The following is a 57,671-nucleotide window of genomic DNA, read 5'->3' as shown; positions in this document are numbered from 1 at the left end:
GAGCCACACTCGAAATCAAAGGTCCCGTTTTGCAGCAATGGAATGCGGTTCTGCGAAGTGATGGGGATCAGTTTTACCTGGAGGTCTGGGGCATTGAGTTTTTTCTTGATCGCATCGACGATCAGATTGGAATAATCTTGTGAATAACCCACGACTTTCTGCTGGTTATCGTAGTAAGAGAATGGAACGGAAGACTCACGGTGACCGACGACGATAACGCCGTTATCTTTGATCTTCTTCAGTGTGTCAACCGAAGCATCTGGTTTTGCTGCATCTTCTGCATGGGCAACACCACTTGCCATCCCAGCTAACAGTAGCGCTAACGCCAATTTACGCATATGCATGTCCAACTCCTTTGATGTTGTTTTTTACTTAATGTTTTCTGACTCGATGTTGTGATACTTAAAATGTAGTCATGTGACAAACGTGAAATGCCAAAAATTGTCTTATTTTGTTGTGCTTGCATAACCACAGATATTTGTTGGTTAACAGGCTATTTTCATTGTTACTTGTATCAGATTATCTTTAAAAAATAGCTAATTGTTATGTAAATGATGAATAAATGTTTGTTTTTTGAGACGCAAATCGCACCAAAGAGAGGCAATAAAACACTAGCGCACTAATGCGGTGCGTATTTCGCCCCATAAATGTGCACGCCAGGAATGGCAATTCCCTCATTTGAAACAGACCGCATCTATCCTGCGGAGCTATTCCCTTTCATCACTTAATACAAAGCAGAAATGGGGGATAGCTAACACTATTTGATTAGAAACGATGCAAGGTCTGTGCCAGTAACTGAAAATAGGGAGGATATATAGCCCTGTTTATCAGGGCTATAAAATATCATTCGGGGGAGGTGGGTTAATTAATCAGTTGCCGAAGATGGCATACTATCGATTAGTTTAACTATTGGTCATTTTTACGGCAGGTTAACTTAACTGATGATTGTTGATTGCCAGATGGGCTTTAAAAACGTCCAGTGCCGTTGGAACACTTTCTTTACCGGCATGTTTCTCTGGGTTCCACAGGTCGGCAAAGGTGATTGCGCGGCCACAATGGATAAATACCTCATCGACGTCGATCACTAATACACTGCGAGCCGGTTGGCCATTTTGGCTAAAACGCTCACACAGTTCAGGATCGACGGAAATTTTTGCCCGGCCATTAACCCGAAAACCTTCTGTCCAGCCCGGGATCAGGAACAAGATGCCGACAAAAGGGTTATGCAACAGATTGCGGATACCATCCAGACGGTTATTGCCTGGTCGGTCTGGCAGCATCAGTGTCTTGCTGTCCAGCACATGAATAAAACCCGGCTCGCCACCTTTAGGTGAGCAGTCGATTCCGTTAGCACCCAGCGTTCCCAATACCGCGAATGGTGCGGCGGCAATCAGTTTTTTGGCATAATCATCAATATGATCAATTTGTTTCTTCAACACATTCTTATTAGGCGCGGCGTAATGTTCGCTTAATTGCGCTTCAGTTGTGAGGATAAATTCAGGTTTCAGTGACATAACGATGCTCAAGTTACGGGGTTATTTTTATCAGCTCGACATTTTTTGTCAGAGCGACAACGGGCGGCGCGGTATAGCGTCAATGCCCCCAGTATCAGCGTGATAATCCACATTGGCCACGAACCAAACCGAGCATAAGGGGTAATACCGGTAGTCGGTGTGACCTTCACTTCCAGCACTTGCTGAGTAAATTGTGGAATTTGCGCCAGGACTTCACCACTTGGGCCAACTGCCGCGGTTATACCATTATTGGTACTGCGCAACAGAGGACGACCTAATTCAAGCGCGCGCATACGTGCCATCTGGAAATGCTGCCACGGGCCGATAGAGTGACCAAACCATGCATCATTGGAGACCGTCAACAAAAAGTTGGTATCAGGGTTAAAGTTGTCCCGAACCTGTTGGCCCAAGACGATTTCATAGCAAATAGCGGCCGTTAGGTTAAATCCAGCCACATTAAGCTGTGGTTGCACATAGCCACCTCGGCTGAAAGATGACATCGGTAAATCAAAGAACGGCGCGAGTGGGCGCAGCAGTGTTTCCAGCGGCACAAACTCGCCAAACGGCACCAGGTGGTGTTTGCTGTAGCGGTTGTGAGTTGGATACTGGTATGGCTCTTTATCTCCCAATACGATAATACTGTTGAAAAAGTGGTATCCCTTGCCTTCTGGGCGGCGCTGGGCATCAACAATACCGGTAATCAGGCTGCTGTGGTTTGCCCGCATCAGACCATCAACCATCGTCAGGAAGGTAGTTTGATCGGTTTCAATATCAGGGATAGCAGATTCCGGCCAAATGATAATGGGGGCTTTCCCCATAAATGGGCGGGTTTCATCGAGATAAATTTGTAATGTTTTGAGCAGGACTTTGGGATCCCACTTCATTGACTGAGCAATGTTACCTTGCACCATCGCGATATTAACTGCGCGTTCTGGCTCTGGCGTGAACCAATGCAACTGGCGCAGTGGCCAGGGTAACAATAACATTGCTATGGCAATTATGGCCCCAGTGATACGGCGCTGATAACAGGCGTAAACCAGCAATCCGCTGATAGACATCAGTATAAAAGTGATGCCATCGACACCGAGAATAGGCGCAATACCGCGCAGTGGGCCGTTTATTTGGCTGTAGCCAAATTGTAGCCACGGGAAGCCAGTTAATACCCAGCCGCGCAAGAACTCAGTTAACTGCCATACCACAGGTGCCGCAATAGCCAGTCGCCACCAGGTTGTTTTAGGGCATACGCGGGCTAATAAACCGGCAAATAGCATGGTGTAGAGTGAGAGATAGGCTGCCAGTAATACCACCAGAAAGATATTGATGGCTGTTGGCATACCGCCGAATTCGGAAATGCTGACATAGACCCAGTTAATACCTGTGCCAAATAGCCCCATACCCCAACAAAATCCGATAAATGCGGCTTGTTTAGTGTTGCGATTCAATGTCAGGCTGAGTAAGCCAAACAGCGAAACAATGGCCGCAGGCCAACTATCAAATGGGGAATAGGCCAGCGTACCGCAGGCGCCAAAAAATAGCGCCAGTAGGGCGCGAACCCACTGGCGTTGAAGGTATGAAGCGATAGGCATCGAGGATTTATTCTTCCAGTTTGGGTTGCGGAGCATCATCTGGGATTTTCACATGAACCTGAATGATACGTCGGCTATCCGCCATGGCAACTTTAAATAAGTAACCTTCAATTTCAATGGTTTCGCCGCGAGCAGGTAAATGACCAAATGCCTGCATCACTAAACCACCGATGGTGTCGACTTCATCGTCGCTGAAATGGGTGTTGAAGACTTCATTGAAATCTTCAATGGGTGTCAGTGCACGAATCGTGTAGGTGTGCCGACTGAGTTGACGGACATCTCTGTCTTCTTCATCGTCATACTCATCTTCAATTTCGCCAACGATCAGCTCAAGAATATCTTCAATGGTCACCAGGCCAGAAACGCCACCAAACTCATCAATGACAATAGCCATATGATAGCGCTGGGAGCGGAACTCTTTCAGCATCCGATCGACACGCTTACTTTCTGGCACAACAACCGCCGTCCGTAAGACTTTATCAATACTGAATGGCTCAGAATCTGTGCGCATAAACGGCAGCAAATCCTTGGCCATCAGAATGCCTTCAATGTGATCTTTATCTTCACTGATCACCGGAAAGCGGGAGTGAGCAGATTCAATAATGACATCCAGACATTCATCCAGCGTTTGATTACGCTTTAACGTGACCATCTGAGAGCGGGGGATCATGATGTCCCGTACGCGCTGTTCGGCGATATCCATCACCCCTTCCAGCATGTCGCGAGTATCAGGATCGATCAGATCATTTTGCTCAGAATCACGGATAAGCTCTACCAGATCGCCACGGTTTTTGGGTTCGCCGTGGAATAACTGGTTAAGGATGAGAGTAAAGAACCCTTTCTTGGGACTGGGGCTATCATTGTTTTGTGAGTGGTCGTCGCTCATGGCGTTTTAGTTAAGTTTACCCATGTAAGATTATATTTTATCGGCAGTGGTAAACACACACCGCCGACAGCTTTACCCCCATTAACAGGAGGTTATTTCACCCATTATAACGGGGTTACTCGGGGTCTTTCTCTGAAATATACGGGTCTGGATAGCCCAAACTTTGCATTATTTCAGTCTCAATCGACTCCATTTCTTCTGCTTCATCGTCAACGATGTGGTCATACCCTAGCAGATGCAGACTGCCGTGAACAACCATATGCGCCCAATGAGCCAATAGTGCTTTCTCTTGTTCAACCGCTTCTTGTTCAACTACCTGCCGACAGATGATCAAATCACCCAGTAGTGGCAGCTCAATCTCAGGTGGGGCCTCAAATGGAAAAGACAAGACATTGGTCGGTTTATCTTTACCACGATAGGTGAGATTCAGCTCATGGCTTTCTGCTTTATCAACCACACGGATGGTGACTTCAGAGACTTCCTGAAATTGAGGCAATACTGCTTCCAACCAATGCTGAAAGTCTGCTTCGGTCGGTAAACCCTGGCTGTCAGCACAGGCAATTTGTAAATCGAGAATAACCTGGCTCACGGAGCCTCCTGCTCAGACGGGGTGTGAGTTTCCCGCTTACGTTGTTCGGCGATGGCATCTTTACGTTTTTGTTCGGCGGCTTCCCAAGCTTCATAAGCAATGACCACGCGGGCGACGACGGGGTGGCGCACCACATCTTCACTATGGAAGAAGTTAAAGCTCAGCTCTTCTACCCCTGATAATACTTCAATGGCATGACTTAAGCCGGACTTCTGATGGCGTGGCAAGTCAGTTTGCGTGACATCACCGGTAATTACCGCTTTGGAGTTGAAGCCCATGCGGGTCAGGAACATTTTCATCTGTTCGATGGTTGTGTTCTGGCTTTCATCTAAAATGATAAACGCATCATTCAGTGTGCGGCCGCGCATATACGCCAGCGGAGCCACTTCAATCACATTGCGTTCAATCAGTTTCTCCACTCGCTCAAAGCCCAGCATTTCAAACAAAGCATCATAGAGTGGGCGCAGATAAGGATCGACTTTTTGGCTGAGATCACCGGGTAATAAGCCCAGTTTCTCACCGGCTTCAACCGCCGGGCGAGTGAGCAAAATGCGCCGTACGTTTTGGCGCTCCAGAGCATCGACTGCTGCGGCAACGGCCAGATAGGTTTTACCTGTACCGGCTGGTCCAATCCCGAAAGTAATATCATGATCGAGAATGTTAGCAATGTATTGTGCCTGATTTGGCGTGCGAGGTTTGACCATCCCGCGTTTAGTGCGGATGTTAATGGCCTTTCCATAATCCGGCACACTCTCGGCGGTTTGTTCTAACACGCGACTTTCTTTTACCGCGAGATGAATAGCTTCGGGATCGATATCGGGGATAACACCACGGATAGGGGCCGTATCAACATACAGATGGCGCAGGATATCTGCCGCTGCAACCACGCAGATATTTTTACCGACTAACTTGAAACGGTTATCGCGACGATTAATTTCAATACCTAACCGGCGTTCTAACTGCTTGATGTTGTCATCAAAAGGACCGCATAAACTCAGCAGACGCTGATTATCGGCAGGTTCCAGCAAGATTTCTTGTGTCACTACGTGCAAACTGTTTCTCTGAGTCACTACGTTCCTCTGGGTCACTAAGGGCCGGTTTATTTGAAGCCTGACTGCCATTCCCACTACAGGGGGATATTATTCGCTGATATAACGTCAATCATACATGTCATCTGTGAATTATTCATGGTGCACCGTGTGGACGCAAGTCTGCGGCTTGTGAATCTGTGCCTTCGGTCCTATTGAAATAGCGGCCAGCAGATGATGCAACTTAAAAAAAACGAATCTGCATAACGCCCCGCTAAAATAAAACAGGCACTGACAATGCAGCGCCTGTTGATACGGGCTGGTTCGCAAAATTGCAATCAGGGCTGATACAGTCCGACACCTAACTCATTTTCTTTGCGGGTGCGAGCAATCACTGCTTGCGGCGACTCATGAATACGTAGATCCATCTGGTCTTCGGTGCGCAGCAAAATGCCGCGAAGTGAGCTGGCATAAACATCAATGATTTCAACATCGACGAATTTACCGATCATCTCTGGTGTGCCTTCAAAGTTCACGACTCGATTATTTTCGGTGCGTCCGGCCAATTCCATTACATTTTTACGAGATGCTCCTTCCACTAGAATGCGTTGCACTGTCCCTACCATTTCGCGGCTGATTTCCATCGCTTGCTGAGTAATTCGTTGTTGCAAAATATGCAGGCGCTGTTTTTTCTCTTCTTCTGAAACATCATCCGGAAGATCAGCAGCCGGCGTGCCAGGGCGTGGAGAGTAAATAAAGCTGTAACTGGTATCAAAACGGACATCCGCCACCAGTTTCATGGTTTGCTCAAAATCTTGCTGAGTTTCGCCGGGAAAACCGATAATAAAATCAGAGCTAATTTGGATATCAGGCCGAGCCTGACGCAGTTTACGGATGATAGCTTTGTATTCCAGCGCGGTATGCGCCCGCTTCATCATGGTCAAAATGCGATCAGAGCCACTTTGTACCGGTAAATGCAGGAAACTCACCAGTTCGGGGGTATCCCGATAAACGTCAATAATATCATCAGTAAACTCAATAGGATGGCTGGTGGTAAAGCGCACTCTATCGATACCATCAATGGCGGCAACCAGCCGCAATAGTTCGGCAAAACTACAGATATCACCATCATAAGTGGCACCACGATAGGCATTGACATTCTGGCCAAGCAGGTTCACTTCCCGCACGCCTTGGGCGGCTAACTGTGCGATTTCAAACAAGATATCGTCACTTGGCCGGCTAACTTCCTCGCCACGGGTATAAGGTACGACACAGAATGTGCAGTATTTATTGCAACCTTCCATAATGGAGACAAATGCTGTCGGCCCTTCAGCGCGAGGTTCCGGCAGGCGATCAAATTTTTCAATTTCTGGGAAACTGATGTCCACAACAGGGCTGTGGGTGCCTTGCACGTGATTAATCATTTCCGGCAAACGATGCAGGGTTTGTGGACCGAAAATGACATCGACACAAGGAGCTCGTTGGCGCAGATGCTCACCTTCCTGAGATGCCACACAACCACCCACACCAATAATGAGCTCTGGATTTTTCTCTTTCAGCAGTTTCCAGTGCCCAAGCAGGCTGAATACTTTTTCCTGGGCTTTTTCGCGGATTGAGCAGGTGTTGAGTAACAGTAAATCCGCTTCTTCGGGGATTTCCGTCAACTGGTAGCCGTGGGTGCTGGCCAGCAAATCAGCCATTTTAGATGAATCATATTCATTCATCTGGCAGCCCCAGGTTTTGATGTGTAGTTTTTTAGTCATAGCCTATCTACCGCCAAAAAATTCATCATAAAAGTCACATCGCGTGGCGCAATGCTCTATGCAGTGCTCCGTCATCGAATAGTGGATAGCACAAAGACTCCGTAGTTATAGGGCTATTGTAGTCATTTGCCGTTGCGATGACCACCGCATAACGGCTTACTTATCCTGTGGCGTAATGAAAAATCCGGTACACTGTCTGCCGACAAAATATAGGTGTTATTTTAACTTCGAAGAATGGCCAAAATGGATAAATCGCAACCAAATTATGATGTTGTGGTCGTGGGTGGAGGCATGGTGGGTGCCGCCGCCGCGCTTGGGCTGGCACAAACAGGCTGGTCAGTGGCATTACTGGAACATGAGGCTCCGCAGCCGTTTGAGGCTGAAAGTGTGCCGGACTTACGGGTTTCCGCGATTGGATGCACCTCGGTATCCTTGCTGAAACAGCTCGGAGCCTGGCCGCAAGTGCAACAGATGCGCTATGCGCCTTATCGCCGATTGGAAACTTGGGAACAGCCGGGTTCTCAAGTTGTTTTTGATGCGGTGTCGCTGTCATTGCCTGAACTGGGTTTTATGGTCGAGAACCGGGTTTTGCAATTAGCGCTATGGCAACAGATGGCAACATGCCCTAATTTGACGTTACTGTGCCCGTCACGACTGCAAACAATGGTTAGAGTAGATGACCATTGGAAAATCACGTTAGATGCACAGCGAGAGATACAGAGCCATTTAGTGGTGGGTGCGGATGGGGCTAATTCTCTGGTACGCCGTTTAGCTGGGATTGGCATCCGCGGTTGGCAATATCGTCAGTCCTGTATGCTAATTACCGTCGAGACTGACACTGTTCAGCAAGACACTACCTGGCAGCAGTTTTTCCCTTCTGGCCCAAGAGCGTTCCTGCCATTGTTTGATAACTGGGCATCATTGGTTTGGTACGACAGCCCTCAACGTATTCGTCAGCTTCAGGCGTTGCCGCTGGCACAATTGAATCAAGAGATTGCTGCGGCTTTCCCATCCCGTTTGGGAACTGTCAACGCTATTGCCGCCGGTTCTTTCCCTTTGGTGCGCCGCCATGCGCAGCAATATGTGCAGCCGGGGTTGGTATTACTGGGCGATGCGGCACATACCATCAATCCATTGGCGGGGCAGGGGGTTAATCTGGGGTATAGGGATGTCGATGCGTTATTGGCGGTATTAAACCAAGCGCGGGAACAGGCTGAACTCTGGCACAGCGAGCAGGTATTGCTGCGTTATCAGCGCCGCCGCCGTACCGATAATTTGATTATGCAAAGTGGAATGGATGTATTTTACACCGCATTCAGTAATGACCTACCTGCGGTAAAATTTGTGCGTAATTTGGCGCTGATGGCGGCTCAGCGTGCGGGTAAGCTCAAGGAGCATGCATTGAAGTATGCACTAGGGTTGTAGGTATTTTAACAACTCGTCGCCAGAAATAGTTATTGCCTGGCGACGGTGGGCACGTTTCTTGTTCTTTTGTTGAATAGCAAAACTCAAATTTATCGCAGCGAAAAAACCTCATCACAGTGAAAAACAAAATGCAGAAAAGCAAAAAGCCCGCCGAAGCGAGCTTTTCTAAATTTGGCTGGGGTACGAGGATTCGAACCTCGGAATGCTGGAATCAGAATCCAGTGCCTTACCGCTTGGCGATACCCCAAAAATGGTGGCTACGACGGGAATCGAACCTGTGACCCCAGCATTATGAGTGCTGTGCTCTAACCAGCTGAGCTACGTAGCCATCTTAAAAACTTTAACCTGAAGAAATTGTATGGCTGGGATACCAGGATTCGAACCTGGGAATGCCAGGATCAAAACCTGGTGCCTTACCGCTTGGCGATATCCCAACTGAAATACAATTCTTTTTACTGACTTAGCACAACTGGAGTTCAACAGTATTTATGTTTAACCGTCTTTGTGTTTAACAACAAACCATTTAAGAGAAATGGCTGGGATACCAGGATTCGAACCTGGGAATGCCAGGATCAAAACCTGGTGCCTTACCGCTTGGCGATATCCCATCTACTGTGACAACCGATGAAAATGGTGCGGGAGGCGAGACTTGAACTCGCACACCTTGCGGCGCTAGAACCTAAATCTAGTGCGTCTACCAATTTCGCCACTCCCGCATACATAAAAATATGGTGGCTACGACGGGAATCGAACCTGTGACCCCAGCATTATGAGTGCTGTGCTCTAACCAGCTGAGCTACGTAGCCATCTTTTTTCTGCACAACCTTCATCGGCGTTGCGGGGCGCATTATGCGTATATGGCCGATTTGCGTCAACTAGTTTTTTCCCAAAAAAGCGTTGAAGGGGTCCGTTTGTTTGGCTTGTGAACAGTCTGGCGATTAAAACAGCACTTATGGTGATTAATTGTTGAATTTGCCCGCAAAAAAACAAGGCCACCCTAAGGTGGCCTTGAGAGCTTAATGGTTGATGCAGGAAGACTCACCCTGCTATCACATTCAGTTATTTATAAGCATCCTGATGCACCCCTACAGCGCGACCTGAAGGGTCATCCATGCTTTTGAATGATTCATCCCATTCAATTGCTTTAGCAGATGAACATGCTACAGAAGGGCCGCCGGGCACGCATTCCGCTGCACTTGGCAGAGGGAATAGCTCTTCAAAAATTTCACGATACAAGTAGCCCTCTTTGGAGGACGGCGTGTTGTATGGGAAACGGAAGTGTGCAGTTTCCATCTGTTGATCAGTGACTTGCTCGGCAGCTTTCTCTTTTAATGTATCAATCCAGCTGTAACCCACACCATCGGAGAACTGTTCTTTCTGACGCCATGCGACGCTATGCGGCAGGTAGGACTCAAAACATTCACGCAGGACATGCTTTTCCATTTTGCCATTACCGCACATTTTATCCTGCGGATTAATTCGCATCGCCACATCAAGGAAGTTTTTATCCAAGAATGGTACACGCGCTTCAACACCCCAGGCAGACATTGCTTTGTTGGCACGAGCGCAGTCATACATATGCAGGGCTAATAGCTTACGCACGGTTTCTTCATGCAATTCTTTGGCATTTGGCGCTTTGTGGAAATAGAGGTAGCCGCCAAATACTTCGTCAGAACCTTCACCAGATAGCACCATTTTGATACCCATCGCCTTGATTTTACGTGACATCAGGTACATTGGTGTTGAGGCGCGGATAGTGGTGACATCATAAGTTTCAATGTGATAAATCACATCACGGATAGCATCCAAACCTTCCTGCACGGTGAAGTGAATTTCATGATGCACAGTACCCAAATGGTTGGCGACCTCTTGCGCTGCGCGCAAATCAGGTGAACCTATCAAACCCACAGCGAAGGAGTGTAATTGCGGCCACCAGGCTTCACTACGTTCATCATCTTCTACGCGACGAGCAGCAAATTTTTTGGTGATAGCCGAAATAACCGAGGAATCCAGACCGCCAGATAGCAGCACGCCGTAAGGAACGTCGGACATCAGATGACTTTTAACCGCATCTTCTAACGCGTTTGCCAGTTCAACTTTATCGGTGACATTGTTTTTGACATTATCGAAATCAAACCAGTCGCGATGATAATACTCGCGGATTTCGCCATCCTGACTCCACAGATAGCTTCCGGCCGGGAATTCTTTGATAGTACGGCAAACTGGAACCAAGGCTTTCATTTCTGAAGCCACAAACATATTACCGTGCTCATCGTGGCCCATATACAGCGGGATAATACCCAGATGGTCACGGCCAATCAGGTAAGCGTCTTTTTCCGTATCGTACAGAACGAAAGCGAACATACCTTGCAGATCGTCAAGGAATTCAGGCCCTTTCTCCTGATACAGCGCCAGAATGACTTCACAGTCAGACCCTGTCTGGAATTCATAACGGTCGCCGTATTGCTGGCGTAATGCCTGATGATTATAAATTTCACCATTGACCGCCAGAATATGTGTGTGCGCCGCGTTAAACAGGGGTTGCGCACCGGTATTGACGTCAACGATAGATAAGCGTTCATGGGCGAGTATAGCTTTATCATTTGCCCACACACCTGACCAGTCTGGGCCGCGGTGGCGCATTAGACGTGACATTTCCAGCGCTTTTTTGCGTAACTCAATGGGGTCAGTTTTAAGGTCGAGGACCCCGAAAATAGAACACATAGTAATCTCCCTAACTTCTTTGCTTTGGCGGTGATGATGTTGAGTTTGAGTCGTTCATCGCTGGAACTATTTTTCGTTCACTTGCTATTGATTGATGTAAGCAATGCCCCATGACGATGCATTCATCCGAATAATTTGTAGAAAGTAATGCAAAAAACACGCCAATTTAGAGCGCGATAAATTTGTCGCTATAGCTGGCATGACGGTGAACACACATTACGAAAATGCGCCAAAATGGGGAGGATTGGCAAGAAACTTTGGTGCACTGCACTAAAAAAGTGCGTCGTACGATAAGGGGAGTATCACAAAAGGGTGTATGGCGGCCGGAACCGCCAACGAGAAATTAGATGATGTCAATTTCTGCAACAGATGGATAAACATAGCTCGGGCGGAATGGCATCGCTTCAATATCCGTTAATGTTGATACGCCGGAAAGAACCAAAATAGTCTCAAGACCCGCCTGGAAACCGGCCAAAATATCGGTGCGCAGGTTATCACCTACAATGACGGTACTTTCCGAGTGAGCCTGCATTTTATTGAGTGCAGCGCGGATAATCCATGGGCTAGGTTTGCCGACATAAAATGGTTTACGGCCAGATATTTTCTCGATAGGTGCGCACAACGCCCCACAGGCAGGCGCAAAGCCGTGGCCGTGGCTATCGGGATTGGTGGCAATAAAACGTGCGCCATTGGCGACGAAATAAGCTGCTTTATGCATCATGTCCCAGTTGTATGAGCGGGTTTCACCCACAATCACAAAATCAGGATTTATATCGGTAATGGTAAAGCCTGCTTTATACAATTCGTGAACTAATGCGCCTTCACCTACGACATAAGCTTTTTTTCCGTCCTGGCGACGCAGAAAATCAGCTGTTGCCATCGCCGAGGTATAAAAAGCACTTTCTGGCACTTCCAGCCCGGCAGAACTAAAACGATTAGCCAGATCCTGAGCGGTTTGTGACGGATAGTTGGTCAAAATAACCAACGGCATGCCGGCTTCTTGAATTCGGGCCAGAAAAACATCGGCGCCGGGGACGGGATGATTATCATGCAACAAAACACCATCGATATCGCAAATAACGCTTTTGATTGTCATTGTTTAAATTACTCTTTTAGCCGCAGCAATGAGTCACTATAACATGGTCGATAATGAAACTGACCCTGCCACTATCTTATCCCCGTCATCTTTCAAGATGCAGAGATATTGGCGGCCATCACTTAGCCAACTCATTGAGTTTCTCAACTCCTTGGGCTTATGTCGTTGCCGCCTACCTGCAACTCGAAATCTCTGGGGTGTATAAAGGATTAGTTTTCTAACAGGCGTTGCAATAATACACCGTTTAACATGGCGCGCTTGGCCAGTGCAAAAGCCCCAATAGCTGATTGATGGTCAAGCTGCGAGGTAACCACCGGTAGATTTTGGCGGAAATTTTTCAGCACTTGCGTATTGATGCAACCTTGAATAGCGGGGAGCAGGATTTTGTCGGCTTCAATGATTTCACCAGCAATCACCACTTTTTGCGGATTGAACAAGTTGATGGCGATAGAAATGGCTTTACCCAGGTAGCGGCCGACATGTTCAATCACCTCAGCTGCCAGTAAGTCACCTTTGTTAGCGGCTTTACAGATGGTACTAATATGGCAATCATCCAATGTTAACTTACTTGGATATCCCTGTGCGAGCAGGTGGCGTACACGGTTTTCAATTGCAGCATTCGATGCGACAGTTTCCAGGCAACCAAAATTACCGCAATAGCAACGCTCCCCCAATGGATCAATCTGGATATGACCGATTTCGCCTACGTTACCATTGCTGCCAAGAAATATTTGGCTGTTAACAATGATACCGGCACCGGTACCACGATGCAGACGAACCAAAATAGAGTCTTCACAGTCTCGAGTTGCACCAAAATAGTGCTCGGCCAGCGCCAAACTGCGTATATCGTGGCCGACAAAGCTGGTGACATTGAAACGATTTTGCAGATTTTCGACTAACGGCCAATTGCTAACACTGATATGTGGCATATAGCGCACGATACCTTTGCTCGGTTCTACCAGACCAGGGAGGATGACGGCGATCGCGATCAGTTCACGTAATTTGCGCTGATAAGCTTCAATGAACTGACTGATAATATTAAATAATGCATGTTCGAGAGTTTCTTGCGTACGCTCTGGCAGGGAATAATGCTCTTCACCCAGCGATTTACCGCTCATATCAAACAGCGTAATAGTGGCATCATGACGGCCCAGGCGGACAGCGATGGTATGGAACTGACGGTTTTCTGTCACGATAGATATCGCGCGGCGACCACCGGTGGAGGCTTGCTGATCGACTTCTTTGATCAGCCCGCGCTCCAACAGTTGACGGGTAATCTTGGTGACACTGGCGGGAGCTAGCTGGCTGAGATCGGCAATTTGAATGCGCGAAATCGGGCCTTGCTGGTCAATGAGCCGATATACCACGGCACCATTGAGTTGTTTCACAAGATCCACATTACCAATTTGTGACTGTCCGCCGGTGCTCATCAATAAAATTACTCGCTTATTTTAAAACCTCGTTACCATTAACGATGGTTTTAGTGATTTTATAATCGCGGGTAAAGGCAGTCAGGTTGGCCACTTTGCCGGCTTCAATACTTCCTAACTGCTTATCCACGCCAATCGCTCGGGCTGCATAAAGAGTGGCCATACGCAATGCTTCGTCCAGCGCGATGCCCACATGCTCAACACTATTTTGGACCGCTTCTATCATGGTCAGTGCTGAACCGCTTAATGTGCCATTTTCATCCACACATAAACCATCGCGATAGTATATTGTTTTACCAGCAAAAATAAATTGATCAATTTCAGCGCCTGCGGGTGCAGTTGCATCAGTTACCAGCACTAATTTCTCACCTTTCAATCGCTTAGCGTTGCGAATGTTAGCCCAGTCCACATGCAAACCATCCGCAATGACACCCGTATATACTTCCGGCGTATCAAAAATAGCCCCAATCAGGCCCGGTTCGCGCCCGGAAATGTAAGGCATTGCATTATATAAGTGCGTTGCAAAGCGAATTCCGGCAGCGAAACCTTGACGAGCTTGCTGATACGTCGCATTTGAATGACCGGAGGAAACTAAAATACCGGCTTCTGTCAGTTGATGAATATATTTGGTATCAACCATTTCCGGTGCCAAGGTCACTTTAGTGATCACATCAGCATTGGCGCACAGATAATCAATCATTTCGGCACTAGGTTGACGAATAAACGCTGGGTTATGAGTTCCTTTCTTCTGTGGGCTGATATAAGGCCCTTCCAGATGCAGACCTAACGCCTGATGCTGGTTTTTTTGCAGATATGAACGCATGACATTAATGCCGTGCTTCATATATTCATCACTGCAAGTAATTAGTGTCGGCAGGAAGCTGGTGCAGCCTGACTTTTCATTCGCGCGCTGCATAATTTCCAGCGTCTTTTCGGAGATGGCTTCAAGCGAATCATTGAATTGCACACCACCGCAGCCATTAAGCTGAACATCAATAAAACCGGGGGCCAGGATGGCGCCACCCAAGTCGCGTACCTCAATGCCAGCCGGAAGTTCATCGGCAGGACAGATACGTTCGATCAATCCGTTAGCCACGACAACAGCGTGATTATCCAGTACTTCATGGCTGGTATAAATACGGCCGTGAGTTAAAGCGTACATCTTAACCCCCTAATAACTGTTACAGATTCTTGATGTTTTCAGCTTCTAATTCGCTGAAATATTTTACCGTTTTAACCTTCAATTCCATAGTGGAAGGTTCATCGCACACCATGATGGCTTTCGCATGCAGTTGCAGGCAACTGATGGTCCACATGTGGTTGATGCTGCCTTCAACTGCGGCTTGCAAAGCTTGTGCTTTGCCGCGGCCAGTCACCAGAATCATCACTTCTTCTGCATCCAACAGAGTACCCACACCTACAGTAAGTGCATATTTCGGCACGAGATTTGCATCACCACCAAAGAAGCGTGAGTTAGCTTCGCGAGTTTCTTCAGTCAGCGTTTTGATGCGAGTACGAGAAGCTAAAGAGGACGCCGGTTCATTAAAGGCAATGTGACCGTCAACGCCTACACCCCCCATGAACAGGTGAATTTTGCCATAAGACTTAATCTTTTCTTCGTAACGGCGACATTCTTCATCGATATCAGGCGCATTACCATTTAGAAGATTGATGTTTTCAGCAGGGATATCTACATGATCAAAGAAGTTGCTGTGCATGAAGGTGTAGTAGCTTTCCGGATGCTCTTGCGGCAGCCCAACATATTCATCCATGTTGAAAGTGACCACATTTTTGAAACTCACTTCACCCGCTTTATACAGCGCAACCAAGTGCTTATACGCTTCCATCGGTGTGCCGCCAGTCGGCAGTCCCAGAACAAATGGGCGATCAGCGGTCGGTTTAAATGCATTGATGCGGTTAACGATATAACGTGCGGCCCATTTACCAACTTCTGTGGTGTTTTTCAGTGGGATAAGTCTCATCTTGCACCTCTTTGATTGCTAATAGTGGCTATACTCTACGCGGATTGAATCATTCAGCTAAGCGTAACTCAGATTTTGACTCATGCGTTGGTACAATGCTTTGTTCATTTTTCGAATGATAAAATAAGTTTTGTGTCATGGCTAGTCTATTGGTGCTTTTTGACTGGTTTTTGGTGACGTTTATCACAAAATAGGGGGTTTTAATTTGCGTTACGAAATAATTTTTTTACACTCCGAAATGAGCCATTTGTATCGTGAATAAATAGCGTGCTGTGAATAAATCGTGCTGTGAATAAATAAAGATGTGCCATGCGTTTTTCTAAAAGGTAGTGAATCAAATAAATAAACTACTTAAAGGGTCCGATAGCGGACGAATAGGGGGAAAGGTGAATATTCTTAGTTACTTGCAAAAAGTGGGTCGGGCTTTGATGGTCCCAGTGGCCACACTGCCTGCAGCCGCGATATTGATGGGTGTGGGTTACTGGATAGACCCGGTCAGCTGGGGGGGTGATAATGCGCTAGCGGCATTGTTTATCAAGTCCGGTGCCGCCATCATCGATAATATGTCAGTGCTGTTCGCCATTGGTGTGGCTTATGGTATGTCAAAAGATAAAGACGGTGCTGCTGCACTGACCGGCTTTGTCGGCTTCCTGGTGTTGACGACGCTGTGTTCGCCAGCCGCGGTTTCGATGATTCAAAAGATTCCCGTTGATCAGGTTCCAGCTGCCTTCGGCAAAATCAATAACCAGTTCGTGGGTATCCTGGTGGGTATCATCTCAGCTGAGTTGTACAACCGCTTCAGTGGCGTTGAATTGCCAAAAGCACTTTCCTTCTTCAGTGGTCGCCGTCTGGTTCCAATTCTGACGTCTTTCCTGATGATCGTGGTTGCCTTCATTCTGATGTACGTTTGGCCACTGATTTATAATGCATTGGTGACTTTCGGCGAATACATCAAAGATATGGGTTCTGTGGGTGCCGGTATTTATGCCTTCTTCAACCGCTTACTGATCCCCGTCGGCCTACATCACGCCTTGAACTCTGTGTTCTGGTTTGACGTTGCCGGTATTAACGATATTCCTAACTTCCTGGGTGGCCAACAGTCCATCGATAGCGGTAAAGCTGTAGTCGGTATCACTGGTCGTTATCAGGCTGGTTTCTTCCCAATTATGATGTTTGGTTTACCTGGTGCTGCGCTGGCGATTTATCACTGTGCGCGTCCGGAAAACAGAGCAAAAGTGGCCGGTATCATGTTGGCGGGGGCATTTGCTGCCTTCTTCACCGGTATCACTGAACCACTTGAATTCTCCTTCATGTTCGTTGCCCCTGTGCTGTACTTTATCCATGCCGTGCTGACTGGGGTTTCTGTGTTCATTGCAGCCAGCATGCATTGGATTGCAGGCTTTGGTTTCAGCGCCGGTCTGGTGGATATGGTGTTATCTTCCCGCAACCCGCTGGCGACCCATTGGTACATGTTGATCCCACAAGGTCTGGTGTTCTTTGCGATTTACTACCTGGTATTCCGTTTCACCATTAAGAAATTCAACTTGCTGACCCCTGGGCGTGAACTGGCGGTTGAAGGTAGTGAAGAAGATGGTTATGACGCCAATGTTGATAAAACTCCAGAAGTTAACGAAAGCGAAATTAATGGTCTGGCGCGTCGTTACATTGGAGCCATCGGCGGCTCAGATAACCTGACAGGGATTGATGCATGTATCACCCGCCTACGTTTGAATGTTAAAGATTCTGCATTGGTGAGTGACGGTATTGCCAAACGCTTAGGCGCTTCTGGTGTTATTCGTCTGAACAAACAAAGTGTGCAAGTGATTGTCGGTACTCGTGCGGAACTGATTGCTTCGGCAATGCGTAACGTGTTGGCCGGTGGCCCGGTTCCTGCGGCCAGTAGCTCCACTGCTCCTGTTGCGGCTAAGCCTCAGGCTGTCATTAACACCTCGAAAGCCGCCTCTTTGGTATTGGTTTCTCCGATTACCGGTGATGTAGTTGCTTTGGAAGAGGTTCCTGATGAAGCCTTTGCCAGTAAAGCTGTCGGTGAGGGTATTGCCATCCGTCCAACGGATAAAACTGTGGTTGCTCCGGCAAACGGCACCATCGTAAAAATCTTCAACACTGACCATGCTTTCTGTCTGGAAACTGAAACCGGCGCTGAGATTGTGGTACATATCGGGATTGATACGGTGAAACTGAACGGCCAGGGCTTTGCACGTCTGGTTGAAGAAGGTGCCACTGTAGTTGCTGGTCAACCGGTGCTTGAGCTGGACTTGGCCTACCTTAACGCTAATGCGCGCTCGATGATTAGCCCAGTTGTCGTTAGTAATATTGATGACTATGCCGGTATTTCGGTGTTGGCGAGTGGATCTGTGGTTGCCGGCCAAAGCCAGCTGTTTGAGATTCAGAGTAAATAATGAGTTTAAGATTCGCAGTGAAAAAGTGCTAATGTACTGAGTCACTGGTCTGAGTTTTAATCAAAGTAGCGGGAAGAGAGCCATCTCTTCCCGTTTTTTTGTTTTATTTCCGGTAACAAACGGTTGTTTCCGGGCCGGGCTTGTTGGATTATATGCGGTTATATTTGTTGCGTTTGCATTGAGGAATAGAACAATGAGTGAGGCAGAAGCCCGCCCGAGTAATTTTATCCGTCAGATTATTGACGAAGATTTAGCCAGCGGCAAACACACGTCGGTTCATACCCGCTTCCCGCCGGAGCCAAATGGCTACTTGCATATTGGCCATGCGAAGTCTATCTGCCTGAACTTTGGTATTGCACAAGACTACCAAGGGCAATGCAATCTGCGTTTCGACGACACCAACCCAGTGAAAGAGGACGTGGAGTTCGTCGAGTCAATTAAGCACGACGTAGAGTGGCTAGGTTTCACCTGGAGCGGTGATGTACGTTACTCCTCAGACTATTTTGACCAATTGTACCAGTACGCTGTAGAGCTGATTAACAAGGGCCTGGCGTATGTTGATGAATTAACGCCTGAGCAGATGCGTGAATATCGCGGCACCCTGACTGCGCCGGGTAAAAATAGCCCGTATCGCGACCGCAGTGTGGAAGAGAATCTGGCGCTGTTTGAAAAAATGCGTGCAGGTGGCTTTGCGGAAGGTACCGCATGCTTGCGCGCAAAAATTGACATGGCGTCGCCGTTTATTGTGATGCGTGATCCGGTGTTATATCGCATTAAGTTTGCCGAGCATCACCAGTCTGGTAACAAGTGGTGCATCTACCCGATGTATGATTTCACTCATTGCATTTCTGATGCGATTGAAGGGATTACGCATTCACTTTGTACTTTGGAGTTCCAGGATAACCGTCGCTTGTATGATTGGGTGCTAGATAATATTTCTATTGAATGCCATCCACGTCAGTATGAGTTCTCTCGTCTGAATCTCGAATATTCCATTATGTCTAAGCGTAAGCTGAATCTATTGGTGACCGAGAAGGTCGTCGAGGGCTGGGATGACCCGCGTATGCCAACCATTTCTGGTTTGCGTCGCCGTGGTTACACCGCAGCATCAATTCGTGAATTCTGCCGCCGTATCGGTGTTACCAAGCAGGATAATAACGTTGAGATGATGGCACTGGAATCCTGTATCCGGGATGATCTGAACGAAAATGCACCACGAGCTATGGCTGTTCTGGATCCAATCAAAGTGGTTATCGAGAATCGTGCGGCAGGGGAAGAGTGGCTGACCATGCCAAATCATCCTAATAATCCGGACATGGGCACCCGTCAGGTACCTTTCGACAGTGAGATTTATATCGATCGCGCTGATTTCCGTGAAGAAGCCAATAAGCAATACAAGCGTCTGGTGCTGGGTAAAGAAGTGCGCCTGCGTAATGCTTATGTCATCAAAGCCGAGCGTGTTGAGAAAGATGCCGAAGGCAATGTGACGACACTTTATTGCAGCTATGACGCCGAAACTTTAAATAAAGACCCTGCCGACGGCCGTAAAGTAAAAGGGGTTATCCATTGGGTTTCTGTTAAGCATGCATTACCTGCTGAAATCCGTTTATATGACCGTTTGTTTAGTGTACCAAACCCAGCGGCGGCGGAAGACTTCTTGTCTACCATCAACCCAGAGTCTTTGATTATCCGTCAGGGTTTTGTTGAGCCAAGCCTGGCTGATGCAGTTTCAGAAAAAACTTATCAGTTTGAACGTGAAGGTTATTTTTGTGCTGATAGCCACTATTCACGCCCAGATGCATTAGTGTTTAATCGCACCGTCGGTCTGCGTGATACTTGGGCTGCTAAGGTGACTAACTGATCTAGTCCCTGGATTTACCTTAATTGGCGTGGCTTAGTCCACGCCTTTTTTATCTCTGTCGAACAGTTATTGTTAGTTTTACTAAACACAGCCCTATCCTTGCAATTTCCTCTCCTTCCCATCCTATTCTTTGGTCAATCTCAACTGATTGCATTATTTTCTCTGCATTGAACGGCTGCCTGTAAGTCTTTCTTAAATATTCGCTTTACGAATTAACTAAAGAAATAGCGCTATTTATTCAGGATAAATCCTCTGCTTTATTGCTTCAGCTGAAACCATTCAAGATGTCAATATGAGACTATTTCTCTTTAGGGATGTCATGTTATGCATTGTTTTTTAAGCTTTTGTGAGATCTGTAATATTTTTTCACAGTTATGTGCTCATTGTCATACTTTGAATAATTAGCTTTATTTTTGATTGATAATTCGCGTCGCGAAAAATAGTCTGTATTCCAGCAGCAATCTTCGCCAGTGCGAATTTCGACCGCGAAGTTGGTTTTTTTATGAACAACTGCTGGTGGAGGTTTCTTCCCAGCAAAACTTTACCCACTAGGGTTTTTTGAGGCTAAACCTGTGAGCTGTGGTGGACATAGGGGCGGCACTTTAAATGTGATGTCAAAGAGGAATTTTTTCATATGGTTACGCACGGTGCTAAACGTAAAACATTAGCGCTCGCAGTCGCGGGTGCATTGTTAGGAACGGGGTTTATGGTAGCCCCAGATGCCAAGGCAGAAGGCTTTGTTGATGATTCATCACTGACGGGTGGTATTTACTATTGGCAGCGTCAGCGTGACCGTAAGGATTTAACGCCAGGTAGCGCAGAGTATGGCAAGTATGTTGCTAACCTGCATCACTCCACATTTAACGCCAACCTGGACTTCTCTTCCGGTTATGCCGCAGATATGTTCGGTATCGACTTAGCCGCTTTCGGCGCAGTTGAAATGACCAACAGTGGTCCAGCTGCACCAAACGAAATTGGTTTCAGTGATGCCAAAACCCGTTGGGACGAAAAATGGACCGGCGATAAGAGTGGTGTGAGTATTTACAAAGCCGCAGCCAAATTCAAATTAGGTGATTTCTGGGCGCGTGGTGGCTATATCCAACCGACTGGGCAGACCCTGCTAGCGCCACACTGGAGTTTTATGCCGGGCACCTACCGCGGTGCTGAAGGTGGTGTGAAATTTGATTTTGATACGGCGGGGGCACTGTCCATGTCATACATGTGGACTGATGAATATAAAGCGCCGTGGTATCAGAACATGTACAACTTCCGTCAAGCTGATGGCAAAACTGGTATCAGTTATCTGCACTCAATTGGCGCAAAATATGACTTTAAAAACAAGCTAGTACTGGAAGCAGCATTCGGTCAAGCCAAAGATTACATGGACCAATACTTTGCGAAAGCCTCTTATGCTTTCCCGGTAGCGGGTAATGATCTGCGGACGTCTTACCAGTTCTATGGTGCAAAAGACAAAGTTGATGGCGGTTTTAAAGATGTTAATGACGTCTATGACGGTCTTGCCTGGTTACAAGCATTGACCTTGGGTTACACCACCGGGCCATTCGATTTGCGTCTGGAAGGGACTTGGGCCAAAGCTGACGGCAACCAAGGCTACTTCCTGCAACGTATGACTCCGGGCTACGCCACCTCCAATGGTCGCTTAGACGTGTGGTGGGATTCGCGTTCTGACTTTAACGCCAACGGTGAAAAAGCATTGTTTGGTGGCGTGATGTATGACCTGAAAAACTGGAATTTAGCCGGTTGGTCAGTTGGGACTTCCTATGCTTATGGGTGGGATGCCAAACCGAGTACCAATCCAATTTATGATCAAAATACCCGTTTGAAAGAATCTGCATGGAACTTTGACATTCTTTACACCCTGCAAGAAGGCCGTGCGAAAGGCACATTATTCAAACTGCATTACACCATGTACGACAACCACACCAATATCCCAAGCTATGGCGGCGGTTTCGGCAACGTATTCCAGGATGAAAAAGACGTTAAATTCATCGTGATTGCACCATTTACGATCTTCTGATTTTCCCCTTTTGATTGCCATCCCCGGCCGCTGTGCTGGGGACATAATGGAGTGCCACCATGAAAAAAGTCCTTTTTATCATCGCCGCAGTAATGGGATTAAGTGCCTGTGCCCCACAAACTTCCGTCCAGCCGGAAGACAGCAAACTTAAGCAAGCATACAGCGCTTGTATCAATGCCAGCGAAGGTCAACCAGAAAGGCTGATTCCTTGCAAGGCGGTACTGAACGTTTTGAAACAAGAGAAAGCGCATCAAGCCTTTACCGACAAAGAAACAGTACGAGTACTGGATTACCAGCGCTGTATTGATGCGGCCCACACGGGTAATGGCCAAGCCTATGACGCGCAGTGCGGCAAACTTTGGCAAGAAATTCGCAACAACAATTGATTTAACAACAATTGATCTAACAATAATTCTGTCAGCGGCAATACTTCAGTAGCGACTTTGGCAGCGGTTATTCATTATGGATGAGGTTAGTGATGAACAAATTCAGATTAAATGCGTTAGCGGCAATCACCGCGACCTTTGGCTTGATGGGCGCTGCCCATGCAGATGCTACCAATCAACAGATTGTTGATCAACTTAGCGCTTTGAAAGTTAACTATAAAGTGTTGGATAACCGCGCGGCTGAGAATGGCGTAGATTGTGCCAAGTTGGGGGCTGACTGGGCATCATGTAATAAAGTATTGATTACTCTGACCAACACCGGGGATGAGATCAAAGGCCAGGATTGGGCTATTTACTTCCATAGTATTCGTCAAATTCTGACCGTAGATAATGATCAATTTAAAATTACTCACCTGACGGGTGATCTACATAAAATTGAACCTACTCCCAAATTTACTGGTTTCCCTGCCAATCAGTCGGTTGAAATTCCGATCACCGGCGAATACTGGCAGTTATTTGCCACTGACTTTATGCCGCGCTGGTATGCCACTTCGGGTGATGCAAAACCAAAAGTTCTGAAAAGTACTGATACTGAAGATATTAATGAATATCTGACTCAGTTTACGGGCGATCAGTGGAAACGCACTAAAGACGACAATAACGTATTAATGACGCCGGAATCTCGCTTCGTTAAAAATGAGGCGGTGAAAACATTAGCGGCGACTAACCTGCGTGGGCAAATTATCCCGACACCAATGGAAGTGAAGGTTCACCAACAAGATGCCGACTTGAGTCAAGGTGTGGCGCTTGATCTGAGTACTTTATCAAAGCCCGCTGCTGACGCGGTGATGCAGCGTTTTGAATTACTTGGCTTGAAGTTGGGTTCAACGGGGTTCCCGATTAAAACCTTAATTCAGCCGTCTGCTTTTAAAGGTGACTTAGCCGTTTCAGGGGCATATGAGCTGAAAATCGGTGAAAAGGGCGCACAAGTCATTGGTTTTGACCCTACAGGTGTATTTTACGGCCTGCAATCTATCCTTTCTTTAGTCCCGACTGATGGTAGCAAGAAGATTGCGACATTGGATGCCAAAGATGCGCCACGCTTTGAATACCGTGGTGTTTTCCTGGATGTCGGGCGTAACTTCAAAACTAAAGATGCAGTATTGCGTTTGCTCGATCAGATGGCCGCTTACAAACTGAATAAATTCCACTTCCATCTGAGCGATGATGAAGGCTGGCGTATTGAGATACCAGGCCTACCAGAACTGACCGATGTGGGCAGCAAGCGTTGCCACGATTTAACGGAAAACACCTGCTTACTGCCGCAATTGGGCTCTGGCCCAGATAGCAATAATTTGGGCTCCGGTCACTTTACCCGTGATGATTACATCGACATTTTGAAATACGCTAAAGCCCGCCAAATTGAGGTCATCCCTGAGATTGATATGCCCGCCCATGCGCGAGCAGCAGTCGTCTCAATGGAAGCTCGTTACAACAATTTGATGAAGCAGGGTAAGGAAAAAGAGGCCAACGAATTCCGCCTGGTTGACCCGACAGATGATTCCAACACGACTTCTGTTCAGTTCTATGAACGCAAAAGTTATCTCAACCCGTGTCTGGATTCGTCTAAACGCTTTGTCGACAAAGTGATTGGCGAAATGGCTGAGATGCACAAAGAAGCGGGTATGCCTCTCAACACTTGGCATTTTGGCGGTGATGAGGCGAAAAATATCCGACTGGGCGCGGGCTTCCAGGACAAAAATGGCACGATTGAGCCAGGAAAAGGCATTATTGATAAGAGTATTGAAGATAAGCCGTGGGCCAAATCACAAGTTTGTCAGGATATGGTCAAGCAAGGAAAAATTCAGGATGTTGAGCACCTTTCCAGCCACTTTGCTATTGAAGTCAGCAAGTTGGTGAATGCTCATGGCATTGAAAAAATGCAAGCCTGGCAAGACGGTCTTAAAGATGCCAAATCGTCGAAAGACTTTGCCACTAAACGGGTGGGCGTTAATTTCTGGGATACCCTCTATTGGGGCGGGGCCGATTCAATCAATGATTGGGCCAATAAAGGGTATGAAGTGGTCGCATCGAATCCGGATTATGTCTACTTCGACATGCCATATGAAGTTAACCCCAATGAGCGCGGTTATTACTGGGCAACTCGCTTTAGCGACGAAGCTAAAGTCTTTAGTTTCGCGCCGGATAACATGCCACAAAATGCGGAAACATCGGTCGACCGTGACGGTAATCATTTCAGTGCTAAAAGTGATAAACCTTGGCCTGGTGTGCACGGTATTTCCGGTCAATCGTGGAACGAAACAGTACGAACTGATGAACAAATGGAATACATGATTTTCCCTCGTGTATTACCACTGGCTGAACGTGCCTGGCATCGTGCGTCTTGGGAGCAGGATTATAAAGCTGGCCGTGAGTACAAAGGTGGCGAAACGCACATGGTTGACACCAAGGCGTTGAGTACCGATTGGCAGCGTTTTGCCAACATCATGGGCCAACGTGAATTAGCAAAACTGGATAAAGCGGGTGTGGCTTACCGCTTACCGATTCCGGGAGCACGCATTGTCGCAGGGGCGTTGGAAGCTAACATCTCCTTGCCGGGGCTGATAATTGAGTATTCCACCGATGGCGGTAAGCAATGGCAGAAATATGATGCCAAAGCACAACCTAAAGTCAGTGGCGACGTATTGATTCGTTCCATTAGCCCGGATGGTAAACGCAGTAGTCGTGCGGAGCCGGTTAAGGTTTGACTATTGCTGTCAAAGTGCTGTGTCTGATGTTAACCCCTGTTTGCTGAGGTTTAGGTAAACACTATTAAGTGAAGTTGAGTTGATGGTTTTTCCCCCGGTAAGTCCGGGGTTTTTTTTGCTTTAAATTTATGTAGGTAGCAATAGGGTATAAATAAGAATGACCACCTGACTCCCGACCGAGTTGTACTCGGATGACTGAGCGGGAAAGGCGGCCATCTTGCAGATTATTTAATTCAATAACGCTTAAAATATTTATAAATCAACGCGATAAAACTACATTATCTTTTATCGTGCGCAGATTCATTCTCACGGCAATCGCCGCTTTCACAGTGGCCGTACAGATACAGACTGTGATTGGTTAGCTTGATACCATGCTGTTTAGCAATTTCACGTTGAAGCGATTCAATGGATTCATTACTAAATTCGATCACTTTGCCGCAATCCAGGCAAATCAGGTGATCGTGATGATGTTGCTGCGTCAGCTCAAAGACTGATTTACCACCTTCGAAATTATGGCGGGTAACAATACCGGCATCATCAAACTGATTCAGTACACGGTAAACCGTTGCCAAACCAATTTCTTCACCGATGTCGATCAGCTTTTTATAAAGATCTTCCGCGCTGACGTGATGGCACACCGGATCTTGCAACACTTCCAGAATTTTAAGCCGTGGCAGTGTTACTTTAAGGCCTGCGTTTTTTAAGGCTTTGTTGTTGTCAGTCATGCGGATTCAGTCCTGTTACTATCGATTCAAATTAAGGCTGTTCAGCCTATGACATCCGTGGCGCAATATTCTCAATTGCGTCTCATTATAGAACTGCTAGCCCCAAATGAAAACCGTGGTTGTTAACAAAGATATAATTGCACACTTTGCCCGATTAATCATGCAATGTATTGATGAATGGGATTGTCGCATAATTTAAGTATATGACTGCAAAATATAAGGTTACAAATTTGTAGCAGTTTATTTTCATTTTGCACGGATGAAAGTGCGGATTTGTGGGTGGCTTAACAGAGTATAACCAGAGGGATAGAAGCAGCGGAAACGCGCGGCAATATTAAATTTCATCCTCGCGTTTCCGACATGACAAATTAACCGGTAATATCGGCCAGATTCAGTTCTTCGCTGATCTGTTTAACCCAAGCTTCAACGCGCTCATTTGTCAATTCTGGCTGACGATCTTCATCAATAGCTAAACCAATAAAGTGATCGTCATCCGCCAAGCCTTTGGATGCTTCAAAGTGGTAGCCAGATGTTGGCCAGTGACCGACGATAGCAGCACCGCGTGGTTCGATGATATCGCGCACTGTTCCCATCGCATCACAGAAATATTCTGCATAGTCTTCCTGATCGCCACAGCCAAATATAGCAACCAATTTGCCGTTGAAATCAATTTCTTCTAGTGTCGGGAAGAAATCATCCCAATCACATTGAGCTTCACCGTAATACCAGGTTGGGATACCGATGAGCAGAATATCAAAGCCTTCTAAATCTTCTTTAGTGCTTTTGGCAATGTCGTGAACCTCAGCAACATCTTTACCGAGTTGCTTTTGGATCATCTTGGCAATGTTTTCGGTATTGCCAGTATCGCTGCCAAAGAAAATGCCTACAGTTGCCATATAACTTAATACCTTTTAAATTCAAATTGTTATGCAAACTACTGAGCGTTTGACCCAATAATATAACACATGTATAGGGCCATATAATGCCAGAAAATCTCGTCGGGCCGATATCAAGATTATGCGATATTAAATTTTTGTAAGTGGCTCAACCTTATAACCTCATTGCCGATAACAGCGATGTAACCGAATGGTTGCAATTTGCAGTGAAGGAGAACAAACATGCAGTTTTTAAGAAATATTACTATCAGAGCCGCGCTGCTTTGGGTACTTGGGGCATTTTGCCTGCTATGGGGCGGCGTATCTGGTTATACGTTGCTATCGTTGAATCAACTAACTCAATCCTCTAATGCTAATAGTGTGTTAGTTGAAAACATGAATTTAGTTAATCAGGGGACGGATCAATATTTTCGGATGGTGACACGTCTTGCTCGCTGAGTCGATTACCGTCAGAGCGGCAACATTGCAGATGCAGATAAGGAACTTAAATCATCCAATGCAGCACTTGAAAATCTGAAACAGAAGTTGGCGCAGTTTACAGCCATCGACCATGCACAGATTGATCCCAAATTGGTAAATGGTGTGATTGATGGGTGGAGCGGATTGATTGATCAAGGTGTCACTCCGCTGTATGAGGCGGCAATGGCGAATAACAGTGCGGCTTATCAGGATTTAGCCAAAAAGACAGTGCCGGCGCTGAGCCGACAATATGGCTCTGTTGCGGAGAATTTTAATCAAGCTGCATCCAAGGCCATCGGGGTGGCTAAAGAACAATTTACTCACCTGACAAAAGTGAGCAGTATGATATTGATCTCTGCTTTGCTGGCCGGATTAGTGATCTTACTGGCAACCGATCGCTACCTGTTGGCTAACCTGGTTCGTCCATTGGATGACATTCGCGCACATTTTCGCGTGATTGCCTCTGGTCAACTGGGCCAACCTATTAACGATTTTGGTCGTAATTGTGTTGGGAAATTATTTCCGCTGCTACGTGATGTACAAGCCAGTTTGGCCAATACGGTAAAAGCTATCCGCAGCAGCACTGATGGGATTTATCACGGGGCGGCAGAAATTTCAGCCGGTAATACCGATTTATCATCGCGAACTGAGGAGCAGGCAGCCGCATTGGAAGAGACCGCCGCCAGTATGGAGCAGTTGACGGCAACGGTGAAACATAACGCGGATAATGCGCATCATGCCAGCCAACTGGCAGCTAATGCTTCTATTACTGCCAAAAAAGGTGGTGCGCTGGTAGTTGATGTGGTTCATACCATGGATGAGATTTCAGCCAGTTCACGCAAAATAGCTGAAATTACAACAGTGATTAATAGTATCGCTTTCCAGACCAATATTCTGGCACTGAATGCTGCGGTTGAAGCGGCCAGAGCAGGTGAACAAGGTCGCGGTTTCGCCGTGGTTGCCAGTGAAGTCCGTAATTTGGCCCAGCGCAGTGCTCAAGCGGCAAAAGAGATTGATAGCCTGATAACTGAGTCTGTTAGCCGAGTCAGTAGTGGCTCGGCTTTGGTAGAAAGTGCCGGGATAACTATGGATGAAATTGTTCGTTCCATCACCAATGTCACCGATTTAATGGGTGAGATAGCCTCGGCGTCAGATGAGCAAAGCAAAGGTATCACTCAGGTCGGACAGGCAGTGGCTGAAATGGACAGTGTGACTCAGCAAAATGCTGCGTTGGTACAGCAAGCTTCGCGCGCTGCCGCCGCGCTAGAGGAGCAAGCGACTCAGTTAAACCAAGCTGTGGCAGTGTTTAAATTGCAATCAGATGATGTGCGGACAAAATCGGTAGCCAAACCTCGGGCTACGGTATTAACGACAGCGCCTATTGCCAAGGTAGACAACAACGCAAACTGGGAAACTTTCTAAATCTGAGGTAGAGATATTGGCGTGGCGTAATCACTTACGCCACGCCGTCGTGATAACCGATAGGGTTAAAACCCTTCTTGTGAGTGTGCCAATTGAGCCAGCAACATCTGTTCAATCAGTTCACTACGGCTGATGTTACGTTGCTCAGCAAGACTATTGAGAGCGTCGACGGCATCGGCATTAATTTTCAGTTCCACGCGCCGTAAACCACGTACTTTATCGCGCCGTAGTTGATTTCGCTTATTAATTCTAAGCTGTTCATCACGGGATAATGGGTTTGTTTTCGGGCGCCCCGGACGGCGTTCATCTGCGAACAGATCCAGCGTCGTGCGATCCGTTTGTTCTTTTGCCATAGGTAGCGGTACTACAAGGGATTTACATCAGAAATCTCTGACGATTCGGTTTACACGTTTCAGGCCGATACCTTCCTGAGTTGATGCTGCTAATAACACAACAACAACCCTTCAGTTGGGTATGAACCAACAGCCTGAATTTGCATTTGCTACCCAATATCGGAGCAAATTTATAGCGCGCCATAATACCCTAGCCAACCGAGCAACGACAATGCCTTACTGTGATTAGATTGGGCTAATTCACTCTTTTTTGCACAATTTTTCCACAGGAAATACATTTCTTTTCCCCAGGGTATGATTTTTAATCAACATCTGTCGCGCATGGTTTGTTTTTTGCTCAGCGCTATTTTTCGCCAGTCCTATCTTCATCATTCTCTTCATCAATAAAGCGATGAATAGCGCGTAAGACAGAAGCAGGTTTTTCTGCATGCACCCAGTGCCCGGTTCCAGCGACAACATGGGCACGCGCTTGCGGGAATTGACGGGCAATCTCATCACGATAGCTGTCTTGAATATAAGGTGACAGTTCACCGCGAATAAACAAAATAGGATGTGGCCAAGGGGGAATAGGTTGCCAGCCAACAATATTTTCGTATTGATCCCACAATGCGGGTACGTCAAACCGCCACTCACCGTTATGGAATGATTTCAATAAGAACTGAATAACACCTTCTTCTTTTATTAATTCGCGCATCAGTTGAGCGGCTTCCTGACGTTGAGTCACACCCGCATCACTCACTGCATTGATAGCTGTGAAAATCTGATCATGGCGACGCACTTGATAATCGATGGGCGCGACATCTATTGCCACCAGTTTTTCTATGCGGTCGGGCGCTATTGCTGTCATGGCCATCGCCACTTTTCCACCCATAGAATGCCCAATAATAATCGCTTTTTTAATCTCCAGCCTTTCCATCAGTTCCAGCACATCCCGTGCCATATCGGGATAGTTCACCTCGGGTGAGCGTGGGGATAAACCGTGATCGCGCAAATCAACTTGGATAACATCGTGATCTTTATGTAAATCACGGGCTAATACACCGAGGTTATCAAGGTTACCAAATAACCCATGAATCAAGATGATCGGCAGGGAGGACGTGGGTGAAAGTGCGTTTTGTCGGCGGAAGTTTAATTTCATGGCGAAGTTCATACTGAGAGATATTGTGGTTAGGGTATCATGACTACGCGGGGGTGTGCTGCTCACGATGAGGGTTCATGTGTATTATTAAGTCGTGGCTGAGGTATTAGGAATTTATCGCGGATAAAGCCATGATAAAGGTACTCGTTAGCGCGCTTTGACTTTATAATCCTAAGATATGCATAAGAAAGTAGAAAACCGTACTGGATAAAGATGAAAACTATTGAACTCGACGAAGAACTTTATCGCTATATTGCCAGCCATACGCAACACATTGGCGAGAGTGCCTCCGACATTTTACGGCGCATGCTGAAGTTTACGGCCGGTCAGCCGGTACCTGGCTCATCTACCCATAATATTGCCGGTCATGATGTCGCCAAAACAGCTACGGCTCCAGCACCAAAGGATAGGGTTCGTGCGGTACGTGAATTACTGTTATCTGATGAATATGCTGAGCAGAATCGGGCGGTTAACCGCTTTATGTTGGTGCTTTCTACCTTATATACCTTAGATGCTCAGGCATTTGCCGAAGCGACCGAGTCCTTACATGGTCGTACTCGGGTCTATTTTGCCGGTGATCAACAAACTTTGTTGCAAAACGGGACACACACCAAGCCTAAACATGTGCCAGGTACGCCATACTGGGTTATTACCAATACCAATACCGAGCGCAAACGCAGTATGGTGCAACACATCATGCTGACAATGCAGTTCCCGCCGGATTTGACCGATAAAGTGTGCGGGACTATCTAATTTCGTTGAAACGATACCCAAAGAAGTAGGAGTTGCAGGCCGCGAATACTCCTGCAATTTGCACAATGATGGATAGATAGGGAGTAGTAACTGTGGCTAATCACCCTCGTGCCGGGCAAGCGACCCAGCAAAGCGATTTGATTAATGTTGCTCAGTTGACGTCGCAATATTATGTGTTGCAACCTGATGCTGAAAATCAGGCCCACGCAGTTAAATTTGGGACGTCAGGCCACCGTGGCAGCTCATTGCGCCACAGTTTTAATGAAGCCCATATTGTGGTAATCGCTCAGGCGATCGCTGAAGTTCGTCACCAACACGGTATTACCGGCCCGTGCTATGTGGGTAAAGATACCCATGCGTTGTCAGAGCCAGCCTTTATTTCCGTATTGGAAGTGTTGACCGCTAATGGTGTGGATGTGGTGGTGCAGCAAGATAATGGTTTCACGCCAACCCCAGCTATTTCCCACGCGATTTTGTGCTATAACGCGCAAGGCAAAGATCTGGCTGACGGCATTGTTATCACGCCGTCGCACAACCCGCCGGAAGATGGCGGTATCAAGTATAATCCACCGAATGGCGGCCCAGCCGATACCAATCTCACCTCAGTGATTGAAAAACGCGCTAATCAGTTGCTCAGTCTGAAATTAGAGGGTGTTAAGCGCCAGACACTGGATAAAGCCTGGCGTGGTAATCATCTGCGTGAGCAGGATTTGATTCAGCCATACGTAGAAGATTTGGTCGATGTCGTTGATATTCCTGCTATTCAAAATGCTGGTTTGAAGTTAGGTGTTGATCCGCTTGGTGGCTCCGGTATTGCTTATTGGCAACGTATTGCTGAGCACTATAAGCTAGATCTAACATTGGTTAATGATTCCATTGATCAGACTTTCCGCTTTATGCATCTGGACCATGATGGCGTGATCCGTATGGATTGTTCATCAGAATGCGCGATGGCGGGTTTGCTGGCTTTGCGTGATAAATTCGATTTGGCTTTTGCCAACGATCCCGATTATGACCGTCACGGTATCGTTACGCCTGCCGGTTTGATGAATCCGAATCATTATCTTGCGGTATCAATCAATTACCTGTTCCAGCACCGTCCACAGTGGGGCGCTGATGTGGCAGTGGGTAAGACGTTGGTATCCAGCGCGATGATAGATAGAGTGGTTGCTGATTTGGGCCGTAAGCTGGTGGAAGTGCCGGTGGGTTTTAAATGGTTTGTTGATGGTTTGTACGACGGCAGCTTTGGATTCGGTGGTGAAGAGAGCGCCGGAGCATCCTTCCTGCGCTTTAATGGCAAACCTTGGTCGACCGATAAAGACGGTATTATCATGTGCTTGCTGGCGGCTGAAATCACTGCGGTGACCGGTAAAAATCCACAACAACACTATGATGGTTTAGCGCAACGCTTTGGTGCGCCAAGCTATAACCGTATTCAGGCTCCGGCAACGCAGGCGCAGAAAAATGCCTTGTCTAAATTGTCCCCTGAAATGGTGAAAGCCAGTACGCTGGCAGGCGATGCTATCACCGCGCGTTTAACCGCAGCACCGGGCAATGGTGCATCCATTGGTGGGCTGAAAGTGATGACGGAAAATGGTTGGTTTGCAGCGCGACCATCGGGTACCGAAGATGCCTACAAGATTTATTGTGAAAGCTTCCTTGGTGCAGAGCATCGCGAAAAGATAGAGCAGGAAGCAGTTGATATTGTCAGCGATGTATTGGCAGGTAAGCCGTAGTCTCGGGCAAGAAATAGCGCCAGTTGGCGCTATTTCGCCAGAGGGAGTATCAATAAGGTTTAAATTTTATTAATTCCTGGCAGTGATACAACTATTAGTGAAATTATTTATGGCTGAATTCCAGTATTTTATATTGGCCTGTTAAGCCTCTTTGCGCGCAAAGGAAGACAACGCATGTACAATCGGGTCAATATCAGGCAAGTTTACGCTAAAATATAGCGTATCTTCTGTATACCTCTCTCGCAATACATTATTCTTCTCTTTTAGTACTTCCTCAATTTTTTATCATCACCGATAATAATATTTTTATGATTATTATCAATAACTTAATTCATGATATTTTTATGTCCTTTGGGGAGGGTATCTTTATTCGGATAGGATGTTACGGAGGGTGTCATATGATGAATGAGATGGAGTGCAGAGATATATTTTAAATTCAGAGTTTAAGCTTTGTAAAAAATACGTTATGTGAAGATCGGTAAATTGAATTTTTTTTATTTCCTTATTAAGGATTAATTATCCTAATGCCACCATTAAGGCTCCGGCGGTAATAAATGCTACGCCTAGCCCCGCAATTAAAGAAATTTTCTCTCCAAACAGAATAAAAGCCAAAATAACCGCGAAAACCACACTGAGTTTGTCTATTGGTGCGACTTGGGAGACATTGCCATTTTTGATAGCCATAAAGTAGAACAGCCAGGATAATGCGCCAGCAACACCACTCAGTACCACAAACAATAGCGCTTTTTTATCTGCTAATACGGTGCCGACCATATTAAATTTCCCTTGTATAACGACTACGCCAACTAGAAATAACGCCATCACCACAGCGCGAACAGCGGTTGCGGTATTGGCATCCAAATGCTGCAAACCTATTTTACCGAAGATAGCAACCAGCGAAGCGGAGAGGGCAGACAGCAGGGCGTAAATCAACCAAGTGCTCATAATAAATAAGACCTATTATCATTAAAATCCTGATGTTACGCCGTTAGGTTTATTATTCATAGCCTTAAAAGAATTTTATAGTGAATAAATGGTTAAGGTATAAAACGATAGCCGACACCGGTCTCTGTAATTAAGTGCTGCGGTCGGGTAGGGTCACTTTCTAATTTCTGGCGTAAGTGGCCCATATAAATGCGCAGATAGTGGTTGTGCTCGACATAATTAGGCCCCCAGACTTGGTTGAGTAATTGGCGTTGGGTAATGACTTTACCCGCATTGGCCAATAATGCTGAAAGTAAGCGAAATTCGATGGGGGTCAGGTGGAGGTCAACACCGGCGCGTGTGACTTGGCGGTTAATTAAATCCACACTGACATCAGCAAAACTCACTAACGGGCTTTCCTGGCTGCCGCCACTATGACGGCGCAAAGCCACCCGTACTCGAGCAAGTAATTCACTAATACCAAAAGGTTTGCTGAGATAGTCATCGGCGCCAGCATCCAGCGCTGCGACTTTGTCTTCTTCGCTGCTACGGGCCGATAACACAATAATAGGGATGGCGCTCCACTGGCGCAGATCCTGAATATAAGTCAGGCCGTCACCATCTGGCAAACCCAAATCCAAAATGATCAGATCCGGTTTGCGTGTGCCAGCCTCAATCAGCCCCCGTTGTAGGGTATCGCTTTCAAATACGCGCCAGCCTTCACTCTCCAGCGCAATGCGGACAAAGCGGCGGATCTCTTTTTCATCTTCTACGATGAGAATATTAGTCGGAGATATAGTCATTTTTCAGCATCAATATTTTCACCTTCAATTTCCGGCGCTTTCTCCAGTGGCAAGGTAAAGTGGAAACTCGCACCACCCTCTTGACTCTTTTCAACCCAGATACGCCCACCATGTACATCAATAATGGCATGGCAAATGGCTAAACCCAAGCCCACCCCTGGAATCGCTGACTCTTTGTTACCACGAGAAAATTTATCAAAAATAAGCTGTTCCTGCCCAGCCGTGACTCCAGGGCCATTATCCCAGACTTCGACATTGAGCCACTCACCTTGCACTGTGGCGCGAATCCCTAGTAATGCGTCGTAACCGGCATATTTATGGGCATTTTCCAGTAGATTGATAAACACCCGTTCCAACAAGCTGCCATCACAATTGATCAACACCATTTCATCCGGTAATTCGACACGAATATGGTGATGATTCAAGGTGGTTTCCAGCATATGTAACGCGCTACCGACGATCTCTTCCAGTGACTGCCACTCTTTGCGTAGATTAAATCCGCCCGATTGGATGCGGGCCATATCGAGCAAATTGTTGACCAGTCGGGTGGTGCTTAGTACTTGTTGACGAATTTGGTTCGCTTGCGGCGCGTGGCGTGAGCCTTCAGCTGCCAAATCCAGTGTCAGGATTTCTGCCTGGCCAAATAGCACTGTCAGCGGCGTACGTAAATCATGAGAAAGCGCTGCGAGCAGAGAATTACGTAGTTGCTCGCGTTCTGCATCCAGCTTGGCCAATTCGGCGCTGCGGGCCAGATGCAACCTTTCTAATGCGTTGGCAATCAGGCTGGTAAAGGTTTGCAGCAAACGCTGTTGCTCCGGCACCATGAGTTGACGCAAATTGGCCGGTTCAATTGCCAGTACACCATAAGTTTGTTTCGCTGCGGTAAGTGGCAGCAATTGATAAGGCACTCCCGGCAAGGTATCGGTACCGGCTCCAGCGGATGCGCCGTTGTTAAAGCTCCAGCGGGCAATGGCCTCGTCAACAGAAAGTGCAGCACCTTCGTCGGTAGTGATTTGTTGCAAGCGTCCATCCTCTTGTGGCAGTAACAGGTCAGTTTTGGCCTGAAAACTGCTGGAAAGAAAATGACGGCTGGTTTTGGCAATATCCGTCGGAGTAAGGGCACGGCTTAATCCGCGAGACATTTCATACAGATGTCGCGCGCGTTGCTCGCGGTAACGAGCAATTCTGGCTTGATAACGCACACCAGCAGTCAAGTTCCCGACCACGATACCGACAATCAGCATGACAGCAAAAGTCAGCAGATATTGCACGTCAGTGACCGCCAGTGACCAGTGTGGTTGGACAAAGAACAGATCGAAACTGGCAACATTGATAACAGCCGCCAATACCGAAGGCCAGCGACCATAGAATAGAGCAATAATGACCACACCCAGCAAGTAAACCATCACCAGGTTGGCTTGGTCGAATCCCGGTATTAGCCATTGCGATAATACGGTGATCAGCGCGCACAAGCCGATGGCAGCGGCACAGCCGCGTAATTGCATGCGCCATTTTTCAGTAAAAGTACGAGAGTCGGTCTCTTTCACTGCATTGGCCTGGTTATCGCCTTCCAGTGCAATAATCACTAGATCCAAATCTGGCCCGAGTTTCCCCAAGCGGTCGGCAAAGCTGCCACGTAATTTCCAGTGTTTCTCCGTACGGCGGCCAATAATGATTTTGCCCAAATTATGTTCGCGGGCGTAACGTAATATTGCCTGTTCTTCACAAGCTTCAGATAAGGTTGCCGTTTCTGCCCCGAGTTCTTGTGCCAGTTTGAGGGTGCGCAGAATGGCACGGCGCTTAGCTTCGGGCAGACGGTGCAAACGAGGGGTTTCAACATAGACCGCGTGCCAGATACACCCTAACCGTGCTGCCAATCTGGCAGCTGTGCGCACCAGTTTTTCATTACCGCTATTATGGCCGATACACAATAAGATGGCATCGCGGGTGTGCCAAACACGCTCGCGCCCTTGTGTATCGCGAAACGCGCGCATCTGGTCGTCAACCCGATCAGCAGTACGGCGTAGGGCCAGTTCGCGTAATGCAATCAAGTTACCTTTGCGAAAGAAATGCTCAATAGCCCGTTCCGCCTGCCCAGGGATGTACACTTTGCCTTCATTGAGGCGTTGGCGCAGGTCATCGGGGGGAAGATCGACTAAAACCACTTCCGTGGCTTCATCAAACATATGGTCAGGTACAGTTTCCCGTACCCGAATACCCGTTACTCCCCCGACGACATCATTCAGGCTTTCCAAATGTTGCACATTGACAGTGGTGAGCACATCAATACCGGCATCCAACAGCTCTTCCACATCTTGCCAGCGTTTTGGGTGGCGTGAGCCATGAGCATTACTGTGTGCCAGCTCATCCATCAGGATCAAGGCTGGATGGCGGGCGAGGGCAGCATCTAAATCAAACTCGCGCACCTGGCGATTGCGGTGATGAATCCGCTTTTGTGGCAGGATATCTAGCCCCGCCAGTAATGCGGCCGTTTCGCTGCGTCCGTGAGTTTCTACCACGCCGACCAACACATCCAGCCCTTGAGCACGTAGGCGCTGGGCTTCTTGTAGCATGGCGTAGGTTTTGCCCACCCCCGCGCAAGCCCCAAAAAAGACTTTTAGCCGACCGCCAGACTTTTCATTCGCAGCTGCAAGCAGGCTGTCAGGGTTTGGGCGGGTTGGTTCTGCATCCACCATGTTATGTCCTTAAGATTTTGTCGAAGTCGCTGGGACTTTTACATGGCTTTGGGCATCCAGCGCCATATTCAGGTTCAGTACGTTGACCACGGATTCACCAAAAAAATTAGGTGTCGCTTTTTGTACATTGCTATCAATCAACTGTTTCACCTCAGAGAGCGACATCTGGCGAATGCTGGCAATACGTGGCGCTTGATAATAGGCCGCTTCCAGTGAAATTTGCGGATCAAGGCCACTGGCGGAAGCGGTCACCAGATCAACCGGCACCGGCCCTGTTTGCGTCGGATTTGCCTGACGCAGTGATTTTACGCGCTCAGTGATGGCTTTATCCAGTTCTGGGTTGCTGATAGCCAGATTGCTGCCACCGGATGCCATTGGATTATAAGGCATATCTGCTGTCACTGATGGGCGTCCGGAAAAATACCCCGGCTGGGTAAAGTTTTGGCCGATCAAACTGGAGCCGACAACTTCATCACCCAGCATAACCAGTGATCCGGTTGCTTGCTGTGAAAACATCAGTTTGGCCAGCCCGGTCGTCAGCAGAGGATAAGCTATTCCGGTGATAAGTGTCAGTAATATCAGTAAAACCAGCGCTGGGCGCAGGTATGACATGCGGGTGGTGGATGACATGTTGGTGGTCGATGACATCTTCTATTACCTCAATTTGAGTCTTATAACCGGCCACCGTCAAAGCGCGGTGGCCATTGAAAAATATTGTTCGCCGGGCAGTTAACTCATTATCAAGGCGGTCAGCACCAGGTCGATGAGTTTGATACCGACAAATGGCACCAATAAGCCACCCAAACCATAAATCCACAGATTACGGCGCAGTAGGGCGGCGGCGCTCATCGCCTTATAACTGACCCCTTTTAGGGCCAACGGAATCAAGAACACGATGATCAGCGCATTAAAGATAACCGCCGACAATATTGCTGAGGCCGGTGAGTGCAACTGCATCACATTCAGGGCGTTGAGCTGTGGGTAAGTCGCCGCAAATGCAGCCGGAATAATGGCAAAATATTTGGCGACGTCGTTGGCGATACTGAAGGTGGTCAATGAGCCACGGGTCATCAACATTTGCTTGCCAATATGAACCACTTCAATCAACTTGGTCGGATTAGAGTCTAAATCCACCATGTTACCAGCCTCTTTGGCGGCTTGAGTCCCCGAGTTCATCGCTACCGCCACGTCAGCTTGTGCCAGCGCGGGGGCGTCGTTGGTGCCATCGCCAGTCATTGCGACCAGTCGGCCTTCTGCTTGATATTGACGAATCAATGCCAATTTGGCTTCCGGCGTAGCTTCGGCCAGAAAATCATCCACTCCTGCTTCAGCGGCAATGGCTGCTGCTGTTAGCCGGTTATCGCCGGTGATCATCACGGTTTTGATGCCCATTTTACGCAATTCCGCAAAACGTTCTTTAATGCCACCTTTAACAATATCTTTTAGTGCAACCACACCCAACACTCGAGCGCCATCAGCTACCACCAATGGTGTCCCCCCGGTACGCGCGACACTTTCTACGGCATCTTCTACTGCGCGTGGGAAGTGGCCCTGATTAGATTCCACATGACGGCGGATAGCATCGACAGCTCCTTTACGAATCATCCGGTCCTGAACATTGACACCACTCATCCGTGTTTGCGCGGAGAAGGGCACAAAGGTGGCATTCAGGCTATGCAAGTCGCGTTCGCGCAAGTTAAAACGCTGTTTCGCCAGCACCACAATGCTGCGGCCTTCAGGTGTTTCGTCGGCCAGAGATGAAAGTTGCGCGGCATCCGCAAGTTGTTGCTCGGTAACACCCGGTGCCGGTAAAAACTCGGATGCCTGGCGGTTACCCAAAGTGATGGTGCCGGTTTTATCCAGCAGCAGCACATCAACATCTCCTGCCGCTTCAACTGCGCGCCCGCTGGTGGCGATGACATTAGCCCCTAGCATGCGGCTCATCCCGGCAACGCCAATGGCAGAGAGCAAACCGCCGATAGTAGTTGGGATCAGGCAAACTAGCAGTGCGACCAACACGGTGATAGTGACCGGTGAGCCGGCTTGATTAGCCTCAACACTGAAGACTGAGAATGGATACAACGTCGCGGTTGCCAGTAAGAAGACGATAGTCAGTGCCACCAGCAAAATGGTCAATGCCACTTCGTTTGGTGTTTTGCGCCGTTTCGCGCCTTCAACCATGGCAATCATTCTGTCGAGGAAAGTTTCGCCGGGGTTAACGCTGCACTCGACCACCAGCCAGTCTGATAACACGCGAGTCCCGCCGGTAACGGAGGAGAAATCGCCACCGGATTCGCGGATAACCGGAGCAGATTCACCGGTAATGGCGCTTTCATCGACGGAGGCACCGCCTTCCAGCACTTCACCATCGCAGGGCACGGTGTCGCCCGCTTCAATCAGTACTACATCGCCTTTGCGCAGACTGTCGGCAGAGACTTTCTCTTGCGGCGCATCAAAGCGAGCTTCGGACAGTTTTTTCGCCCAACTGGTTTTTTTCACACCGCGCAGGCTTTCGGCTTGCGCTTTACTGCGCCCCTCGGCCAGTGCTTCAGCAACGTTGGCAAACAGTACGGTAAACCACAGCCACAAGGAAACACTGCCGGTAAACATGGCGCTGCCGGTGGTTTGCCCGCTTAAAATAGCCAACCAAATCAGGGTGGTTAGCCCACTGCCCAGATACACCACGAACATCACCGGGTTACGCCACTGAACCCGAGGATCCAGTTTCTTCACGGCATCAAGCAGTGCAGTGCGAACCAGTGCAGGCTCAAAAATTGCACGTTGTTTGCGGGTCATCGTCATTCTCTCTTTTTGTTAAAATAATTAACGTGTTAACCAAACTTGAAGATGTTCGGCGACCGGGCCTAAGGCCAGTGCTGGGATAAAGGTCAATGCGCCCACCAATAACACGGTGCCCACCAGTAAGCCGATGAACAGTGGCCCTACAGTCGGTAGGGTGCCGTTGCCCGCCGGTTGGCGTTTCTTCGCCACCAAGGAGCTGGCAATCGCCAACACGGGCAAAATGACCCCGAATCGCCCCAAAAACATTGCTGCAGCCAGTAACAGGTTATAAAACGGTGTATTGACACTTAGGCCAGCGAAGGCGCTGCCGTTGTTGTTGGCTGCCGAGGATAGGGCGTAGAGCACTTCACTAAAGCCATGTGCGCCGGGGTTCAGAATGCCTGCGCGGCCAGCATCGGTGCAGAGTGCTAGTGCGGTGCCTAGTAGCACGACGGCGGGCGTGACCAGAATGGCCAGCGCGGTCATTTTCATATCGAATACATCAATTTTCTTGCCAAGATATTCTGGGGTACGGCCAATCATCAGCCCGGCAATAAACACCGTCAGTAGCACGAATAACAGCATGCCGTATAAACCAGAACCGACGCCGCCAAACACCACTTCGCCAATCTGCATCAGCCACATCGGCACCATGCCCCCTAGCGCGGTAAAGGAGTCGTGCATGGCGTTAACCGCACCACAAGATGCCGCGGTAGTGACGACGGCATACATGCTGGTGGCGAGAATACCGAAGCGTGACTCCTTACCTTCCATATTGATATTACTGTCAGCACCCAGCTTGATGAGATGAGGGTTACCGGCCAGCTCGGCGTACATCACGACCACCACCGCCACCACGAAAATCAGCGACATAGCCCAGATAAGCGCATGGCCTTGGCGGGTATCCCCAACCACCTGCCCGAAAGCGAAGCACAGGGCGCAAGGGATAAGGAAAATAGCGAGCATCTGGACAACGTTGCTAAATGCTGTCGGGTTCTCAAATGGATGGGCAGAGTTGGCACCAAAGAAGCCTCCCCCATTGGTTCCCAGCATTTTTATTGCTTCTTGTGAGGCCACTGGCCCCATCGGTAAGGTCTGTTTTACGCCTTCCAATGTGGTGATATGCAGGTAGCCATCCAGATTTTGTAATACCCCCTGACTGACAAAAATAAGAGCAATTATCAGTGCAATCGGCAATAAGACATATAACGTGATGCGTACCAAATCGACCCAAGCATTGCCTAATGTGACTGCCGAATGACGGGCAAATGCACGAATCAGTGCAAAAGCAACCGCAATACCGGTGGCGGCAGAGAGAAAGTTCTGTACGGTCAGGCCGGCCATTTGGCTGAGATAGCTGAGGGTGTTTTCACCACTGTAGGCTTGCCAGTTGGTGTTAGTCACAAAACTGACCGCCGTATTTAGCGCCAGATGCCACGACATCCCTGGCATATTTTCCGGGTTCAGGGGTAATGAACCTTGCATCATTAACAGGGCGAACAGCAGCGCAATGCCCAGAATATTAAACAGGAGAATAGCCAGCGCATATTGCCAGCCATTCATCTCGACATTTTTTACGCCACTGCACCGCCATAAACCGGCCTCAATTTTTTGCAATGGCATAAAGGGTTCGCCTTCGATAAGGCGTGCCAGAAAGCTTCCCAATGGACGGGCTAACACCAACAAAATCAGCATAAAGCTGGTGATAAGCAGAAATCCTGATGCTGCCATTTAAAAGTCCTCCGCATTAAATAAGGCATAAACCAGATAGCCCAGTAGCAGCAGAACCAGCAATCCACCATAAATGATGCTGACACTCACGATATACCTCCACAGGTCTTATTTTTGATAACTCAGTTTTTGATAGCTCAGTTTTTGATAGCTCAGTTTTTGATAACAACAGCTTAGGAAGTTGTAAGAAAAGTTCTTGATAAAAAAATAGGAAGGCGTGTAAAAAAAGTATAAAAACGTGCAAAAAATAAGCTAAAAATGCGTGTAAATTAACCAGTGGCGCTGTGCAGTATTCAATTGAGTTAGCGGAGTAGATATTTACTGGGTAAATACACCCAGTTTTCTAATTGATAAATTGCCAGTAACGCGGATGCAACAAAATATAAGATTGGATTAACCTTGCTGTAACAAAATTACAGAATGGATGTTTTTTTTCTTTTTTTATGCGATTGAGTGGTCGGATGAGTGGTAAAGTTTCAACCAATGCGGTAAAATTTTGCTCAGTTTCCAATTTGTTTATTTTACTTTCAACGCCAAGCGGTAATAGGCCTGCGCTTAATAGGGTTAGCTGTTACACAACGGCGTTTTAAAGGAGGGTTATTATGTCCATTTACAACGCATACCCATTACATCAAGTGATCTTGCGGCGTATTGCTGTAATTTTGGTGGGGTTATTGGCGCTGCCTGTCATGCTATTTCGCAAGGATCGCGCCCGTTTTTATAGCTATTTGCACCGTATCTGGGTCAAAACCAGTGATAAACCGGTGTGGTTGGCACAGTCAGAAACGGCACCGCAATATTTTTACTGAGATAAACTATCGGGTTTACAGCGGTAAATTGCAGTAAAGTGAAAGGCTCATGAGTGAATGCTCATGGGCCTTTTTATTGATTTATGGAGAATGGGATGCCACAAAACAATCAGGTGAAGCAGAGTCTTGAATATTGCCATGCGCGCGATGAACTTGATGCGCTATGTGCAGCAGGTATCACTCGAGGCCAATTGATGGCGTTTCATAGTCGCTATAAATTAGTGTTATTGGCACATTCACAGCCAGAGTACCGTGATATTGGGCCTTTTATTGCGGAAATGGATAAATGGTCGTCACTGACTGAATTTACTGCTGAGTATCGCCAGCGTTTGCTACAGCTACTCTCCCATTCTCCAACAGTGGCGAACCATACCAATGTATTGATGCATGTGCAGGGCTATTTCCGACCTTATCTCACTTCTACGCAACGTCAGGCGTTAGCGCAACTGATTGACCAATATCGCTTAGGTGAATTGCCCCTAAGTGTGCCTATCGCCCAGATAACCGCTTATATGATTGAGTTTCCAAATGACTATTTAGCCAGTCAGCACTATTTTACCTTTTACTCAGAGCAAGGATAAGCAATGGCTACGCATCTGGTCTGGTTTCGTAATGACTTACGCATCACTGATAATTTGGCACTGCATACAGCATGTCAGGACTCACAAGCGACGGTAATTGCGGTGTTTATTGCTACCCCTGCACAATGGGCTGCACATGATATGGCACCGCGGCAGGCCGCATTTTTGCGCCAAAACCTGCAATTGCTACAGGATGCACTCGCCGCGCGGGCGATCCCACTGCACTATCATCAGTGTAATGATTTTAAGGATTCGATTACTTGGTTGGATGATTTTTGTCAGCAACAGCAAGTGGATGCACTGTATTATAACTATCAGTATGAGTTGAATGAACGGATGCGCGATGAGGCATTGATAACAAAGCTGGGTCATCGTGCGATTGCTTGCTATGGTTTTCATGACAGTGTGTTATTACCGCCGGGCAGTGTCCTGACGGGTAATAATGAAATGTATAAAGTGTTCACTCCGTTTCGCCGTGCTTTTATCCAGCGTTTAATGATGAGTGATTGCAGCAGTGTCCCCGCCCCGAAAGCTCGTACCACTGCAGCGGTGAGCCCCTCACAGCCCTTGGCTCCGTTCGATTACCCGCAACAACCGGTAGACAGCCAGCTATTTCCGGCGGGTGAAGAAGCGGCGTTACAGCGCTTGCGCAGTTTTTGTCGCGAAGATGTTCAGGATTATCAGCAGCAACGTGATTTTCCCGCAGTGGCTGGCACTAGTTGCCTTTCACCTTATCTTGCGCTGGGAATTCTTTCCCCCCGTCAGTGTGTTAACCGCCTACGTGCTGAATGCCCAGAGGTGCTGGAAAATGCCGAGGGAGGGGCTTTTATTTGGCTTAATGAATTGATCTGGCGTGAATTTTATCGCCATTTATTGGTGGCTTATCCACGATTATGCCAGCATCATCCCTTTATTGGTTGGACTGATGCAGTACTATGGAATCACTCCAAACAGCAATTAATCGCCTGGCAGCAGGGGCGAACAGGTTATCCTATTGTCGATGCAGCCATGCGGCAACTAAATGAAACTGGTTGGATGCATAACCGCCTGCGGATGATCAGCGCTAGTTTTCTGGTTAAAGATTTGCTCATCGACTGGCGACAAGGCGAACGCTATTTTATGTCGCAACTGCTGGACGGTGATTTGGCTGCGAATAATGGCGGCTGGCAATGGGCTGCTTCTACCGGGACAGACGCCGCGCCCTATTTTCGTATTTTTAATCCCACAACACAGGGTGAGCGTTTTGATCAAAGCGGCGCGTTTATTCGCCGCTGGTTACCTGAATTGGCGTCAGTACCAGACAGTGATATCCATCAGCCGTGGCGTTGGGCCGAGCGGCAACAGCAATCATTGGATTACCCACCACCGCTGGTGGACCATAAGCAGGCCAGATTGGCGACACTCGCGGCGTTTGAAGCCGCTAAGCGGGATGGCAGCAAGGATCCCTAACAACAAGGAGCCTTCATGTTTTTGACCTATATTTCGACTAAACCAGCATCGGCAGCCAGTAACGCCAGTAGTAATAAGCGTAATAACAAGCTGTTGAATGCCGGGTTGGTTCTCTCTCTTAGCTTTTACAGTACCCTGGCAGCAGCAGGGTTTGAAGTGGTGGCTCTTGGCGTGGATGGTGGAGTCAGTGACGGTAACCTGACGTCTTACCTGATACGCGATGATAGTCAGTCAGTGTATTTGGCGCTGGATGCCGGTTCGGTGCTGCCGGGGATAGTCAAGGCATTAGATAAAGGTAATTTCTCTGATATTACGGATGTAATCGCTGCGCCGTTGACACGACAGGGCTATATTTTTCGTCAGCGTATTAACAGTTATTTCATTAGTCATGCCCATCTTGATCATGTTTCTGGCTTGATTATTGGCTCACCGGAAGACAGCAAAAAAACCATTTATGCATCAGCTGATACCATCGATGTGCTGAGAAACTACTATTTTAACTGGCGCGTCTGGCCCAATTTTACCGACAGTGGCAGTGGCACGCGTTTAGGGACTTACCGGATGCAACTGCTGCGTCCGGCTCAATCATTAAGCCTGGGACTGACCCGTTTAACCGGCGAGATGTATCCTTTAAGTCATGACAAATCGCCTTCTTCAATGTTGCTTATCACCAGTAATAATGAGGCCTTTGCCTATTTTGGGGATACGGGCCCGGATGAGGTTGAGAAGTCGAAAAATCTGGACACGGTATGGCGTAAATTGGCGGAAAAGGTCAAACAGCAGCAATTAAAAGGGATGATTATTGAAGTTTCTTATCCGAACGAGGTGGGTGATGGCAAGTTGTACGGTCACATGACCCCTAAGTGGTTGCTGAAAGAGTTAAAAAATCTTGAGAAATACAGCGGTGAAGGGCAGCCGCTAAAAGGCTTGCCAGTGGTTATCAGCCATATTAAACCCTCATTCCAGCAGGGTCAGGATGTGCGAAAAGTGATTGCGGCCGAGCTAGAGCAAGGTAACGATACGGGGGTTGATTTTATCATTATGGATCAAGGCGATAGTCGTCGTTTTTAACTGCCCGTTTATATTTTTGACATATCCTATAGATTTCAAGATGTAGGAAGGCGGCAAAGGAGGGAGTCCCGATGAGCTTACACAGGTAAGTGATTCGGGTGAACGAGAGCGGCCAACACACCTGAAGCTTGAAAGATGACGGGTATTTAATGAGATTGATAAAATGCGCAATATAGAACTGGAAGCTCTACTCAACAACCAGCTGAATACCTCGGCATTTCAGGATTATGCACCCAATGGATTGCAGGTTGAGGGGCGTGAGGAGATTCGGCGCATTGTAACAGGCGTCACGGCCAGTCAGGCATTGCTGGATGCGGCGGTTGGGCAACAGGCCGATGCTATCTTAGTGCATCACGGTTATTTCTGGAAAAATGAACCGGCAGTTGTGCGGGGAATGAAACGTAACCGACTGAAAACGCTATTGACCAATGATATCAATCTGTATGGTTACCATTTGCCATTAGATGCACATCCAGAATTGGGTAATAACGCACAGTTGGCGAAGTTATTGGGGATTCGAGTGCAGGGAGAAATTGAGTCCCTATTACCCTATGGTGAATTTGATACACCATTAAATGCGGTTATTTTGCGCGAACGGTTGGAAAAGTTGCTGGAGCGCCCGGTCTTACATTGTGGTGATCGTGCACCAACCGAGGTGCGCCGTATTGCCTGGTGTACCGGAGGTGGGCAAGGATATATTCAGCAAGCGGCTGAATTTGGTGTTGATGCATTCATCACTGGCGAGGTTTCTGAGCAGACAATTCATATTGCCCGTGAAATGGGGGTGAATTTTTATGCGGCAGGGCACCATGCAACGGAACGTTACGGTATTAAAGCATTAGGTGAATGGCTCGCGAGCCATCATCAACTTGATGTCATCTTTATCGATATCCCTAATCCAGCCTGATCCAATGTGACATTATGCACCGGTAATCAGTATCGGTGCGTAACCTACTGCGGATATCTCCCTCTTAAAGCATCATTAAACCATACGTAAAACAAGGTTTATTCTCTTGCTGGCCTTTTAAAATCATCATCTGGTCGTGGATGGATGATAAGACGACGTTTTTTAAGAATATCTTCTCGCCGCACTCTGATTCTAAATAAGAAAAAAATCGTACTAACTCTCATGTAATGGTGAAAAAACTATAAAAATAAGTATTTTCAGGCGTTAATATTGACCTTTTCATCAGGTTTAGTGATTACTCATAGCCATTAGATAATTCAGTTCTATTGACAGCGACTAGACGCTAACGCATAAATATAAACTTATAACGAGTATTTATATAAAAAATGAAAGCTAGAAATTAATCAGGGGGACGGGAGTGCAACGAGCTCGATGCTATTTACTGGGAGAAAGTGCGGTCGTTCTGGAGCTGGAACCGCCGGTTACATTAGCAAGTCAGCAACGGATTTGGGGACTAGCTGATCGCCTGATTCATCATCCCGATATACTTGAAGCTATCCCCGGAATGAATAACCTGACGCTATTGCTGGCAGACCCAGACAATACAGCGTTGGATGCTATTGAACGGCTGCAACGTTGGTGGGAAGAGAGCGAGTCATTAGTGCCTGAATCGCGTGATGTTACCATCCCGGTGATTTATGGCGGTGAAGCGGGGCCCGATTTGGCAGTAGTGGCGCATCATACTGGTATGACTGAACGTCAGGTGGTTGAGTGCCACGCAGGGGCGAGTTATATCGTCTATTTCCTTGGTTTCCAACCGGGTTTTTCCTATCTGGGTGGCATGCCGGAACAACTGGCAACACCACGGCGCGCGGAGCCTCGTCTGGTTGTTCCTGCGGGTTCTGTCGGAATTGGAGGTAGCCAAACCGGTATCTATCCGCTGGCAACGCCGGGTGGCTGGCAACTCATTGGCCGCACATCGCTGGCATTGTTTAATCCATTAGAAATGCCGCCAACCTTGTTGCGGCCTGGTGATAATGTGCGCTTCTTGCCTTTAAAGGAGGGCGTATGCTGAAGATTATTCGCTCAGGGATTTATACCACGGTGCAAGACAGTGGCCGCGGCGGTTTTCGTCGCCTAGGCATTAGTCAGGGCGGGGCTCTCGATTTACCGGCATTGAGTATGGCGAATATGCTGGTGGGCAATGAGGCGGGGGCCGCTGGGTTAGAAATTACATTGGGCCAATTTACTGCCGAGTTTACCCAACCGGGCTGGATTGCGGTAACGGGGGCGGGTTGTGAAGCCATGTTAGGTGATCAACTGCTCTGGACTGGGTGGCGTTATCCGGTCAAGCCGGGACAGCAGTTAAAACTGAGTGTCCCGCACCGAGGTATGCGCAGTTATCTGGCGATTTCTGGCGGCATTGATGTGCCGGAAATGCTGGGATCCCGCAGCACGGACCTGAAAGCGGGCTTTGGTGGTTATCAGGGGCGACTTATTAAAGAAGGTGACTGTCTGCCATTGGGCAAACAGATACGTTTACCGCGTGAATCTGTTGGTGTTAAACAACTGCTATTTGGCAACCGCGTGCGTGCCGTGCCGGGGCCGGAATATCATGAATTTGACCCTGTTTCACAGGGCGCTTTTTGGCGTGAAGCCTGGCAACTCAGTCCGCAAAGTAACCGGATGGGGTATCGCCTGACCGGGCGCGAGTTAACGCGCACTACTTCTCGCGAGATGTTATCCCACGGCTTATTGCCTGGAGTGGTGCAAGTGCCGCATAACGGCCAACCGATTGTGCTGATGGCAGATGCGCAAACTACGGGTGGTTACCCGCGAATTGCCTGTGTGATTGAAGCTGGTCTCTACCATTTGGCGCAACTTCGCCTCGGGGAGTCGGTGCACTTTGTCCCCTGTACTGTAGAAGAAGCACTTCGTGCCAAGTCAGAACAACAACATTTTCTGCAACAGATTGAATGGGGCTTACAGCAAGGATTCGATGCTGTGGAGGCTAAATGCACGGAGGCCAAATGAAGGTGGATTTAAACGCAGATTTAGGTGAAGGCTGTGCTAATGATCAGGCGCTACTGCAATTGGTCAGTTCAGCCAATATTGCTTGTGGTTTTCATGCTGGTGATGCACAGACCATGCGCCAGTCGGTGCGCTGGGCCATTGAGTATGGAGTAGCTATTGGCGCACACCCGAGCTTTCCGGATCGCGAGAATTTCGGTCGCACGGCCATGCAGCTACCCCCTGAGACAGTCTACGCCCAAGTGGTTTACCAACTCGGTGCGCTGGCCGCCATCGTGAAAGCAGAAGGGGGGATCATGCAGCATGTGAAACCTCACGGTATGTTGTACAACCAAGCGGCACGAGACCCGCTACTGGCAGATGCTATTGCTCAAGCTGTCAAGGCTGTTGATCCGACATTAAGGTTGGTGGGGTTAGCTGACAGCGAATTGATTCGTGCGGGTGAGCGGGCGGGTTTGGTGACGCGTCAGGAAGTGTTTGCCGATCGTCGCTATCAATCCGATGGCACGCTGGTCCCCCGTAGTCAGCCTGATGCGTTAATTGAAAGTGACGACTTGGCTTTGTCACAAACCTTAGCGATGGTGCAGCATCATCAGGTGCAGGCGCGTGATGGCAATTGGGTGCCAGTGCAGGCGGACACGGTTTGTGTGCATGGTGATGGCGCGCATGCTTTGAATTTTGCCCGCCGTCTGCGTGACAGTTTTCAGCAGGAAAATATCACCATTACAGCGCAATAACTGGGTAGTAAAAACCATAACCACCTGGCCCGGGTGGAATGCATCATAAGTTAGATAACTATAACTCTATTTTAGGATAGGAGAGTCACCTTGGAACAAACGGTAAACCTTTGGCCGCTGATTGGGATCGCGGCGATTGTAATAGGATTTTTACTGCGCATAAACGCAGTTTTGGTCGTCATTAGCGCTGGCATTATCACCGGCCTGGCGGCACTGATGCCAATGGCCACTATTTTAGAAAAACTCGGTGAAGGATTTCTGAACACCCGTAATCTGCCTTTAATTTTGTTACTGCCACTGGCGGTTATTGGCTTACTTGAACGTCATGGCTTGAAAGAGCGGGCGCAGGCTTGGATTTCGCAAATTAAAAGTGCCACTTCTGGTCGTTTATTGATTGTGTATCTGCTTGTCCGCGAAGCCACAGCAGCGCTGGGTCTAACCAGTCTTGGCGGTCATGCACAGATGGTTCGGCCGCTGTTGGCTCCGATGGCAGAAGGTGCTGCAAAGACGCGCTATGGTGAGTTGCCGGAGAAAGTGCGTTATCGCCTGCGCGCCATGTCAGCGGCAACCGATAACGTTGGCCTCTTCTTTGGTGAAGATATTTTTGTCGCCTTTGGTGCCATCATTTTTATGCATAACTTTATGTTGGAGTCCGGTGGTATTCAAACCGAGCCGCTGCATATTGCCTTGTGGGGGATCCCGACGGCTATCTGTGCCTTCCTTATCCATGCATACCGGTTACAACGTCTAGATAAACATCTCGCTGCTGAATTAACCGCACTGAATCAGTCTGCCCTGGCTACTAAGGGAGACGCCAAATGATTTTCCAACAACAATATTTATATTGGCTGGCTGGTGCCGTATTACTGATAGTTGCCGTCATGTCATTTCTCGATAAAGCCAATCCGCGCCGCATAACAACCGGGCTGTTTTGGGGGTTGTACGGGCTGATTTTCCTGGTCGGAGATTGGACTTACCGCCTGGCAAGTACTTTGGCGGGCGAAGGGCCAGATGATAAACGGATTCTAAATATCACTGTCGGCGTAGTGGTCATTATCATGGCGTTAATTGCTGGTTTCGGTGGGGTAAAACTGGGTAGTTATCACCAGCGCACCGAGCAAGAACGCGAAGTGAGCGCCAAGCGGCTCGGTAACCGATTATTCCTGCCAGCACTGACCATTCCGATTGTTACTGTTATCGGTGTGCTGCTGTTTAATAATATTCCAGCTCTGGACCTGTGGTTATTTGGTGCCGGTAACCACGCGACTCTGGTGACTTTATTCTCGATGACAGTCGGCTGTGTGCTTGGCTTACTGATTGCGGTATTCCTGACCCGCGAAACTGCCGCTCAACCGGTGCAGGAAGCGCGTCGGTTACTGGATTCTATCGGCTGGGCATTTATCTTGCCGCAGATCCTGGCAACACTTGGCCTGCTGTTTACCACTGCGGGTGTCGGGACGGCGATTGCCCATCTGACGCAGGAATATTTGGCGGTAGATCATCGCTTTATTGCAGTGGCAGTCTATGCTATTGGCATGGCGGTACTCACCATGATTATGGGGAATGCATTTGCCGCTTTCCCTATTGTCACCGCCGGTATTGGTATCCCAATTTTAGTATTACAGCATGGTGGTAATCCAGCAGTGATGGCCGCTATCGGCATGTTCTCTGGTTATTGCGGGACTCTAATGACCCCTATGGCTGCCAACTTTAATATTGTTCCTGCTGCATTATTGGAACTGCCAGATAAAAATGCAGTGATCAAAGCTCAGATCCCAACCGGGGTCACTCTTCTGATTGTTAACGTATTTTTACTGTATTTCCTGATGTTCCTCTAGGAGAGGCGATGAAAAGTGTATTAATTACCGGGTTTGAGCCATTTGGCGGGGAGCGGGTTAATCCTTCCTGGGAAGTGGTTAAACAATTAAATGATCTCATGCTGGGTGGAGTCAAAGTGGTGGCTCGTCAATTACCTTGTGCTTTTGGTGAAGCGCTGACAGCGCTGAATGCCGCGATAGATGAAGTTCAACCAGTGTTGGTGTTAGCCATTGGTCAGGCTGGGGGTCGTGCTGATATCAGCATCGAGCGGGTTGCTATTAATGTCGATGATGCGCGTATTGCAGACAATCTGGGGAATCAGCCAATCGATCAACCTATTGTCGAAAATGGCCCGGCGGCTTATTTCACCCGTTTGCCTATCAAAGCCATGGTGCAAGGCATTCGTGAAGCGGGTATTCCGGCTTCCGTATCCCAAACTGCCGGAACCTATGTTTGTAATCATGTTATGTACGGGCTATTGCATCGGTTACATCAGACAAATGACGAAATTAAGGGCGGTTTCATTCATATCCCTTATTTACCTGAGCAGGCAGTCAATCATCCTGGCGCACCGAGTATGTCAGCGCATTCGGTGGTAATAGCGTTGGAACTCGCTATTTCCATCGCCTTACAAATTGATCATGATTCGCACATTGCTGGCGGCGCAATCCATTAATTTCACCATAAAAAACGCCACCGATGAAGGTGGCGTTATTCGATTAAACAGAAAAAACTGCTTATTTCTTCAACTGACTGTTGAAGTCACGTTCGGCGTAGCCGGTGTAAAGCTGACGCGGACGAGCGATTTTGATTCCGTCATCGTGCATTTCATTCCAGTGAGCAATCCAGCCGATGGTACGGGCAATCGCAAAGATTACGGTGAACATGGAAGATGGAATGCCTAATGCTTTCAAGATGATACCCGAGTAGAAATCAACGTTTGGATACAGTTTTCTCTCGATGAAGTATGGGTCGTTCAGCGCAATATGCTCTAACTCCATCGCCACTTTCAGAAGATCGTCTTCCAGTTTCAGTTCTTTCAATACTTCATGGCAGGTTTCACGCATGACAGTCGCGCGCGGGTCATGGTTTTTATACACGCGGTGACCAAAGCCCATCAGGCGGAAAGAGTCATTTTTATCTTTGGCGCGGCGGATAAATTCTGGAATGTGTTCAACGGTTTTAATCTCTTCCAGCATCTTCAAGCAGGCTTCGTTCGCACCGCCGTGAGCTGGCCCCCATAGAGAAGCAATCCCTGCGGCAATACACGCAAACGGGTTAGCGCCTGATGAGCCGGCAGTACGTACAGTAGAGGTTGATGCATTCTGTTCGTGGTCGGCATGCAGTATGAAAATACGATCCATCGCGCGTTCTAACACTGGGTTGACTTCATACTCTTCGCACGGTGTAGAGAACATCATACGCAGGAAGTTACCGGCATAGGACAGGTCGTTGCGCGGATAAACAAACGGCTGGCCGATGGAGTATTTGTAGCACATTGCGGCGACCGTCGGCATTTTCGACAGCAGACGGAAGGCGGTGATTTCACGATGTCGCTCATTGTTAACGTCCAACGCATCATGGTAGAAAGCGGCCAGGGCGCCTGTCACACCGCAGAGAACGGCCATAGGGTGTGAATCGCGGCGGAACCCGCGGAACAGACTGGTTATCTGCTCGTGGATCATGGTGTGGCGGGTGACCGTTGCTTTGAAAGTTTCATACTCTTCTGCGGTTGGCGTTTCGCCGTAGAGCAGGATGTAGCAAACTTCCAGATAAGTAGAGTTTTTTGCTAATTGATCAATCGGATAGCCACGATGGAGCAGTATCCCTTTATCACCATCGATAAAGGTGATTTTTGATTCGCAGGACGCGGTAGAGGTAAACCCAGGGTCAAAGGTAAAATACCCTTTGGAACCTAAGGTACTGACGTCAATCACATCAGTGCCGATGGTTGGGGATAGAACCCCCAGTTCGATCGTAGCTTCGCCTATGTTCAGCGTCGCTTTTTTGTCAGCCATTTACAGTCTCCTTAGCGCTTATTATAAAACCCTTAACAACTGAAATGTCTTAGATGCCCCTGGGGCCATCTCCTCATCAGCACTGCTCTGTTTTATTCACTATAAAAACATGATTTAGGGTACAGAGTGTCTCGCCAATGCGACCATCAATCCGTGGGGTCGGATTGATGTCAACGTTACAGAGTTGTTAACGATTTGTCGGATACTTATCGTTTATGGTTCATTGCCTACGATATCTATGGGGATATTCACTCACTACACTGTTGCATAACTTAAGCTTATGGGGAAGTGTATCCGCAGACCTTTAGTGCATCATAGGGCTTATTTCTACCCTAGTTGTAATGGATATGTTTATTCTTTGTCAAATCAGATAATTAATTTTATATAAATTGTGTAAATCGTGATCCTAATCACTGTTCAGGGGAAATGTCACCAATCAGTTTGTGTGGGAATTGTAATAAGAATGTGAACCACCTATACTGCCGCCAGGTCTCCGGATTACCCTGAAGTAGGAGCACCCAGCGTTATATAGAACACGCCATTTAAGCATTCAGGATGTTATGTCTAAATGTGCGATGTAAAGGGTTTCGGCTCTTAACGCTGTCTGATCCACGCCCAGGCCCGGAGGAAGGAAAATAATAAGAGCTGTGTGGGCAAAACCGTGAAAAAACAAAGACCTGTCAATTTGGATCTGCAAACGATTCGATTTCCTGTTACTGCGATAGCGTCCATTTTACACCGAGTCTCTGGCGTAATGACTTTCGTTGCTGTTGGTATCCTCCTCTGGCTGTTAGGTTTGTCTGTATCCTCGCAAGAAGGGTTCATGCAAGCAGCGGCTGTCATGAATAGCTTTTTTGTTAAATTCATCTTCTGGGGAATACTCACGGCACTGGCCTATCACGTTTGCGGTGGCATCCGCCACTTGCTTATGGATTTTGGCTATGTCGAAGAGAGCTTGGCCGCGGGGACCCGCTCCGCCCAAGTCGTAATGGTGTTAACCCTGGTGCTGTCAGTTTTAGCTGGAGTCCTTGTATGGTAAGCAATGCTTCTGCGTTAGGGCGTAATGGAGTACACGACTGGCTGTTACTGCGTGCTTCTGCAATCGTCATCACTCTATATATTCTTTATATTCTGGGCTTCGTTGTTATTGTCCCAGACATCACCTACGAAATCTGGCGCGGCTTCTTTGCTTCTCACATCACAAAAGTATTTACCCTGCTGACATTGCTGTCGATCCTGGCTCACGCCTGGATTGGTTTATGGCAGGTATTAACGGACTATATCAAGCCGCTAGCGGTACGACTGGTGTTACAGCTGGCCGTGGTGATTACGCTGCTGGTCTATCTCTTGTATGGAACAATTGTGGTGTGGGGTGCTTAAATGAAACTGCCGGTCAGAGAGTTTGATGCTGTTGTTGTGGGTGCGGGTGGCGCAGGTATGCGCGCAGCACTGCAAATTTCACAAATGGGGCTGTCTTGTGCCCTGATATCCAAAGTATTTCCAACCCGTTCCCATACCGTATCTGCGCAAGGTGGTATTACTGTCGCACTGGGTAATACCCATGAAGATAACTGGGAATGGCATATGTATGACACGGTAAAGGGTTCCGATTATATCGGTGACCAGGATGCCATCGAATATATGTGTAAAACTGGCCCGGAAGCGGTACTTGAATTGGAGCATATGGGCTTACCGTTCTCCCGTTTAGAAGATGGCAGCATTTATCAGCGGCCATTTGGCGGGCAGTCGCTTAATTTTGGCGGTGAGCAAGCGGCGCGTACTGCGGCTGCAGCTGACCGTACTGGTCATGCACTGTTACATACCCTTTATCAGCAGAACCTGAAAAACCATACCACTATATTCTCTGAGTGGTATGCACTTGATTTAGTGAAGAATCAGGACGGTGCTTTTGTGGGCTGTACGGCTATCTGCATTGAAACCGGTGAAGTGGTCTATTTCAAAGCGCGGGCCACCGTGCTAGCCACTGGCGGTGCTGGTCGTATTTACCAATCAACAACCAATGCGCATATTAATACTGGTGACGGTGTTGGCATGGCCTTACGTACCGGTGTACCGGTGCAGGACATGGAAATGTGGCAGTTCCACCCGACGGGAATAGCCGGGGCGGGCGTGTTGGTCACCGAGGGTTGCCGTGGTGAAGGCGGTTACCTACTGAATAAACACGGCGAGCGCTTTATGGAACGCTATGCACCGAACGCCAAAGATTTGGCCGGTCGTGATGTGGTTGCGCGTTCTATTATGATTGAAATCCGTGAAGGCCGTGGTTGCGATGGCCCTTGGGGTCCGCATGCCAAACTGAAATTAGATCACTTGGGTAAAGATGTGCTGGAATCCCGTCTGCCGGGTATTCTTGAGTTATCTCGTACCTTTGCACATGTTGATCCCATTAAAGAACCTATCCCGGTGATTCCAACTTGCCATTACATGATGGGCGGGATCCCAACCAAGGTGACCGGTCAGGCCATCACAGTAAATGAAAAGGGTGAAGATGTTGTCATTCCTGGTTTGTTTGCTGTGGGGGAAATTGCTTGTGTTTCCGTCCACGGAGCTAACCGCTTGGGCGGGAACTCATTGCTGGATTTGGTGGTCTTTGGTCGCGCAGCCGGTATGCATCTGCAAGAGTCTTTGATGGAGCAGGGCGCCAGTCGCGATGCCAGTGATTCTGATATTGAAGCATCATTGGATCGAATGAACCGCTGGAATAACACCCGTTCAGGTGAAGATCCGGTTGAGATCCGCAAAGCATTACAATCCTGCATGCAGCATAACTTCTCGGTATTCCGTGAAGGTGATGCAATGGCTAAAGGGCTAGAAGAACTGAGAACTATCCGCGAACGTCTGCAAAATGCCCGTCTGGATGACACTTCTAGCGAGTTCAATACCCAGCGTATTGAATGTCTGGAATTGGATAACCTGATGGAAACAGCGTTTTCCACTGCCGTGTCAGCAAACTTCCGTACCGAAAGCCGTGGCGCACATAGCCGCTTCGATTTCCCGGAACGTGATGATGCCAACTGGCTGTGCCATTCGCTCTATTTGCCAGGCACTGAAAGCATGACCCGCCGTGAGGTAAACATGCAACCTAAGCTACGCGCGGCATTCCCGCCGAAAGTGCGTTCTTATTAATGCATGTGTCGTGTTGATAGGGTTAAACCTAACCCACTGCGGAGGAAAAGGTCATGAAACTTGAGTTCTCAATTTATCGCTATAACCCGGACGTCGATAACGCGCCGCATATGCAGGATTACACGTTAGAAGCGGAAGAAGGCCGGGATATGATGTTGCTGGATGCACTTATCCAGTTAAAAGAAAAAGATCCGACGTTATCGTTTCGCCGCTCATGCCGTGAAGGGGTTTGTGGCTCCGACGGTTTGAATATGAATGGTAAAAATGGGTTGGCTTGTATTACGCCAGTTTCAGCTTTGCAAAAAGGCAATAAAAAGATTGTGATTCGCCCATTGCCGGGCTTACCGGTGGTGCGAGATTTAGTAGTCGATATGGGACAGTTTTATACTCAGTACGAGAAAATTAAACCTTACCTGTTGAATGACGGCAAAAATCCGCCAGCACGCGAGCATTTGCAATCGCCAGAACAACGCGAAAAATTGGATGGCCTGTATGAATGTATCCTATGTGCTTGTTGTTCCACATCCTGCCCGTCATTTTGGTGGAATCCGGATAAATTTGTCGGGCCGGCAGGGTTACTGGCTGCCTATCGCTTCCTGATAGATAGCCGTGATACGGAAACAACAGCACGTTTGGATGATCTGGACGACGCTTTTAGTGTTTTCCGCTGCCATAGCATTATGAATTGTGTCAGTGTGTGTCCTAAAGGCCTTAACCCGACCAAAGCAATCGGCCACATTAAGTCTATGTTGTTGCAGCGTAGCGCATGATAAGCGCTTCACAACGGATCATAGTTGCAACATAGTGCATGATGTGAGTTTATTAACCCGGGGAATGTTTCCCCCGGGTTGCTTAAAGGTAGGGAATCTCTAAAAACCGGCAAACTGTCCGTTTTTAGAGGTTCCTTGAACGGGACCGTTAAGGTCCATAACAGAACGTGCATTGAGCACGTCGAGTGAACCGTTTTTACGGCAAACCGTTGATATTACGGTGTATATGTTAACCACGGCGAAAACTGAAGCTTCAAAGCTTAAGGGATCATGATGCAGAACGGCGCAATGAAGGCCTGGCTGGATTCCTCCTATCTGGCGGGCGCGAACCAGTCCTACATAGAGCAGCTCTATGAAGACTTTTTAACCGATCCTGGTTCCGTTGATGATAGTTGGCGTTCAATTTTTCTACAACTACCT

General features: G+C 47.9%; 48 protein-coding genes, 6 tRNA genes and 1 pseudogene (2 of these 55 cut by a window edge). 25 read left to right on the top strand and 30 right to left on the bottom strand.

The genetic code is table 11. The features are described from left to right. The 7 genes from ACF3VQ_RS14765 to miaB all read right to left on the bottom strand — a co-directional run. On the bottom strand, nucleotides 1–344 hold the start of the coding sequence (locus ACF3VQ_RS14765) for an amino acid ABC transporter substrate-binding protein (protein ID WP_392431900.1). 571 nt of this gene lie to the left of the window's left edge; 344 of the gene's 915 nt are visible here — the first part of the coding sequence; the start codon lies at nucleotides 342–344; its stop codon lies off the left edge, out of view. A 585-nt stretch (nucleotides 345–929) separates the two neighbouring features. After that, nucleotides 930–1,514, bottom strand: a complete 585-nt coding sequence (locus ACF3VQ_RS14760) for an MSMEG_1061 family FMN-dependent PPOX-type flavoprotein (protein WP_392431898.1) — start codon at nucleotides 1,512–1,514, stop codon at nucleotides 930–932. 8 nt (nucleotides 1,515–1,522) lie between these two features. Continuing rightward, nucleotides 1,523–3,100, bottom strand: a complete 1,578-nt coding sequence (lnt, locus tag ACF3VQ_RS14755; protein WP_392435602.1) for an apolipoprotein N-acyltransferase — start codon at nucleotides 3,098–3,100, stop codon at nucleotides 1,523–1,525. A 7-nt stretch (nucleotides 3,101–3,107) separates the two neighbouring features. Beyond that, nucleotides 3,108–3,986 (bottom strand): CNNM family magnesium/cobalt transport protein CorC, encoded by an 879-nt coding sequence (gene corC / locus ACF3VQ_RS14750; protein WP_005158416.1) that lies wholly within the window; start codon nucleotides 3,984–3,986, stop codon nucleotides 3,108–3,110. Between the two features lie 115 nt (nucleotides 3,987–4,101). Continuing rightward, on the bottom strand, nucleotides 4,102–4,575 hold the full coding sequence (ybeY, locus tag ACF3VQ_RS14745; RefSeq protein ID WP_392431896.1) for an rRNA maturation RNase YbeY: 474 nt from the start codon (nucleotides 4,573–4,575) through the stop codon (nucleotides 4,102–4,104). Next, entirely contained in the window at nucleotides 4,572–5,645 is a 1,074-nt protein-coding gene (locus ACF3VQ_RS14740) for a PhoH family protein (protein ID WP_392431894.1), read from the bottom strand. Before ACF3VQ_RS14740 ends, ybeY begins: the two co-directional genes overlap by 4 nt. A gap of 296 nt (nucleotides 5,646–5,941) precedes the next feature. Beyond that, nucleotides 5,942–7,366 (bottom strand): tRNA (N6-isopentenyl adenosine(37)-C2)-methylthiotransferase MiaB, encoded by a 1,425-nt coding sequence (gene miaB / locus ACF3VQ_RS14735; RefSeq protein ID WP_392431892.1) that lies wholly within the window; start codon nucleotides 7,364–7,366, stop codon nucleotides 5,942–5,944. Nucleotides 7,367–7,609: 243 nt separating this feature from the next. Between miaB and ubiF the strand changes: the two genes are divergently transcribed. Continuing rightward, on the top strand, nucleotides 7,610–8,791 hold the full coding sequence (gene ubiF / locus ACF3VQ_RS14730) for a 3-demethoxyubiquinol 3-hydroxylase (protein ID WP_392431890.1): 1,182 nt from the start codon (nucleotides 7,610–7,612) through the stop codon (nucleotides 8,789–8,791). A gap of 172 nt (nucleotides 8,792–8,963) precedes the next feature. On the opposite strand, the gene ACF3VQ_RS14725 is transcribed toward ubiF, so the two are convergent. The 11 genes from ACF3VQ_RS14725 to nagB all read right to left on the bottom strand — a co-directional run bounded on the left by ACF3VQ_RS14725 (nucleotide 8,964) and on the right by nagB (nucleotide 16,023). After that, nucleotides 8,964–9,038: transfer RNA gene (locus ACF3VQ_RS14725), tRNA-Gln, on the bottom strand. Between the two features lie 4 nt (nucleotides 9,039–9,042). Continuing rightward, nucleotides 9,043–9,119: transfer RNA gene (locus ACF3VQ_RS14720), tRNA-Met, on the bottom strand. A 31-nt stretch (nucleotides 9,120–9,150) separates the two neighbouring features. Beyond that, a tRNA-Gln gene (locus tag ACF3VQ_RS14715) sits at nucleotides 9,151–9,225 on the bottom strand. Between the two features lie 99 nt (nucleotides 9,226–9,324). After that, nucleotides 9,325–9,399, bottom strand: a tRNA-Gln gene (locus tag ACF3VQ_RS14710). Between the two features lie 23 nt (nucleotides 9,400–9,422). Continuing rightward, nucleotides 9,423–9,507: transfer RNA gene (locus ACF3VQ_RS14705), tRNA-Leu, on the bottom strand. A gap of 13 nt (nucleotides 9,508–9,520) precedes the next feature. Then, nucleotides 9,521–9,597 (bottom strand) — tRNA-Met (locus ACF3VQ_RS14700). Between the two features lie 253 nt (nucleotides 9,598–9,850). Further along, entirely contained in the window at nucleotides 9,851–11,515 is a 1,665-nt protein-coding gene (gene asnB / locus ACF3VQ_RS14695; RefSeq protein ID WP_075336646.1) for an asparagine synthase B, read from the bottom strand. Between the two features lie 343 nt (nucleotides 11,516–11,858). After that, nucleotides 11,859–12,611 (bottom strand): HAD-IIA family hydrolase, encoded by a 753-nt coding sequence (locus ACF3VQ_RS14690; RefSeq protein ID WP_005167939.1) that lies wholly within the window; start codon nucleotides 12,609–12,611, stop codon nucleotides 11,859–11,861. Between the two features lie 209 nt (nucleotides 12,612–12,820). After that, the gene (locus ACF3VQ_RS14685; RefSeq protein WP_392431887.1) at nucleotides 12,821–14,041 is read right to left on the bottom strand and encodes an N-acetylglucosamine repressor; all 1,221 of its coding nucleotides are present in this window, start codon (nucleotides 14,039–14,041) and stop codon (nucleotides 12,821–12,823) included. Between the two features lie 16 nt (nucleotides 14,042–14,057). Continuing rightward, nucleotides 14,058–15,203: an N-acetylglucosamine-6-phosphate deacetylase gene (gene nagA / locus ACF3VQ_RS14680; protein WP_392431885.1), complete on the bottom strand. Its 1,146-nt coding sequence runs from the start codon at nucleotides 15,201–15,203 to the stop codon at nucleotides 14,058–14,060. 19 nt (nucleotides 15,204–15,222) lie between these two features. Next, complete coding sequence (gene nagB / locus ACF3VQ_RS14675; RefSeq protein ID WP_005163359.1) at nucleotides 15,223–16,023, bottom strand: glucosamine-6-phosphate deaminase; 801 nt, start codon at nucleotides 16,021–16,023, stop codon at nucleotides 15,223–15,225. 386 nt (nucleotides 16,024–16,409) lie between these two features. On the opposite strand from nagB, the gene nagE reads away from it, so the two are divergent. From nagE to ACF3VQ_RS14650, 5 genes are all read left to right on the top strand, one after another. Then, nucleotides 16,410–18,443: an N-acetylglucosamine-specific PTS transporter subunit IIBC gene (nagE, locus tag ACF3VQ_RS14670; RefSeq protein ID WP_392431883.1), complete on the top strand. Its 2,034-nt coding sequence runs from the start codon at nucleotides 16,410–16,412 to the stop codon at nucleotides 18,441–18,443. Nucleotides 18,444–18,636: 193 nt separating this feature from the next. Then, the gene (glnS, locus tag ACF3VQ_RS14665) at nucleotides 18,637–20,304 is read left to right on the top strand and encodes a glutamine--tRNA ligase (protein ID WP_392431882.1); all 1,668 of its coding nucleotides are present in this window, start codon (nucleotides 18,637–18,639) and stop codon (nucleotides 20,302–20,304) included. A 634-nt stretch (nucleotides 20,305–20,938) separates the two neighbouring features. Beyond that, nucleotides 20,939–22,342 carry an OprD family outer membrane porin gene (locus tag ACF3VQ_RS14660; protein WP_392431880.1) on the top strand — a complete coding sequence of 468 codons (1,404 nt, stop codon included), beginning with the start codon at nucleotides 20,939–20,941 and terminating at the stop codon, nucleotides 22,340–22,342. 59 nt (nucleotides 22,343–22,401) lie between these two features. Then, nucleotides 22,402–22,728 carry a ChiQ/YbfN family lipoprotein gene (chiQ, locus tag ACF3VQ_RS14655; protein ID WP_392431878.1) on the top strand — a complete coding sequence of 109 codons (327 nt, stop codon included), beginning with the start codon at nucleotides 22,402–22,404 and terminating at the stop codon, nucleotides 22,726–22,728. A 92-nt stretch (nucleotides 22,729–22,820) separates the two neighbouring features. After that, complete coding sequence (locus tag ACF3VQ_RS14650; RefSeq protein ID WP_392431876.1) at nucleotides 22,821–25,496, top strand: beta-N-acetylhexosaminidase; 2,676 nt, start codon at nucleotides 22,821–22,823, stop codon at nucleotides 25,494–25,496. Nucleotides 25,497–25,774: 278 nt separating this feature from the next. Here ACF3VQ_RS14650 and fur read toward each other — a convergent pair whose 3' ends face one another. Together fur and fldA are read right to left on the bottom strand one after the other, a co-directional pair. Beyond that, the gene (gene fur / locus ACF3VQ_RS14645) at nucleotides 25,775–26,221 is read right to left on the bottom strand and encodes a ferric iron uptake transcriptional regulator (protein ID WP_005163370.1); all 447 of its coding nucleotides are present in this window, start codon (nucleotides 26,219–26,221) and stop codon (nucleotides 25,775–25,777) included. 368 nt (nucleotides 26,222–26,589) lie between these two features. Next, a complete protein-coding gene (fldA, locus tag ACF3VQ_RS14640; protein ID WP_392431873.1) occupies nucleotides 26,590–27,117 on the bottom strand; it encodes a flavodoxin FldA in 528 nt (175 codons plus the stop codon). Between the two features lie 222 nt (nucleotides 27,118–27,339). Between fldA and ACF3VQ_RS14635 the strand changes: the two are divergent. After that, nucleotides 27,340–28,998 (top strand): annotated as a pseudogene (locus tag ACF3VQ_RS14635) (methyl-accepting chemotaxis protein). Nucleotides 28,999–29,063: 65 nt separating this feature from the next. Here the strand turns inward: ACF3VQ_RS14635 and ybfE are convergent. Beyond that, on the bottom strand, nucleotides 29,064–29,351 hold the full coding sequence (gene ybfE / locus ACF3VQ_RS14630; RefSeq protein WP_005163374.1) for a LexA regulated protein: 288 nt from the start codon (nucleotides 29,349–29,351) through the stop codon (nucleotides 29,064–29,066). A 343-nt stretch (nucleotides 29,352–29,694) separates the two neighbouring features. Next, nucleotides 29,695–30,489, bottom strand: a complete 795-nt coding sequence (gene ybfF, locus ACF3VQ_RS14625; RefSeq protein WP_392431871.1) for an esterase — start codon at nucleotides 30,487–30,489, stop codon at nucleotides 29,695–29,697. A 213-nt stretch (nucleotides 30,490–30,702) separates the two neighbouring features. Here ybfF and seqA point away from each other — a divergent pair, with 213 nt between their 5' ends. Together seqA and pgm are read left to right on the top strand one after the other, a co-directional pair. Further along, nucleotides 30,703–31,242 (top strand): replication initiation negative regulator SeqA, encoded by a 540-nt coding sequence (gene seqA / locus ACF3VQ_RS14620; protein ID WP_392431869.1) that lies wholly within the window; start codon nucleotides 30,703–30,705, stop codon nucleotides 31,240–31,242. Nucleotides 31,243–31,334: 92 nt separating this feature from the next. Further along, the gene (gene pgm, locus ACF3VQ_RS14615) at nucleotides 31,335–32,978 is read left to right on the top strand and encodes a phosphoglucomutase (alpha-D-glucose-1,6-bisphosphate-dependent) (RefSeq protein ID WP_392431867.1); all 1,644 of its coding nucleotides are present in this window, start codon (nucleotides 31,335–31,337) and stop codon (nucleotides 32,976–32,978) included. 516 nt (nucleotides 32,979–33,494) lie between these two features. Here pgm and ACF3VQ_RS14610 read toward each other — a convergent pair. From ACF3VQ_RS14610 to ACF3VQ_RS14580, 7 genes are all read right to left on the bottom strand, one after another. Then, nucleotides 33,495–33,923: an EamA family transporter gene (locus ACF3VQ_RS14610; RefSeq protein WP_392431865.1), complete on the bottom strand. Its 429-nt coding sequence runs from the start codon at nucleotides 33,921–33,923 to the stop codon at nucleotides 33,495–33,497. Between the two features lie 92 nt (nucleotides 33,924–34,015). Then, complete coding sequence (gene kdpE / locus ACF3VQ_RS14605; RefSeq protein WP_392431863.1) at nucleotides 34,016–34,705, bottom strand: two-component system response regulator KdpE; 690 nt, start codon at nucleotides 34,703–34,705, stop codon at nucleotides 34,016–34,018. Further along, on the bottom strand, nucleotides 34,702–37,401 hold the full coding sequence (kdpD, locus tag ACF3VQ_RS14600) for a two-component system sensor histidine kinase KdpD (RefSeq protein ID WP_392431861.1): 2,700 nt from the start codon (nucleotides 37,399–37,401) through the stop codon (nucleotides 34,702–34,704). The genes kdpE and kdpD overlap by 4 nt, the downstream gene beginning before the upstream one ends. Nucleotides 37,402–37,410: 9 nt before the next feature. Further along, nucleotides 37,411–38,049: a potassium-transporting ATPase subunit KdpC gene (gene kdpC / locus ACF3VQ_RS14595; RefSeq protein ID WP_392431859.1), complete on the bottom strand. Its 639-nt coding sequence runs from the start codon at nucleotides 38,047–38,049 to the stop codon at nucleotides 37,411–37,413. A gap of 81 nt (nucleotides 38,050–38,130) precedes the next feature. After that, the gene (gene kdpB / locus ACF3VQ_RS14590) at nucleotides 38,131–40,197 is read right to left on the bottom strand and encodes a potassium-transporting ATPase subunit KdpB (RefSeq protein ID WP_392431857.1); all 2,067 of its coding nucleotides are present in this window, start codon (nucleotides 40,195–40,197) and stop codon (nucleotides 38,131–38,133) included. A gap of 27 nt (nucleotides 40,198–40,224) precedes the next feature. Beyond that, a complete protein-coding gene (gene kdpA, locus ACF3VQ_RS14585; RefSeq protein ID WP_392431855.1) occupies nucleotides 40,225–41,913 on the bottom strand; it encodes a potassium-transporting ATPase subunit KdpA in 1,689 nt (562 codons plus the stop codon). Further along, nucleotides 41,914–42,003 (bottom strand): K(+)-transporting ATPase subunit F, encoded by a 90-nt coding sequence (locus ACF3VQ_RS14580; RefSeq protein WP_392431854.1) that lies wholly within the window; start codon nucleotides 42,001–42,003, stop codon nucleotides 41,914–41,916. It abuts the gene before it with no gap. Nucleotides 42,004–42,515: 512 nt separating this feature from the next. Here ACF3VQ_RS14580 and ACF3VQ_RS14575 point away from each other — a divergent pair. The 11 genes from ACF3VQ_RS14575 to pcp all read left to right on the top strand — a co-directional run bounded on the left by ACF3VQ_RS14575 (nucleotide 42,516) and on the right by pcp (nucleotide 51,992). After that, a complete protein-coding gene (locus tag ACF3VQ_RS14575) occupies nucleotides 42,516–42,722 on the top strand; it encodes a YbfA family protein (RefSeq protein ID WP_392431852.1) in 207 nt (68 codons plus the stop codon). 95 nt (nucleotides 42,723–42,817) lie between these two features. After that, nucleotides 42,818–43,303, top strand: a complete 486-nt coding sequence (locus ACF3VQ_RS14570) for a YbgA family protein (RefSeq protein ID WP_392431850.1) — start codon at nucleotides 42,818–42,820, stop codon at nucleotides 43,301–43,303. A 3-nt stretch (nucleotides 43,304–43,306) separates the two neighbouring features. After that, nucleotides 43,307–44,752, top strand: a complete 1,446-nt coding sequence (phrB, locus tag ACF3VQ_RS14565) for a deoxyribodipyrimidine photo-lyase (protein ID WP_392431848.1) — start codon at nucleotides 43,307–43,309, stop codon at nucleotides 44,750–44,752. A gap of 15 nt (nucleotides 44,753–44,767) precedes the next feature. Further along, entirely contained in the window at nucleotides 44,768–45,823 is a 1,056-nt protein-coding gene (locus ACF3VQ_RS14560; protein ID WP_392431846.1) for an MBL fold metallo-hydrolase, read from the top strand. A gap of 163 nt (nucleotides 45,824–45,986) precedes the next feature. Then, nucleotides 45,987–46,730 (top strand): type 2 GTP cyclohydrolase I, encoded by a 744-nt coding sequence (locus ACF3VQ_RS14555; RefSeq protein WP_392431844.1) that lies wholly within the window; start codon nucleotides 45,987–45,989, stop codon nucleotides 46,728–46,730. Nucleotides 46,731–47,148: 418 nt separating this feature from the next. After that, nucleotides 47,149–47,805 carry a 5-oxoprolinase subunit PxpB gene (gene pxpB / locus ACF3VQ_RS14550; protein ID WP_392431842.1) on the top strand — a complete coding sequence of 219 codons (657 nt, stop codon included), beginning with the start codon at nucleotides 47,149–47,151 and terminating at the stop codon, nucleotides 47,803–47,805. Then, nucleotides 47,799–48,764: a 5-oxoprolinase subunit PxpC gene (gene pxpC, locus ACF3VQ_RS14545; RefSeq protein WP_392431840.1), complete on the top strand. Its 966-nt coding sequence runs from the start codon at nucleotides 47,799–47,801 to the stop codon at nucleotides 48,762–48,764. Before pxpB ends, pxpC begins: the two co-directional genes overlap by 7 nt. Further along, on the top strand, nucleotides 48,761–49,498 hold the full coding sequence (gene pxpA, locus ACF3VQ_RS14540; RefSeq protein ID WP_392431838.1) for a 5-oxoprolinase subunit PxpA: 738 nt from the start codon (nucleotides 48,761–48,763) through the stop codon (nucleotides 49,496–49,498). Before pxpC ends, pxpA begins: the two co-directional genes overlap by 4 nt. A gap of 90 nt (nucleotides 49,499–49,588) precedes the next feature. Beyond that, nucleotides 49,589–50,320 (top strand): DUF969 domain-containing protein, encoded by a 732-nt coding sequence (locus ACF3VQ_RS14535; RefSeq protein WP_392431837.1) that lies wholly within the window; start codon nucleotides 49,589–49,591, stop codon nucleotides 50,318–50,320. Further along, on the top strand, nucleotides 50,317–51,336 hold the full coding sequence (locus ACF3VQ_RS14530) for a DUF979 domain-containing protein (RefSeq protein ID WP_392431835.1): 1,020 nt from the start codon (nucleotides 50,317–50,319) through the stop codon (nucleotides 51,334–51,336). Before ACF3VQ_RS14535 ends, ACF3VQ_RS14530 begins: the two co-directional genes overlap by 4 nt. Before the next feature lie 8 nt (nucleotides 51,337–51,344). Next, nucleotides 51,345–51,992 carry a pyroglutamyl-peptidase I gene (gene pcp, locus ACF3VQ_RS14525; protein WP_392431833.1) on the top strand — a complete coding sequence of 216 codons (648 nt, stop codon included), beginning with the start codon at nucleotides 51,345–51,347 and terminating at the stop codon, nucleotides 51,990–51,992. 61 nt (nucleotides 51,993–52,053) lie between these two features. Here the strand turns inward: pcp and ACF3VQ_RS14520 are convergent, their stop codons facing one another. Next, nucleotides 52,054–53,334: a citrate synthase gene (locus tag ACF3VQ_RS14520; protein ID WP_392431831.1), complete on the bottom strand. Its 1,281-nt coding sequence runs from the start codon at nucleotides 53,332–53,334 to the stop codon at nucleotides 52,054–52,056. A gap of 649 nt (nucleotides 53,335–53,983) precedes the next feature. Here ACF3VQ_RS14520 and sdhC point away from each other — a divergent pair. The 5 genes from sdhC to sucA all read left to right on the top strand — a co-directional run. Beyond that, nucleotides 53,984–54,373 (top strand): succinate dehydrogenase cytochrome b556 subunit, encoded by a 390-nt coding sequence (sdhC, locus tag ACF3VQ_RS14515; protein ID WP_005165474.1) that lies wholly within the window; start codon nucleotides 53,984–53,986, stop codon nucleotides 54,371–54,373. After that, nucleotides 54,367–54,714: a succinate dehydrogenase membrane anchor subunit gene (gene sdhD / locus ACF3VQ_RS14510; RefSeq protein WP_004700691.1), complete on the top strand. Its 348-nt coding sequence runs from the start codon at nucleotides 54,367–54,369 to the stop codon at nucleotides 54,712–54,714. Before sdhC ends, sdhD begins: the two co-directional genes overlap by 7 nt. Further along, complete coding sequence (sdhA, locus tag ACF3VQ_RS14505; RefSeq protein ID WP_392431828.1) at nucleotides 54,715–56,481, top strand: succinate dehydrogenase flavoprotein subunit; 1,767 nt, start codon at nucleotides 54,715–54,717, stop codon at nucleotides 56,479–56,481. Nucleotides 56,482–56,534: 53 nt separating this feature from the next. Further along, on the top strand, nucleotides 56,535–57,251 hold the full coding sequence (locus ACF3VQ_RS14500) for a succinate dehydrogenase iron-sulfur subunit (protein ID WP_005165479.1): 717 nt from the start codon (nucleotides 56,535–56,537) through the stop codon (nucleotides 57,249–57,251). A 273-nt stretch (nucleotides 57,252–57,524) separates the two neighbouring features. Next, nucleotides 57,525–57,671 carry the 5' end (the start) of a 2-oxoglutarate dehydrogenase E1 component gene (gene sucA, locus ACF3VQ_RS14495; protein WP_392435600.1) on the top strand. The gene runs 2,661 nt beyond the window's last position, so 147 of the gene's 2,808 nt are visible here — the first part of the coding sequence; it begins with the start codon at nucleotides 57,525–57,527; its stop codon lies off the right edge, out of view.

The organism is Yersinia fenwicki, from assembly GCF_043099325.1.
Taxonomy (GTDB): Bacteria; Pseudomonadota; Gammaproteobacteria; order Enterobacterales; family Enterobacteriaceae; genus Yersinia.
The sequence above is the reverse complement of the archived record's forward strand: the minus strand, read 5'-3'. Positions and strand labels throughout refer to the sequence as shown.

Bases quoted from the DNA above. Each gene is read 5' to 3' on its own strand.
- ACF3VQ_RS14760 (WP_392431898.1), bottom strand. From the start codon at position 1,514: ATGTCACTGAAACCTGAATTTATCCTCACAACTGAAGCGCAATTAAGC.
- lnt (WP_392435602.1), bottom strand. From the start codon at position 3,100: ATGCCTATCGCTTCATACCTTCAACGCCAGTGGGTTCGCGCCCTACTG.
- corC (WP_005158416.1), bottom strand. From the start codon at position 3,986: ATGAGCGACGACCACTCACAAAACAATGATAGCCCCAGTCCCAAGAAA.
- miaB (WP_392431892.1), bottom strand. From the start codon at position 7,366: ATGACTAAAAAACTACACATCAAAACCTGGGGCTGCCAGATGAATGAA.
- ubiF (WP_392431890.1), top strand. From the start codon at position 7,610: ATGGATAAATCGCAACCAAATTATGATGTTGTGGTCGTGGGTGGAGGC.
- asnB (WP_075336646.1), bottom strand. From the start codon at position 11,515: ATGTGTTCTATTTTCGGGGTCCTCGACCTTAAAACTGACCCCATTGAG.
- ACF3VQ_RS14690 (WP_005167939.1), bottom strand. From the start codon at position 12,611: ATGACAATCAAAAGCGTTATTTGCGATATCGATGGTGTTTTGTTGCAT.
- ACF3VQ_RS14685 (WP_392431887.1), bottom strand. From the start codon at position 14,041: ATGAGCACCGGCGGACAGTCACAAATTGGTAATGTGGATCTTGTGAAA.
- nagA (WP_392431885.1), bottom strand. From the start codon at position 15,203: ATGTACGCTTTAACTCACGGCCGTATTTATACCAGCCATGAAGTACTG.
- nagB (WP_005163359.1), bottom strand. From the start codon at position 16,023: ATGAGACTTATCCCACTGAAAAACACCACAGAAGTTGGTAAATGGGCC.
- glnS (WP_392431882.1), top strand. From the start codon at position 18,637: ATGAGTGAGGCAGAAGCCCGCCCGAGTAATTTTATCCGTCAGATTATT.
- ACF3VQ_RS14660 (WP_392431880.1), top strand. From the start codon at position 20,939: ATGGTTACGCACGGTGCTAAACGTAAAACATTAGCGCTCGCAGTCGCG.
- chiQ (WP_392431878.1), top strand. From the start codon at position 22,402: ATGAAAAAAGTCCTTTTTATCATCGCCGCAGTAATGGGATTAAGTGCC.
- ACF3VQ_RS14650 (WP_392431876.1), top strand. From the start codon at position 22,821: ATGAACAAATTCAGATTAAATGCGTTAGCGGCAATCACCGCGACCTTT.
- fur (WP_005163370.1), bottom strand. From the start codon at position 26,221: ATGACTGACAACAACAAAGCCTTAAAAAACGCAGGCCTTAAAGTAACA.
- fldA (WP_392431873.1), bottom strand. From the start codon at position 27,117: ATGGCAACTGTAGGCATTTTCTTTGGCAGCGATACTGGCAATACCGAA.
- ybfE (WP_005163374.1), bottom strand. From the start codon at position 29,351: ATGGCAAAAGAACAAACGGATCGCACGACGCTGGATCTGTTCGCAGAT.
- ybfF (WP_392431871.1), bottom strand. From the start codon at position 30,489: ATGAAATTAAACTTCCGCCGACAAAACGCACTTTCACCCACGTCCTCC.
- seqA (WP_392431869.1), top strand. From the start codon at position 30,703: ATGAAAACTATTGAACTCGACGAAGAACTTTATCGCTATATTGCCAGC.
- ACF3VQ_RS14610 (WP_392431865.1), bottom strand. From the start codon at position 33,923: ATGAGCACTTGGTTGATTTACGCCCTGCTGTCTGCCCTCTCCGCTTCG.
- kdpE (WP_392431863.1), bottom strand. From the start codon at position 34,705: ATGACTATATCTCCGACTAATATTCTCATCGTAGAAGATGAAAAAGAG.
- kdpD (WP_392431861.1), bottom strand. From the start codon at position 37,401: ATGGTGGATGCAGAACCAACCCGCCCAAACCCTGACAGCCTGCTTGCA.
- kdpC (WP_392431859.1), bottom strand. From the start codon at position 38,049: ATGTCATCGACCACCAACATGTCATCCACCACCCGCATGTCATACCTG.
- kdpB (WP_392431857.1), bottom strand. From the start codon at position 40,197: ATGACCCGCAAACAACGTGCAATTTTTGAGCCTGCACTGGTTCGCACT.
- kdpA (WP_392431855.1), bottom strand. From the start codon at position 41,913: ATGGCAGCATCAGGATTTCTGCTTATCACCAGCTTTATGCTGATTTTG.
- ACF3VQ_RS14575 (WP_392431852.1), top strand. From the start codon at position 42,516: ATGTCCATTTACAACGCATACCCATTACATCAAGTGATCTTGCGGCGT.
- ACF3VQ_RS14570 (WP_392431850.1), top strand. From the start codon at position 42,818: ATGCCACAAAACAATCAGGTGAAGCAGAGTCTTGAATATTGCCATGCG.
- phrB (WP_392431848.1), top strand. From the start codon at position 43,307: ATGGCTACGCATCTGGTCTGGTTTCGTAATGACTTACGCATCACTGAT.
- ACF3VQ_RS14560 (WP_392431846.1), top strand. From the start codon at position 44,768: ATGTTTTTGACCTATATTTCGACTAAACCAGCATCGGCAGCCAGTAAC.
- ACF3VQ_RS14555 (WP_392431844.1), top strand. From the start codon at position 45,987: ATGCGCAATATAGAACTGGAAGCTCTACTCAACAACCAGCTGAATACC.
- pxpC (WP_392431840.1), top strand. From the start codon at position 47,799: ATGCTGAAGATTATTCGCTCAGGGATTTATACCACGGTGCAAGACAGT.
- pxpA (WP_392431838.1), top strand. From the start codon at position 48,761: ATGAAGGTGGATTTAAACGCAGATTTAGGTGAAGGCTGTGCTAATGAT.
- ACF3VQ_RS14530 (WP_392431835.1), top strand. From the start codon at position 50,317: ATGATTTTCCAACAACAATATTTATATTGGCTGGCTGGTGCCGTATTA.
- pcp (WP_392431833.1), top strand. From the start codon at position 51,345: ATGAAAAGTGTATTAATTACCGGGTTTGAGCCATTTGGCGGGGAGCGG.
- ACF3VQ_RS14520 (WP_392431831.1), bottom strand. From the start codon at position 53,334: ATGGCTGACAAAAAAGCGACGCTGAACATAGGCGAAGCTACGATCGAA.
- sdhD (WP_004700691.1), top strand. From the start codon at position 54,367: ATGGTAAGCAATGCTTCTGCGTTAGGGCGTAATGGAGTACACGACTGG.
- sdhA (WP_392431828.1), top strand. From the start codon at position 54,715: ATGAAACTGCCGGTCAGAGAGTTTGATGCTGTTGTTGTGGGTGCGGGT.
- ACF3VQ_RS14500 (WP_005165479.1), top strand. From the start codon at position 56,535: ATGAAACTTGAGTTCTCAATTTATCGCTATAACCCGGACGTCGATAAC.